Origin of the sequence: Guptibacillus hwajinpoensis, assembly GCF_020171785.1 — a bacterium.
GTDB classification, from domain to species: Bacteria; Bacillota; Bacilli; order Bacillales; family Guptibacillaceae; genus Guptibacillus; species Guptibacillus sedimenti.
Genome location: NZ_JAIVAE010000011.1, coordinates 57,672 through 115,342, shown reverse-complemented (window position 1 = coordinate 115,342; position 57,671 = coordinate 57,672). Strand labels below are relative to the sequence as shown.

Annotated in this window: 61 protein-coding genes (2 of these 61 cut by a window edge); 9 read left to right on the top strand and 52 right to left on the bottom strand. The window is 39.4% G+C overall.

Annotation, left to right across the window (positions count from 1 at the left end):
- Positions 1-70: the 3' portion of a DUF2624 family protein gene (locus tag LCL91_RS16620; protein WP_098444270.1), read on the top strand. Its footprint begins 191 nt before the window's first position; 70 of the gene's 261 nt are visible here — the last part of the coding sequence; the start codon falls outside the window, past its left edge; the stop codon is at positions 68-70.
- A gap of 26 nt (positions 71-96) precedes the next feature.
- Here the strand turns inward: LCL91_RS16620 and LCL91_RS16615 are convergent, their stop codons facing one another.
- Together LCL91_RS16615 and LCL91_RS16610 are read right to left on the bottom strand one after the other, a co-directional pair.
- Positions 97-990, bottom strand: coding sequence for a deoxyribonuclease IV (locus LCL91_RS16615; protein ID WP_224883944.1), 894 nt, complete (start codon positions 988-990; stop codon positions 97-99).
- Positions 991-1,124: 134 nt separating this feature from the next.
- A complete protein-coding gene (locus tag LCL91_RS16610; protein ID WP_098444271.1) occupies positions 1,125-2,402 on the bottom strand; it encodes a DEAD/DEAH box helicase in 1,278 nt (425 codons plus the stop codon).
- Positions 2,403-2,706: 304 nt separating this feature from the next.
- On the opposite strand from LCL91_RS16610, the gene LCL91_RS16605 reads away from it, so the two are divergent.
- On the top strand, positions 2,707-3,300 hold the full coding sequence (locus LCL91_RS16605) for a YqfQ family protein (RefSeq protein ID WP_224883943.1): 594 nt from the start codon (positions 2,707-2,709) through the stop codon (positions 3,298-3,300).
- Between the two features lie 93 nt (positions 3,301-3,393).
- Positions 3,394-4,338 carry a 4-hydroxy-3-methylbut-2-enyl diphosphate reductase gene (locus LCL91_RS16600; RefSeq protein WP_224883941.1) on the top strand — a complete coding sequence of 315 codons (945 nt, stop codon included), beginning with the start codon at positions 3,394-3,396 and terminating at the stop codon, positions 4,336-4,338.
- A 31-nt stretch (positions 4,339-4,369) separates the two neighbouring features.
- Here the strand turns inward: LCL91_RS16600 and LCL91_RS16595 are convergent, their stop codons facing one another.
- The 25 genes from LCL91_RS16595 to rpsU form a co-directional block, all read right to left on the bottom strand.
- Positions 4,370-5,491, bottom strand: coding sequence for a Nif3-like dinuclear metal center hexameric protein (locus tag LCL91_RS16595; protein WP_224883939.1), 1,122 nt, complete (start codon positions 5,489-5,491; stop codon positions 4,370-4,372).
- Positions 5,488-6,198, bottom strand: coding sequence for a tRNA (adenine(22)-N(1))-methyltransferase (locus LCL91_RS16590; protein WP_224883937.1), 711 nt, complete (start codon positions 6,196-6,198; stop codon positions 5,488-5,490). Before LCL91_RS16590 ends, LCL91_RS16595 begins: the two co-directional genes overlap by 4 nt.
- A 137-nt stretch (positions 6,199-6,335) precedes the next feature.
- Positions 6,336-6,698: a cytochrome c550 gene (cccA, locus tag LCL91_RS16585; protein WP_098444276.1), complete on the bottom strand. Its 363-nt coding sequence runs from the start codon at positions 6,696-6,698 to the stop codon at positions 6,336-6,338.
- 217 nt (positions 6,699-6,915) lie between these two features.
- Positions 6,916-8,571 (bottom strand): AMP-binding protein, encoded by a 1,656-nt coding sequence (locus LCL91_RS16580; RefSeq protein WP_224883935.1) that lies wholly within the window; start codon positions 8,569-8,571, stop codon positions 6,916-6,918.
- A gap of 97 nt (positions 8,572-8,668) precedes the next feature.
- The gene (locus tag LCL91_RS16575) at positions 8,669-9,808 is read right to left on the bottom strand and encodes an acyl-CoA dehydrogenase family protein (protein WP_224883933.1); all 1,140 of its coding nucleotides are present in this window, start codon (positions 9,806-9,808) and stop codon (positions 8,669-8,671) included.
- 339 nt (positions 9,809-10,147) lie between these two features.
- Positions 10,148-11,263, bottom strand: coding sequence for an RNA polymerase sigma factor RpoD (rpoD, locus tag LCL91_RS16570; protein ID WP_098444279.1), 1,116 nt, complete (start codon positions 11,261-11,263; stop codon positions 10,148-10,150).
- Positions 11,264-11,311: 48 nt separating this feature from the next.
- Positions 11,312-13,132 carry a DNA primase gene (gene dnaG / locus LCL91_RS16565; protein WP_224883931.1) on the bottom strand — a complete coding sequence of 607 codons (1,821 nt, stop codon included), beginning with the start codon at positions 13,130-13,132 and terminating at the stop codon, positions 11,312-11,314.
- A gap of 19 nt (positions 13,133-13,151) precedes the next feature.
- Positions 13,152-13,643 (bottom strand): YaiI/YqxD family protein, encoded by a 492-nt coding sequence (locus LCL91_RS16560; protein ID WP_098444281.1) that lies wholly within the window; start codon positions 13,641-13,643, stop codon positions 13,152-13,154.
- Positions 13,644-13,898: 255 nt separating this feature from the next.
- Positions 13,899-14,723, bottom strand: a complete 825-nt coding sequence (locus LCL91_RS16555; RefSeq protein ID WP_160918737.1) for a pyruvate, water dikinase regulatory protein — start codon at positions 14,721-14,723, stop codon at positions 13,899-13,901.
- A 14-nt stretch (positions 14,724-14,737) separates the two neighbouring features.
- Positions 14,738-15,379, bottom strand: coding sequence for a helix-turn-helix transcriptional regulator (locus tag LCL91_RS16550; protein ID WP_369522966.1), 642 nt, complete (start codon positions 15,377-15,379; stop codon positions 14,738-14,740).
- Positions 15,380-15,526: 147 nt separating this feature from the next.
- Positions 15,527-16,276 (bottom strand): DNA repair protein RecO, encoded by a 750-nt coding sequence (gene recO / locus LCL91_RS16545; protein WP_098444284.1) that lies wholly within the window; start codon positions 16,274-16,276, stop codon positions 15,527-15,529.
- Between the two features lie 39 nt (positions 16,277-16,315).
- The gene (locus LCL91_RS16540; RefSeq protein ID WP_159783265.1) at positions 16,316-16,453 is read right to left on the bottom strand and encodes a YqzL family protein; all 138 of its coding nucleotides are present in this window, start codon (positions 16,451-16,453) and stop codon (positions 16,316-16,318) included.
- A 100-nt stretch (positions 16,454-16,553) separates the two neighbouring features.
- Positions 16,554-17,462 carry a GTPase Era gene (era, locus tag LCL91_RS16535; protein WP_224883929.1) on the bottom strand — a complete coding sequence of 303 codons (909 nt, stop codon included), beginning with the start codon at positions 17,460-17,462 and terminating at the stop codon, positions 16,554-16,556.
- Positions 17,455-17,853, bottom strand: coding sequence for a cytidine deaminase (locus LCL91_RS16530; RefSeq protein WP_159783267.1), 399 nt, complete (start codon positions 17,851-17,853; stop codon positions 17,455-17,457). Before LCL91_RS16530 ends, era begins: the two co-directional genes overlap by 8 nt.
- A 12-nt stretch (positions 17,854-17,865) precedes the next feature.
- Positions 17,866-18,255, bottom strand: a complete 390-nt coding sequence (locus tag LCL91_RS16525) for a diacylglycerol kinase family protein (protein WP_224883927.1) — start codon at positions 18,253-18,255, stop codon at positions 17,866-17,868.
- Positions 18,239-18,712: an rRNA maturation RNase YbeY gene (gene ybeY, locus LCL91_RS16520; protein WP_224883925.1), complete on the bottom strand. Its 474-nt coding sequence runs from the start codon at positions 18,710-18,712 to the stop codon at positions 18,239-18,241. The genes LCL91_RS16525 and ybeY overlap by 17 nt, the downstream gene beginning before the upstream one ends.
- On the bottom strand, positions 18,709-20,835 hold the full coding sequence (locus LCL91_RS16515; RefSeq protein ID WP_224883924.1) for an HD family phosphohydrolase: 2,127 nt from the start codon (positions 20,833-20,835) through the stop codon (positions 18,709-18,711). Before LCL91_RS16515 ends, ybeY begins: the two co-directional genes overlap by 4 nt.
- A gap of 222 nt (positions 20,836-21,057) precedes the next feature.
- Positions 21,058-22,020, bottom strand: a complete 963-nt coding sequence (locus LCL91_RS16510) for a PhoH family protein (protein WP_224883923.1) — start codon at positions 22,018-22,020, stop codon at positions 21,058-21,060.
- A gap of 6 nt (positions 22,021-22,026) precedes the next feature.
- Complete coding sequence (gene yqfD / locus LCL91_RS16505) at positions 22,027-23,214, bottom strand: sporulation protein YqfD (RefSeq protein WP_224883922.1); 1,188 nt, start codon at positions 23,212-23,214, stop codon at positions 22,027-22,029.
- A gap of 45 nt (positions 23,215-23,259) precedes the next feature.
- The gene (gene yqfC, locus LCL91_RS16500) at positions 23,260-23,550 is read right to left on the bottom strand and encodes a sporulation protein YqfC (protein WP_098444293.1); all 291 of its coding nucleotides are present in this window, start codon (positions 23,548-23,550) and stop codon (positions 23,260-23,262) included.
- A 148-nt stretch (positions 23,551-23,698) separates the two neighbouring features.
- Positions 23,699-24,148: a hypothetical protein gene (locus LCL91_RS16495; protein WP_224883921.1), complete on the bottom strand. Its 450-nt coding sequence runs from the start codon at positions 24,146-24,148 to the stop codon at positions 23,699-23,701.
- Positions 24,149-24,183: 35 nt separating this feature from the next.
- The gene (gene floA / locus LCL91_RS16490) at positions 24,184-25,173 is read right to left on the bottom strand and encodes a flotillin-like protein FloA (protein WP_098444295.1); all 990 of its coding nucleotides are present in this window, start codon (positions 25,171-25,173) and stop codon (positions 24,184-24,186) included.
- A gap of 21 nt (positions 25,174-25,194) precedes the next feature.
- The gene (locus LCL91_RS16485; RefSeq protein WP_224883920.1) at positions 25,195-26,508 is read right to left on the bottom strand and encodes an NfeD family protein; all 1,314 of its coding nucleotides are present in this window, start codon (positions 26,506-26,508) and stop codon (positions 25,195-25,197) included.
- A gap of 381 nt (positions 26,509-26,889) precedes the next feature.
- Positions 26,890-27,333: a GatB/YqeY domain-containing protein gene (locus LCL91_RS16480; RefSeq protein WP_159783285.1), complete on the bottom strand. Its 444-nt coding sequence runs from the start codon at positions 27,331-27,333 to the stop codon at positions 26,890-26,892.
- Between the two features lie 17 nt (positions 27,334-27,350).
- Positions 27,351-27,527, bottom strand: coding sequence for a 30S ribosomal protein S21 (gene rpsU / locus LCL91_RS16475; protein WP_048312787.1), 177 nt, complete (start codon positions 27,525-27,527; stop codon positions 27,351-27,353).
- A gap of 423 nt (positions 27,528-27,950) precedes the next feature.
- Between rpsU and LCL91_RS16470 the strand changes: the two genes are divergently transcribed.
- Positions 27,951-28,883 (top strand): Na/Pi symporter, encoded by a 933-nt coding sequence (locus LCL91_RS16470; protein ID WP_224883918.1) that lies wholly within the window; start codon positions 27,951-27,953, stop codon positions 28,881-28,883.
- Between the two features lie 43 nt (positions 28,884-28,926).
- On the opposite strand, the gene deoC is transcribed toward LCL91_RS16470, so the two are convergent.
- The 12 genes from deoC to gpr all read right to left on the bottom strand — a co-directional run bounded on the left by deoC (position 28,927) and on the right by gpr (position 42,812).
- Positions 28,927-29,598, bottom strand: a complete 672-nt coding sequence (gene deoC, locus LCL91_RS16465) for a deoxyribose-phosphate aldolase (RefSeq protein WP_224883916.1) — start codon at positions 29,596-29,598, stop codon at positions 28,927-28,929.
- A 46-nt stretch (positions 29,599-29,644) separates the two neighbouring features.
- Entirely contained in the window at positions 29,645-31,000 is a 1,356-nt protein-coding gene (gene mtaB / locus LCL91_RS16460; RefSeq protein WP_224883914.1) for a tRNA (N(6)-L-threonylcarbamoyladenosine(37)-C(2))-methylthiotransferase MtaB, read from the bottom strand.
- Between the two features lie 4 nt (positions 31,001-31,004).
- Positions 31,005-31,757 (bottom strand): 16S rRNA (uracil(1498)-N(3))-methyltransferase, encoded by a 753-nt coding sequence (locus tag LCL91_RS16455; RefSeq protein ID WP_224883911.1) that lies wholly within the window; start codon positions 31,755-31,757, stop codon positions 31,005-31,007.
- Between the two features lie 12 nt (positions 31,758-31,769).
- Positions 31,770-32,714, bottom strand: coding sequence for a 50S ribosomal protein L11 methyltransferase (gene prmA / locus LCL91_RS16450; RefSeq protein WP_224883909.1), 945 nt, complete (start codon positions 32,712-32,714; stop codon positions 31,770-31,772).
- 91 nt (positions 32,715-32,805) lie between these two features.
- A complete protein-coding gene (dnaJ, locus tag LCL91_RS16445) occupies positions 32,806-33,915 on the bottom strand; it encodes a molecular chaperone DnaJ (protein WP_224883907.1) in 1,110 nt (369 codons plus the stop codon).
- A 343-nt stretch (positions 33,916-34,258) separates the two neighbouring features.
- Positions 34,259-36,091 carry a molecular chaperone DnaK gene (gene dnaK / locus LCL91_RS16440; protein WP_165996790.1) on the bottom strand — a complete coding sequence of 611 codons (1,833 nt, stop codon included), beginning with the start codon at positions 36,089-36,091 and terminating at the stop codon, positions 34,259-34,261.
- A gap of 31 nt (positions 36,092-36,122) precedes the next feature.
- Positions 36,123-36,695: a nucleotide exchange factor GrpE gene (grpE, locus tag LCL91_RS16435; RefSeq protein WP_224883905.1), complete on the bottom strand. Its 573-nt coding sequence runs from the start codon at positions 36,693-36,695 to the stop codon at positions 36,123-36,125.
- Positions 36,696-36,787: 92 nt separating this feature from the next.
- Positions 36,788-37,828, bottom strand: a complete 1,041-nt coding sequence (hrcA, locus tag LCL91_RS16430) for a heat-inducible transcriptional repressor HrcA (RefSeq protein WP_224883903.1) — start codon at positions 37,826-37,828, stop codon at positions 36,788-36,790.
- Positions 37,829-38,029: 201 nt separating this feature from the next.
- Entirely contained in the window at positions 38,030-39,172 is a 1,143-nt protein-coding gene (gene hemW, locus LCL91_RS16425; RefSeq protein WP_224883901.1) for a radical SAM family heme chaperone HemW, read from the bottom strand.
- A 103-nt stretch (positions 39,173-39,275) separates the two neighbouring features.
- Positions 39,276-41,108, bottom strand: coding sequence for a translation elongation factor 4 (gene lepA, locus LCL91_RS16420; RefSeq protein ID WP_224883900.1), 1,833 nt, complete (start codon positions 41,106-41,108; stop codon positions 39,276-39,278).
- 166 nt (positions 41,109-41,274) lie between these two features.
- Positions 41,275-41,622, bottom strand: a complete 348-nt coding sequence (locus LCL91_RS16415) for a DUF3679 domain-containing protein (protein ID WP_224883898.1) — start codon at positions 41,620-41,622, stop codon at positions 41,275-41,277.
- Positions 41,623-41,690: 68 nt separating this feature from the next.
- Positions 41,691-42,812, bottom strand: coding sequence for a GPR endopeptidase (gpr, locus tag LCL91_RS16410; protein WP_224884020.1), 1,122 nt, complete (start codon positions 42,810-42,812; stop codon positions 41,691-41,693).
- 153 nt (positions 42,813-42,965) lie between these two features.
- Between gpr and rpsT the strand changes: the two genes are divergently transcribed.
- The gene (gene rpsT / locus LCL91_RS16405; RefSeq protein ID WP_098444311.1) at positions 42,966-43,232 is read left to right on the top strand and encodes a 30S ribosomal protein S20; all 267 of its coding nucleotides are present in this window, start codon (positions 42,966-42,968) and stop codon (positions 43,230-43,232) included.
- A 45-nt stretch (positions 43,233-43,277) separates the two neighbouring features.
- Here rpsT and holA read toward each other — a convergent pair whose 3' ends face one another.
- Positions 43,278-44,300, bottom strand: coding sequence for a DNA polymerase III subunit delta (gene holA, locus LCL91_RS16400; RefSeq protein WP_224883896.1), 1,023 nt, complete (start codon positions 44,298-44,300; stop codon positions 43,278-43,280).
- Positions 44,301-44,702: 402 nt separating this feature from the next.
- On the opposite strand from holA, the gene LCL91_RS16395 reads away from it, so the two are divergent.
- Positions 44,703-44,834, top strand: a complete 132-nt coding sequence (locus tag LCL91_RS16395) for a YqzM family protein (protein WP_098444313.1) — start codon at positions 44,703-44,705, stop codon at positions 44,832-44,834.
- Positions 44,835-44,853: 19 nt separating this feature from the next.
- Here the strand turns inward: LCL91_RS16395 and LCL91_RS16390 are convergent, their stop codons facing one another.
- From LCL91_RS16390 to LCL91_RS16380, 3 genes are all read right to left on the bottom strand, one after another.
- Positions 44,854-47,139 carry a DNA internalization-related competence protein ComEC/Rec2 gene (locus LCL91_RS16390; RefSeq protein WP_224883894.1) on the bottom strand — a complete coding sequence of 762 codons (2,286 nt, stop codon included), beginning with the start codon at positions 47,137-47,139 and terminating at the stop codon, positions 44,854-44,856.
- The gene (locus LCL91_RS16385; protein ID WP_224883892.1) at positions 47,139-47,702 is read right to left on the bottom strand and encodes a ComE operon protein 2; all 564 of its coding nucleotides are present in this window, start codon (positions 47,700-47,702) and stop codon (positions 47,139-47,141) included. Before LCL91_RS16385 ends, LCL91_RS16390 begins: the two co-directional genes overlap by 1 nt.
- Before the next feature lie 63 nt (positions 47,703-47,765).
- Positions 47,766-48,377 (bottom strand): helix-hairpin-helix domain-containing protein, encoded by a 612-nt coding sequence (locus LCL91_RS16380; protein ID WP_224883890.1) that lies wholly within the window; start codon positions 48,375-48,377, stop codon positions 47,766-47,768.
- Positions 48,378-48,478: 101 nt separating this feature from the next.
- Here LCL91_RS16380 and comER point away from each other — a divergent pair, with 101 nt between their 5' ends.
- On the top strand, positions 48,479-49,315 hold the full coding sequence (comER, locus tag LCL91_RS16375) for a late competence protein ComER (protein ID WP_224883887.1): 837 nt from the start codon (positions 48,479-48,481) through the stop codon (positions 49,313-49,315).
- Between the two features lie 88 nt (positions 49,316-49,403).
- Here the strand turns inward: comER and LCL91_RS16370 are convergent, their stop codons facing one another.
- Genes LCL91_RS16370 through LCL91_RS16335 form a run of 8 tightly spaced genes read right to left on the bottom strand, consistent with a single transcriptional unit; the run spans position 49,404 to position 54,418 of the window.
- Positions 49,404-50,132: a class I SAM-dependent DNA methyltransferase gene (locus LCL91_RS16370; protein ID WP_224883885.1), complete on the bottom strand. Its 729-nt coding sequence runs from the start codon at positions 50,130-50,132 to the stop codon at positions 49,404-49,406.
- Between the two features lies 1 nt (position 50,133).
- Positions 50,134-50,487 (bottom strand): ribosome silencing factor, encoded by a 354-nt coding sequence (rsfS, locus tag LCL91_RS16365; protein ID WP_098444318.1) that lies wholly within the window; start codon positions 50,485-50,487, stop codon positions 50,134-50,136.
- Positions 50,488-50,507: 20 nt separating this feature from the next.
- Positions 50,508-51,074: a bis(5'-nucleosyl)-tetraphosphatase (symmetrical) YqeK gene (yqeK, locus tag LCL91_RS16360; RefSeq protein WP_224883883.1), complete on the bottom strand. Its 567-nt coding sequence runs from the start codon at positions 51,072-51,074 to the stop codon at positions 50,508-50,510.
- Positions 51,061-51,651 (bottom strand): nicotinate-nucleotide adenylyltransferase, encoded by a 591-nt coding sequence (locus LCL91_RS16355; RefSeq protein ID WP_224883881.1) that lies wholly within the window; start codon positions 51,649-51,651, stop codon positions 51,061-51,063. Before LCL91_RS16355 ends, yqeK begins: the two co-directional genes overlap by 14 nt.
- Positions 51,651-51,941: a ribosome assembly RNA-binding protein YhbY gene (yhbY, locus tag LCL91_RS16350; RefSeq protein WP_098444321.1), complete on the bottom strand. Its 291-nt coding sequence runs from the start codon at positions 51,939-51,941 to the stop codon at positions 51,651-51,653. Before yhbY ends, LCL91_RS16355 begins: the two co-directional genes overlap by 1 nt.
- A complete protein-coding gene (gene aroE, locus LCL91_RS16345) occupies positions 51,935-52,780 on the bottom strand; it encodes a shikimate dehydrogenase (protein ID WP_224883879.1) in 846 nt (281 codons plus the stop codon). Before aroE ends, yhbY begins: the two co-directional genes overlap by 7 nt.
- A 10-nt stretch (positions 52,781-52,790) precedes the next feature.
- Positions 52,791-53,900, bottom strand: coding sequence for a ribosome biogenesis GTPase YqeH (gene yqeH / locus LCL91_RS16340; RefSeq protein WP_224883877.1), 1,110 nt, complete (start codon positions 53,898-53,900; stop codon positions 52,791-52,793).
- Between the two features lie 2 nt (positions 53,901-53,902).
- A complete protein-coding gene (locus LCL91_RS16335; RefSeq protein WP_224883875.1) occupies positions 53,903-54,418 on the bottom strand; it encodes a YqeG family HAD IIIA-type phosphatase in 516 nt (171 codons plus the stop codon).
- A gap of 354 nt (positions 54,419-54,772) precedes the next feature.
- On the opposite strand from LCL91_RS16335, the gene LCL91_RS16330 reads away from it, so the two are divergent.
- On the top strand, positions 54,773-54,916 hold the full coding sequence (locus LCL91_RS16330) for a sporulation histidine kinase inhibitor Sda (protein ID WP_098444325.1): 144 nt from the start codon (positions 54,773-54,775) through the stop codon (positions 54,914-54,916).
- A 41-nt stretch (positions 54,917-54,957) separates the two neighbouring features.
- Here LCL91_RS16330 and LCL91_RS16325 read toward each other — a convergent pair whose 3' ends face one another.
- Positions 54,958-55,416, bottom strand: a complete 459-nt coding sequence (locus tag LCL91_RS16325) for a hypothetical protein (RefSeq protein ID WP_224883873.1) — start codon at positions 55,414-55,416, stop codon at positions 54,958-54,960.
- Positions 55,417-55,594: 178 nt separating this feature from the next.
- Here LCL91_RS16325 and LCL91_RS16320 point away from each other — a divergent pair, with 178 nt between their 5' ends.
- Positions 55,595-57,671: the 5' portion of a Na+/H+ antiporter subunit A gene (locus LCL91_RS16320; RefSeq protein WP_224883871.1), read on the top strand. The gene runs 266 nt beyond the window's last position; 2,077 of the gene's 2,343 nt are visible here — the first part of the coding sequence; it begins with the start codon at positions 55,595-55,597; the stop codon falls past the right edge of the window.

Here is a 57,671-nt window from a genome sequence, read left to right as displayed (position 1 = left end):
AAGCCGTGAAGTTAGTCCTTCCGTTGCGTCACGTGTAAATAAGTTAATGTTATCTTTTTTAAATCAATAACAAAAAACCGCTGAAGCGGTTTTTTGTTAGACAGTCATTAACTTGTTTTTTAAATCATCATCAAACTTCTTATTACGAAGCATTTCAATCTCAAGTTTATACGGCGCTTTCTTATTTTTCTTATCTTCTCCTACATACGGTGTTTCTAGGATTTTGGGAATTTCTTTTAATTGCGGATGATGAATCACTTTATTTAGAGCGTCAAAACCAATATAACCAAAACCAATATTTTCATGGCGGTCTTTCGCTGCCCCACATTCATTTTTACTATCATTTACGTGAAGAACCTTCAATCGCTCGATCCCAACAATACGATCGAATTCATTTAATACACCGTCAAAGTCATTAACAATATCATAGCCCGCGTCGTGAGTATGACACGTGTCAAAACAGACAGATAGCTTCTCATTATGCGTCACACCGTCAATAATTTGAGCTAGCTCTTCAAAGTTTCTTCCACATTCAGATCCTTTCCCTGCCATTGTCTCTAAAGCAATTTGTACTTCTTGCTCCGGTGTAAGAACTTCATTTAATCCTTCAATAATCTTCTGAATCCCTTTGTCTGCCCCCGCTCCTACATGAGCACCAGGGTGTAAGACAATTTGACGGGCTCCTAGAGCATGGGTCCGTTCGATTTCGGAACGAAGAAAATCAACTCCAAGCTGAAATGTTTCTGGCTTCGTTGTATTCCCAATATTAATAATATACGGAGCATGTACCACAATATCCTGAATGCCATGTTCCTTCATGTGAGCTGCGCCCTGTTCAATGTTGAGTTTTTCAATCGCCTTACGTCTTGTGTTCTGAGGGGCACCCGTATAGATCATAAAAGTTGTTGCACCATATTTCACAGCTTCTTCACTTGCTCCAAGTAGCATTTTATCTCCACTCATTGAAACGTGAGATCCTATTTTTAACATAATCTTCAGCCCTTCCCTTTTTAACTTTGTTTCCATTCTACTGATTTGATGACACACTAGCGACATCACATCCAACGATAGCATTTATCATAATAAAGCAGACAAAAACCCTCTGTATTAAGAGGGTTTTTGAGTTATTTTCTACGTTGCTTTTGCTGAATTCTGTCACGCTCTTGTTGCATTTTCTTTTTGTACCCTGGTTTAACTTTCTTTGGCTTTGGTACAAAAACGTCCGGCTTTGATGAAGTAGGTTTTTTACGAGGAGTTACAGGTTTCGCTTCTACCCATTCCCCGTTCTTTACCTCTTTATATGCAATACTGATTCCCTTTGCTGACAGCTTTTGAATCGCTTGTTGATCGGAAGGCTCTGCAAGTGTATAAGCAATTCCATCCTGACCTGCACGTGCTGTTCGACCAACGCGGTGAATATAGAAATCAAGATCTTTCGGTAATTCAAAATTTATAACGTGCGACACGCCTTTTATGTCAATCCCTCGTGAAGCAAGGTCTGTCGCTACGACATACTGACATTCAGCTTCTTGAATTTTCTTCATAATTTGCTTCCGTTGACGAGCTTGAACACCGCCATGAAGTCGCTCTACATTATGCCCGTTCTCAATTAAAAAGTCAGCTACTTCATCAGCCGTTTGTTTCGTATTCGTAAAGACAAGAGCTAAATAAGGGTTGATGGCTTTTGTTACATTAAGCAGCAACTCTTTCTTCTCACGATATCGGGCTGGTATAAAAATATTTTCTACTTTATCAGCCGTTACCTGCTCAGCATTGACTTCAACAAATTTAGGGTTGTCCATATATTTCTTCAAAAATGGTTGCAGACTCTTTGGAATTGTTGCAGAGAATACGAGCATTTGTAATTCTTTTGCCATTCTTGAAGCAATATAATCCACATCTTCAATGAAACCCATATCTAGCATCTGATCAGCTTCATCTACTACGAGCATAGTTGCCGGAAAAACGCTTAAGGCTTGCTCTTCAACAAGGTCTTTAATTCTTCCTGGTGTTCCAATCACGATATGTGGCGTATTTTTCATCCGACTAATCATGCGTTTCCGATCCGTTCCACCTACGGCTTTTTTGATGGAAATCGCTTCTTCTTCTGAAAGCGGCTCGATTAATTTTAATGCCTCATTATATATTTGATCAGCTAGTTCGCGAGTTGGTGCTGTAATCACGGCCTGACATTCATTCTTCTCACGGTCAATACGATGAATAAGCGGTAAAAGAAAGGCAAGTGTTTTACCTGATCCCGTTTGTGATTGTCCAATTGCACTCTCACCATTACGTATAGCTGGCACAAGTCTCTCTTGTATTTCAGTTGGTCTTGTGAATTTCTGAGCTTCTAGCGCTTCAATTAAGAATGGCTTAAGCTCTAATCTATCAAATTGTTTCATTATCGTTGTTCCTCCATCCATTAATCCACTTTGTATTATAAAGCAAATTCACGTAAAGCGCCATACGTTCAGAAAAGACCTTCCACTCTGATTTTGCATGCACTGTCATATAATAGAAATCTGACGTTTCCTACGCATTTATTTAAGAAGCGATTCCATGCTTAAAGAAGGCAGATTTGATTCAAAAACTTTTCTATTATTTGTATTGCCCAATATTGAACCTTCTCACACCTTCTATTTTTTCAGCATACCTTAATAGTACCAACAGTTTATTTTGGTCAAGTTATAAGAAGGAGGGTATGACATGAATCAATTTCCTCCCTCCCCTCAAAGTGGTCCGGGTCCTGGTATGGGCTTTCCATTTTCCGGCGGAGGGTTTCAAGGTCCCGGCCCAGGCTTTTCACAGCCTCCACAAACAGGAACTGGAGGACTATTATCAAGGTTTTTAGGCGGTGGCGGAACGCAAGCAGGTGGACTCCCTATGCCTCCAGGTTCATTTCCAGCAATGCGCGGGGCGATACCTGGTTTTCCTCAGCAGGCTGGAATGTTATCTCGATTTCTTCCAGGTGCCGGCCAGGGTGGTATGGATATGATGGGCATGATCCAAAATGTTCAAAAAGTGATGCAAGCTGCCGACACAATTAAACCTATGGTACAGCAATACGGACCAATGGTAAAACAACTGCCCGAAATGATCGCTTTATTTAAAGAATATCAAAAATCTTCAGGGGAAACAGAAGATGATGAAGAAAGCGAAGCAGACGAAACACCTAAGAAAGCAAAGAAATCTTCTAAAAAAACAAAAGGTAAAACCCCTCCAATAACAAACGTAAAGAAAAAATCCAAACCGGTTTCAAATGAACAAAGTATTAAATCAAAACCTAAACTCTATGTTTAACTAACGTGTTTCGTTGAGTTATCTCGATATCTCCTTTATAATTAGGAGAGATCAGTTATACAACAATCCATCCATGGATTGAGGAGGTACTCGATGAAAGTAACTAAAATTTCACCTAGAGGTTATTGCTATGGTGTTGTGGATGCAATGGTCATTGCACGCAATGCAGCGCTTGATAAAACTTTACCGCGCCCGATTTTCATTCTCGGGATGATCGTTCATAATAAACATGTAACAGATGCTTTTGAAGATGATGGCATTATTACCCTTGATGGACCGAACCGTATGGAAATTCTTAAGAAGGTAGAATCCGGAACGGTTATTTTCACTGCTCATGGCGTTTCGCCTCAAGTTCGTGAGCTAGCTGAAGAAAAGGGGTTAACTGTCCTTGATGCTACTTGCCCCGATGTGACGGTAACACATGATTTAATTCGTGAGAAACAACAAGAAGGCTATCACGTTATTTATATTGGTAAAAAAGGACACCCCGAACCTGAAGGAGCCATGGGAATCGCTCCTGAAATCGTGCATCTTGTTGAAAAACCAGAAGAAGTCGATGCTCTTCAAATTAACAGTGAAAAGATTATTATTACAAACCAAACGACAATGAGTCAGTGGGATGTACAAGAAATTATGGAAAGAGCGACTGAACGATATCCGCATGCCGTTATCCATAATGAAATTTGTAATGCTACTCAAGTACGTCAAGAAGCCGTTGCCGAACAGGCTGGTGATACAGATTTAGTTCTTGTCGTCGGAGACCCAAAAAGTAATAATTCGAACCGCCTTGCGCAAGTATCAATTGAAGTTGCAGGAACACCTGCATACAGAATTACCGACATTTCAGAATTACAACTTGAGTGGCTCAAAGGAGTTGAAACAGTCGGTGTGACTGCTGGAGCTTCTACTCCAACTCCAATTACGAAAGAAGTGATCCGTTTTCTTGATCAATATGATCCAGAAAATGAAGATACTTGGGTACGGGAAAGAAAGGTACCTTCATCCAAAATCCTTCCTAAAGTAAAAGTGAAAAAGTAACAAAAAATCCCGCCAGTAATGGCGGGATTTTTTATCTAAATTGAAATGGATCAGTTTTTTCTTGAGAGGAAATAATCTCTGTTTCATATCGCTTCTCTTCTAGAAAAGCTAACAATTTCTTACGCACGCCCTCGATCATGATTTTTTCAATATTATGTCCTGCATCTATGATTTGGAGCCCTTCGATCATAGCATCATGTGCGACGTGGTAATAAATATCACCTGAGACAAAAACATCTGCTCCACTAAAACGAGCGGCGTTTATAAATTTATTACCGTCTCCACCTAATACAGCTACCTTTTTAATCGTAGATTGGAGATCTCCGACAACCCGAACGCCACCTGCACCAAGCTTTTCTTTCACAAAACCGGCAAAGCTTTCTAAGCTCATCTCAGTTTCAAGTTGACCAATTCTTCCTAGACCTAACTTTTCTGGTTCATTATCAAGTGGATAAATATCATAAGCTACTTCTTCGTATGGATGCGCCTTCTTTATAGCATTTATGATTGCTGCTTGGTGATCCGCATAGAAGATACTTTCAATTTTCACTTCATCTACGGATTCTAAAGCGCCTGCCTTACCAATGAACGGCTGTGCATGGTCAGTTGGCTTAAACCTTCCTGTCCCTTGAGAAGTAAAGGTACAGTCACTATATTCTCCTATAGAGCCAGCTCCCGCGTTAGCAAGAGCATTTCTTACCTCTTCCTGGTGAGATGCCGGTACAAAAACGACAACCTTTTTTAGCTCTCTCTGAAATGTTTCCACGAGAACGCTTGTATCTTTTAATCCTAACGCTTCTGCCAGCATATCGTTCACACCACCTGGGGCCACATCCAAGTTCGTGTGAGCAGCATACACTGCAATATCATGCTTAATCAGCGTTTCAATCATTTTCCCTTGAGCTGTATCTAAATTGATTTTTTTTAGCGGTCGATAAAGAATAGGATGATGCGCTATGATTAAATCGACACCTTCATTCACCGCTTCTTCAACAACATTGGGAAGCACATCAAGTGCAGTCATGACTTTCTTTATTTTCTTGTTAAGACTGCCAACCTGTAGCCCGATCGGGTCTCCCTCTTCTGCATATTTCTTTTTAGACCAGGATTCAAATTCTTGAATAATTGCCTGTCCTGAAACTAGCTTACTCATGAAAGAACCTCCTTAATAATGTCCCGTTCATTTTTTACCTGTGCTTCTTTATCTGAAACACCGTGTGTTTTTGTTAACGACGTTAAGATCCGTTCCCTCTTCGATAATTCATTTTGCCACTTTGTCCGGAAGGCTTCGTTTTGATTTTTTAAAAGTATCGGACCAACTAACATACTTTTTCGTAGCTCTTTATCAGACATTCCTTCATAAGGACGCTTTCCGTTTCCTGCATCGAACACAAGAACTTCGTACACCTTATGATCTTCTTCAAGAATGCATTCATCAACTAGCTCCCAATCTAAATCGGAAAGTCGTTCACGGAGAAGATGTGCAGCCACATTGGGTTGTAGAACAAGTCGCTTTACGTTCGCTAACTTCTCTCTTCCCTCTAGTAAAATATCGCGAATCAATTGACCGCCCATTCCAGCAATTGTAATAACATCTACTTCTCCAGGAGAAAGTACTTCAAGACCATTACCTTTACGCACTGTGATTTCTCTCGTGAAGCCGCTACGTTTAACTTGGTTAACGGCTGATTGATATGGACCTTCATTTACCTCACCTGCTACTGCAAACGTGATGTGCTGTTTATTCATTAAGTAGCAAGGTAAATACGCATGATCAGATCCGATATCCGCTACGCTACTTCCTACTGGAACAAAGTTTGCTACCGTTTTTAAACGCTCTGACAATAATTTATCGTTCATTTCTTCACCTTACCCAATTTTCTTCTTTATAGTTTACCCTTTACCATTTATTGATAACAGAAATTCGCATCAAAAGGAATTAGGTTTTGTTCCAAATAGAAAAGCTTCCTGTTCTCACAGAAAGCTTTTTTCGCTTCTTATTTTTTCTCGGAAAGCCACTGAGCAACTGCTTCAGCCTGTTCTCCTTGAATGAGTCCCGCAGGCATTCCGGAGCCTTTACCATTATTAATAATGTCGAGAATTTCATCCTTGGAGTACTTTCCTCCAACCGCATTTAGAGCTGGTCCTACCTGGCCACCAAGATCACCACCGTGACAAGATGCACAATTTTGAGCGTAAATATCTTCAGGTGCAGCTGCTTCAGCCTGTTCTTGCTTTTCACCTTCGCCCTCAGCGCTCTCTTTGCCGTCCTGTTGCAATGCCCAGAAAGAAACACCAATAATGAGAATTAATCCGATAACGGCTGTCCAAGCAAATGGAATAAGCGGATTCTTTTTCATTTCTTTTCCTCCTTGTACCGATTCGCTGATGTCGTTTTCCCCAAATATGTAAGAGTAAACAAATCATAACTTATTTTACTTGAAAACGCTATGAAAGAAAAGGGGAAGCGAGGCAAATCACATATTTGTCATAGTTATTCACTCTATCTCTATGATAGCAAATTTTCTCAATAAAACAAACGGCATCAGCACAATTACTGATGCCAGTTCATATCATTTATTTTTCTAACTTAGAATTAAGATTAGTCCACTTTACCGCGGTTTCACGGAGTTTATACTTTTGGATCTTTCCAGAAGCAGTCATTGGATAGTTATCGACAAAAAAGATATGAGACGGGATTTTATATCGTGCAATTTTCCCTTCACAAAAATGAAGAATATCGGCAGGGGTGATCGTTTCATTCTCTTTCAATTGAACACAAGCTACAACGATTTCGCCATATTTCTCATCTGGAACACCAATAACTTGAACGTCCTGAACAGCAGGATGTGTATACAAAAATTCTTCAATTTCACGAGGGTACACATTCTCCCCACCACGAATAATCATATCTTTTAAACGCCCTGTAATCTGAACATACCCGCTCTCATTCATTTTCGCTAAATCTCCGGTATGTAGCCAACCGTCCTGATCAATTACCTGCTTCGTCGCATCAGGCATGTGATAGTATCCTTTCATCACATGGTAACCTCTTGTACATAATTCTCCTATTTGATTTTCCTGAACTTCTTTACTCGTTAGAGGATCTACAATTTTAACCTCAACACCAGGTAAAGCCTGACCAACAGAATTTACTCTGTATTCAACCGGGTCATACGTTCTAGTTTGGGTAATAACAGGAGAAGATTCCGTTTGACCATAAGCAATCGTAATTTCTTCCATATTCATTTTGTTCATCACATTTTTCATCACTTCAATTGGACAAGGGCTTCCAGCCATTATTCCGGTCCGCAAAGATCGCAAATCAAAGGTATCAAATTCAGGAAGATTGAGCTCCGCAATAAACATTGTCGGTACACCGTGTAGGGCTGTGCACTTCTCCTGTTCCACCGTCCTCAATACAAGATTCGCCTCAAATTCGACAATCGGAACGATGGTAGCTCCTGCTGAAAAAGCAGCTAAAGTACCTAATACACAGCCAAAACAATGAAAGAATGGCACAGGAATACAAAGACGATCTTCTTCTGTTAATTTCATACACTGGCCAATCTGATAGCCGTTATTAAGGATATTGTAATGAGTAAGCATAACACCTTTTGGAAAACCAGTAGTCCCTGACGTATATTGCATATTGATCACATCATCAGGATCAAGCTCTTTCTTTCTTATATCCAACTCCTCTTCTGACGTTGATTTACCACATTGAATGAATTCATTCCATGACATAAAAGAAGATTGTGGATTTGATCCGATATAAATCGCATGTTTTAAATAAGGGAGATCATGCAAGGCACATTTCCCATTAATAACCTTGTCACCACTTTTGGTCAGATCAAGAAAGGCCTTTGGATAAGAAGTACCTTTGAAACCATCAATTATAAATAGATGAGTGGCATCAGATTGCTTGAGAACGTACTCTAATTCAGTTGACTGATAGTTCGTATTCACAGTAACAAGCACCGCACCTATTTTAGCAGTGGCAAATTGCAATAGTAGCCATTCTGGTACATTTGTTGCCCATACGGCAATATGCTCTCCTTTGACCACACCTAAATCAAGCAGCGATTTGGCAACTGAATTAACTTCCCTATTAAATTCACTGAACGTGTACCGAATATTTTCTTTTGCATATACGACAGCTTCTTTCGAGCCAAATTGATGAACCTGTCTCTCAAGCATCGCCCCAATTGTCTCATGAAGCAATTTTGTCATAGTCGCACCCCTTTTTAATTACCATGTTATAATTCGCATGTACACTGAATCAAATGTAATTCCTAACACATCTCTTCTAACCGAGCGCTCGTTCAGTTTAACAACCAATTTCACGAGCAATGACCATTCGTTGAATCTCTGATGTTCCTTCGCCAATTTCAAGTAGTTTCGCGTCTCTAAAATAACGTTCAACATGATAATCACGCATATAGCCATTTCCACCGTGAATTTGAACTGCCTGGTCGCAAACTTCCATACAGATTTCTGAAGCATATAATTTGCAGATAGAGGCTTCTTTTGTGAACTTTTTACCCTGGTCTTTTAACCAGGCAGCTTTGTATACCATTGTACGAGCTAATTCTATTTTCATAGCCATGTCTGCTAATTTAAATTGTATGGCTTGAAAACGTGAAATTGATCGACCAAACTGCTTCCGTTCATTTGCATACTGTAACGCCTTCTCATAAGCTGCCTGAGCAATTCCTACACCCATAGCACCAATCCCTATCCTTCCACCATCAAGCGTCATAAGGAATTGTCTGAAGCCATCTCCACGCTTCCCAAGTAGGTTCTCCTCCGGTACGACGACGTCTTCCATAACAAGTTCCGTTGTATTCGACGAATGCAATCCTAATTTCTCATAATTATCAATCACTCTAAAGCCAGGTGCGGAAGTAGGCGCAATTATCGCGCTAATTTCTTTTTCGCCGTCTTTACGATTAGTAATCGCCGTTAATGCAAGATGATCGGCGTAAGATGCATTTGTAATATAGCACTTATTCCCATTAATAATCCACTGGCCATCATTGAGAAAGGCTTCTGTTTCTGTCCCTCCCGCATCTGATCCGGCATTAGGCTCTGTTAATCCGAATGCACCCAATGACTCTCCTGAACAAATTGGTGCAAGGTATTTTTGTTTCTGTTCTTCTGTGCCAAAGAGGTGGAGCGGTGCTCCTCCAAGCGATACGTGAGCGGAATAAGTAATTCCAGTTGACCCGCACGCACGACTTAATTCTTCTACGACAATGGCAAAGCTTATTGTATCTGCTCCCCCACCACCATACTCTTCCGGAAATGGAAGACCCATAATACCCAGTTCACCGAGTTGTTGAAAAATCTCTTTAGGAAACCTCTTTTCCTTATCTCTTTGTTCTGCACCAGGCGCAACCTTCTCATCTGCAAACTCTCTAATCATCTTTTGAATCATTTTTTGCTCTTTCGTTAAGTCAAAATTCATTACCATATAACCTCCTATAAATGCCACCAAATTGAATGCGCTTACATTTTATTATCTCTTTTAGAGGCGATTTTTTCAACATTTTAGAAAATAAAAATAATTTTATATATTATTTTTTTGTTACTAAGACTCTAAAGCCTATTAGGACAAGAGGCAGTACTTTTATTTTCAAAAGGGTCATTTGCAAAACGAAAGAAAAATCAGTAAAATAAATGACAAGAAATGTATCCTTTAATTCTTCATTAGTTATATTAACAAGTTAAATACGAATGAGACATAAACGCTAATAAATAATAAAAAAACTCTCTAACCGCTTAAGCAGTCAGAGAGTAAGTAAGTCTATTCTAGAAAATCTTTTAATCGTTTGCTACGGCTTGGATGGCGAAGTTTACGAAGAGCTTTTGCTTCAATCTGTCGGATTCGCTCACGCGTAACGCCAAAGACGCGTCCTACTTCTTCTAGCGTTCTTGTTCGCCCATCGTCTAGCCCGAAACGAAGCCTCAATACGTTTTCTTCTCGGTCAGTTAACGTATCTAGAACATCTTCAAGCTGCTCTTTCAACAGCTCATAAGCTGCAGCATCCGATGGCGCAAGGGCATCTTGATCTTCAATAAAATCTCCAAGGTGGGAGTCATCTTCTTCACCAATAGGCGTTTCAAGAGAGACAGGTTCTTGAGCAATCTTAAGAATTTCACGGACTTTCTCTGGAGAAAGATCCATTTCTTTACCAATTTCTTCAGGTGATGGTTCACGTCCAAGATCTTGAAGAAGTTGACGCTGAACTCGAATTAATTTATTAATCGTTTCGACCATATGAACGGGAATACGTATCGTTCTAGCTTGGTCTGCAATTGCTCGAGTAATGGCTTGACGAATCCACCACGTTGCATACGTACTAAATTTGTACCCTTTACGATAATCGAATTTTTCAACTGCTTTAATGAGTCCCATGTTCCCTTCTTGAATTAAATCTAAGAAGAGCATGCCTCGTCCAACGTATCTTTTCGCAATACTAACAACAAGTCGAAGGTTTGCTTCAGCGAGACGACGCTTAGCTTCTTCGTCACCTTCTTCGATACGTTGTGCTAGACTAATCTCTTCCTTCGCAGAAAGAAGGTCTACACGGCCAATCTCTTTTAGGTACATACGAACCGGATCATTTATTTTGACACCCGGAGGAACACTTAAGTCGTTCAAATCAAATTCTTCTTCTTTATTAACTTCTTGAGGCGAAGGATTATCAGAAGTATCTTCGATGACTTCAACACCTTGTTCCTCTAGATATTCAAAGAATTCATCCATTTGATCGGAATCCTGTTCAAATGGGGACAACCGTTCTACGATCGTAGAGTAAGTAATTAAGCTTGTTTTCTTTCCAAGCTCTACTAACTGCTCTTTCACTTGATCGATGGTTAATTCACCTTCCGCCGGTTGGCGAGTTGGTTTTTCAGCCATTCGATCCCCTCCTTCCATACATCTCAACAATAAAAATCAGTCATTATCTTAAAATGAATTTTTTAAGTTCTTTTTCATTTCAAGAATTTCCATAGCGATCTTGGCTGCCTGGACAAAATCTTGCTTCATTTCCGCTTCTTTCTTTTCTTTTTCTCTCTCTTCTATCTTTATCCATTCTGGATAATTTAACACCTGTCGGATATAATCATGTAATTCTTTGTCCGACACGTCATTATTTAAATCCATCATGGCCAGTTCAGAAGCAATTTTGACAAGGTTAGGATCAGTCAGCTGCTCCATGAATTGACTCACGTCAGCTTCATGGCCGTTAGCATAAAAGCTATACAGGTATGCAGCAATCGCACTATGCTCGTCAATATTAAACGAACCGCCAACCTCTTCCTGTACTTTTTCTGCCACTTCCAGATCACGCATCATATAAGCAAGTAAGATACGTTCTGCATTCTGGAATGCTGGTAAGAGCTTTTTCTTAACATAGAAATTTTTCCTAGCATTATTATCCCTTTTCGGAGGAGCATTATCCTTACTTTTCTTCCCCTCTTTAAAAAACTGGGAAACCTGCTGCTTTAAAGCATCGAGTGAAAGTGAGAATTCTTCCGCTAGCTGTCTTAAATAATGATCGCGTTCAACCGCATTAGGAAGACGGCTAATTTCTTTAAGTACTTCTTCGATATAGCGGATTCGTTCTCCTTCATCCGATAGGTTTTTTCCTGATCGAAAAACCTCCATTTTGAAAGCCATTACCGTTGGCGCTGCCCCTATTACATCCTTTTCAAACCGTTCTGCACCGTATGTCCGGATATAGTCATCGGGATCTAGTCCACCTGGCATTTTTGCTATTCTAACGTAGCACCCGGCTTCCATTAATTCGTCTGCCGCTCTTGTGGCAGCATTGGTTCCAGCCTTATCTGAGTCATAACAAATGACCACAGACTCTGTCTGTCTTCGCAGCAGCTTTGCTTGATCCTTCGTTAAAGCCGTACCTAAACTTGCTACAACGTTTTGTACCCCATTTCCGTATGCTGTAATCACATCAACATAACCTTCTAATAGGATTGCCTGATCTTTTAAGCGAATGGCTGAACGAGTTAAATGAAAACCATAGAGAAACTTTCCTTTTTGAAAAAGCTTTGTCTCTGGGCTATTTAGATATTTCGGTTCGCCCTCACCTATGATTCTTCCTCCAAATGCAACAGGTCTACCTTTTGGATCCCAGATTGGAAACATAATTCGATTTCGAAAGCGATCGAAATACTTTCCATCAAATTCTCTTTTGGCGAGTAAACCTGCGTCAGCCACTTTTGCGAGAGGGTAGTTTCTTTTTTCCAAATACGATGTTGCATAGTCCCAAGAATCAGGTGCAAAGCCTAACTGAAACTTTTCAATCATTTCTTTCGAAAAACCTCGTTCATTAAGATAAGCACGGGCTTGTTCGCCTTCCGGTGTCTTAACCATACAATGATTGTATAGTTTAGCGAGAAAGTCATGGGCCTTATATATGGTGTCATTCTCAGAATTTGTTTTTGCGCTACCGCTTTGATTCTCTTGCACTTCAGGTAAGTCGATACCAGATTTTTGTCCAAGACTTTGAACAGCTTCGACAAAGTTATATCCTTCAATTTCCATTAAAAACGAAAAAGCGTTACCGCCAGCACCACATCCGAAGCAATGATAAATTTGCTTGTCCGGCGCTACTGAAAATGAAGGAGTGCTTTCACCGTGAAAAGGACAAAGGCCAAAGAAATTTCTTCCTTGCTTTTTCAGTTGGACATAATCGCTAATCACATCAACAATATCTGTGGATCGGCGAATCGCTTCAATTTTTTCTTCTGGGATTCTGCCACTCATTATTTATCACCAACAGATTCTATAGTTTCGACAAATAAAAATAATCTCCTTCATAGTTCGACAATATTTTTATTAGTTCTTCCCGAAATTGAACTCGATCATCACTGGTAAACTTTCTTGGACCTTTTGTATGCTTACCAGCTCTTCTACTTTTAGATGCCAGGTACCGCGTATGTAAAAGAGTTGATATGTTCTCTTCTGTATACTGTTTCCCTCTTGGAGAAAGAACAAAAACACCTTTTGGAAGGAGCAAACTTGCAAGACCATAGTCTTGGGTCACAGCAATATCGCCTTTTTTGGCATGGCGATGAATATAGAGATCCGCTTCTTCCTTTTCAGAGTCTACCATAACCCACTTCGCCTCACGGAATGTCGTGCTCATATGAGCATAAGAAGCGACAAAAATCGTTTCTACTTCTGATAGAGCTTTCTGAAAAGACATAATTTCTTCTTTAATTAGAACAGGACATGCATCTGCATCGACAAAAAGCGTCAGTTTCTTTTTCGTCATAATTCTCTATTCTACATCTCCCTGAGTTATCCTTCTTTTGATATTTATGTTTTAACTTTCAGAATTTTAGATCGAACTATTTTAGATAACTACTATATTCTTCTGAAAGCCTTCTTTTATGATTATAGACAAATTTTATTGACAATATTTGATTATATACTAAAAATATTAAATTGAACAGATAAAAACGATAAAAAAACGCCATCATCGAGAACATTTTTGTCTCGAAAATGGTGTTTTCTTGTTATGCTTTTATTAAGATGTATGTTTCCCTTTATAAAGGCTTAAAATTAAATTAGCTGTTTCCTCTACCGCTCGATTTGAAACATCAATAACTTGGCAGTTCATTTTATTAATAATCGTATCGAAATATTCCAGTTCATCTTTGATTCTTGTCATATTAGCATAGCTTGCTTCAGCATTTAATCCAAGCGCAATTAGTCGCTCTTTACGAATGTTATTTAACTTCTCAGGACTTATTTTTAGAGCATAGCATTTTCCTTCTGCCACATTAAATAATTCATCAGGCGGATCGACCTCAGGGACTATAGGAACATTGGCTACCTTCAACCTCTTGTGTGCTAAATATTGTGATAAAGGGGTTTTAGAAGTTCTAGAAACACCAACAAGCACAATATCCGCAAGAGCAATCCCACGTGGATCTCTCCCATCATCATACTTCACCGCAAACTCTATTGCCTCTACTCGACGAAAATAGTCTTCATCAAGTTTATGTACAAGTCCAGGCTCATTTCGTGGTTCTTTCCCTATTACTGTTTGCATATGGTCAATCATTGGACCAATAATATCAATAGCCTGAATATTTTCTTTTGATGCGACTTCAAGTAGGAAATTTCTTAACTCCGGTACTACGAGAGTAAAAGCGACAATCGCTTTAGTTTCTTTGGCAAGAGTCATCACTTCGTGAATTGTCGCTGTATCTTCTACATAAGGGACTCTTCGGACATCAAAATCGGTAGGGTCAAATTGACTTGCCGCTGCTTTTACAACAAGTTCCGCTGTTTCGCCTACCGAATCAGAAATCACATACACAATTGCACGATTCGTTGAATTCGTCATATAAACCTCCTAAGCTAAATAATTTCGTCTTTAGCAAGATCCACTAGTGCTCGCGTTACATTTGTCTTTGTTATCCTTCCAATAACCTCAATACCATTCTCTACTTCTTTTACAATCGGCAATGCATCAATCTGCTTTTCAATTAACTGATTCGCTACTTCGATTAAGAGATCATCTCTCTGACATACAGTAATATTCGGCATTCTCGTCATAATAATTGTGACGGGTATACTTTCAAGATCTTGTTTACCAAGCGCAGCTCTTAATAGATCTTTTCTAGATAATACACCTACGAGATGCGCCAATTCATTCACTACAAATAATGTGCCGACATCTTCTAGGAACATGGAACATATCGCATCATAGACACTTGCGTTTTCTTGTACGACGACGGGGATTGATTTGTAGTCATCAACTTTAATTTTTCTTATTTTCTCAGTAAGAAGCTGCGAACCAGTTTTACCTGTATAAAAATACCCGACTCTCGGCCTCGCGTCAAGATATCCTGCCATTGTTAAAATGGCTAGATCTGGTCTAAGCGTAGCTCTAGTTAAACTGAGCTTCTCTGCAATGTGTTCCCCTGTAATCGGTCCTTCATTTTTCACGATCTGAAGGATGGTTTCCTGCCTATTGTTTAATTGGATAAAAATCACCACCTTTAATAAGGTTATACTTTATTTTCATTATTATATACGATTATACCATTTCAACGAAAGTACTCCGCATTGTTTTGTGAAAACGATCTGTAAAATACCTTATTTAAAATAAAAAACCTCCGGATTACATTCCGCAGGTTAATCTAATTACTCAAGTTTAAACCGATCCAACTGATCCAAAAAACGTTTTGATTTTAAATAAAGGCCCGAATAGGCATCAAAATAAAGGTTGAGAATTTGTCTAATCTCTTTTTTCGTTTCTTTTTTTAATGAAATATTTCCCAATCTCCCCAAATCAATATGGGCAAATAAATGTAGAAGTTCTGCCGTCCGCTTCATGATTGGAATGTTATAAGGATCTACTGAAAGACACCGATGACATAGTAATCCACCTTCGTTAATAGAGAAATGAAACTTACCTTCAGAAAGACCACAGTTCGCACACCGATCTAGTTGTGGTGTAATTCCCGCAACGCGAAGCATTTTAAGCTCAAAAATAAATAAAATAACTTCAGGATCTTTCTCTTCATTCAACGCATGAAGAACCTGATATAGCATTTCAAATAAATAGGGATTGGGTTTTCTCTCTTCTGTTAATTTATCAACTAACTCTGCAGCATATGCCGCATAGGAAGTGAGAAACAAATCATTTCTTATAGAGCGAAATGAATCAATTATTTCTCCCTGATTCAATCCCCCAAGACCCGATGTATGCTGATAAAGGTACTGTCCATAGACAAAAAGTTGTGAAACAGCAGAAAGACGGCTTTTAGGTTTTTTTGCGCCTCTTGCCATGACGCCAACCTTACCCGTCTCTCTCGAATAAATCGTCAGTATTTTATTTGTTTCACCATAGTCCACGGTTCGAATCACAATTCCTTCAACCTTTTTTAACAAGAACTTTCACCAACCGTTTCCTGTTGCAATTCCAAAAGGTCAAGAGAGACGAGGTACTTCTTCCATCTCGGCGAGAGAATCATTGTCTTCATCATTCGGTATTTCCATTTCCTTCAAAAGAAGATAAGTATCGATGTTTCCTGTTTCACAAAATATTTTCCAGGTAAACTCTAACACTTTAGATCCCACCTTTCATTTTGTAAAAAGTTTATCTCTTACCTCTAGCTTGACCTTACATAAGTCGGTTTATGTGATGGAATATTTAACAAAATTTCACTTAATAGTCATCTTCTCGATAACCATAATCACGTAATGACGAAGGTTTATTACGCCAATCCTTCACAACTTTCACCCAGATTTCCATAAATACACGGGAACCTAGAAGTGCTTCAATATCTTTACGAGCTCGTTTCCCAACTTCTTTTAGCATCTTTCCTTGCTTTCCAATAATGATGCCCTTTTGAGAAGAACGTTCAACAACCACCGTTACGTGAATATCAATGACATCAGATCCTTCACGTTTTACCATTTGCTCGGTTACTACCGTAACAGAGTGAGGAATTTCTTCTCTCGTTAAATGAAGAACTTTCTCTCTCACAAGCTCAGCTACAATAAAGCGTTCAGGGTGATCGGTAACATGATCACTAGGGTAATACTGTGGCCCTTCTTCAAGGTAGTCAACAACTTGCTCAAGGAGAGTATTAACGTTATTTCCCTGCAATGCAGAGATTGGAACAATTTCTGCAAAAGAATACTTATCTTTATAGAAATTGATCATTGGGAATAGCTGTTCCGGATGAACCTGGTCAATTTTGTTGATCACAAGAAAGACTGGGCTTTCTACATTTTGCAAACGATCTATAATGTACTGATCACCAGCACCAAAACCTTCTTCTGCATTAATCACAAATAAAATTAAATCAACTTCATTTAATGAACTCTGAGCCATTTTGATCATAAAATCGCCAAGTTTATGTTTAGGCTTATGAATACCTGGGGTATCAATGAAAACCACCTGAGCATCTTCTCTTGAATAGACACCCTGTACCTTATTCCGCGTAGTTTGTGCTTTATCACTCATAATCGCAATTTTCTGTCCAATAACTTCGTTTAACAATGTCGATTTCCCAACATTGGGTCTACCGACGATTGATACAAATCCTGACTTAAACACTTCTTTACTCATTCAAATCCTCCGGTGAAAATGCGCCAGGAAGTAATTCGCTGACGGTTAATTCCTGTATTTTTCCATCTAAGTTAGTTAAAATCACTTGCATTTCTGGGTCACACAGTTCTGAGATCACTTGTCTACATGCACCACAAGGTGGGACAGGACGCTTTGTATCAGCTACAACTGCAATGGCTTTATATGATTTATGGCCTTCTGAGTAGGCTTTAAATAAAGCCGTACGCTCTGCACAATTACACATACTATAAGCAGCATTTTCAATATTACATCCGCCAAATACCGTACCATCCTCAGATAGCAATGCCGCACCTACTTTAAACTTTGAGTAAGGCACATAGGCCATCTCTCTTGCTTTTTTTGCTTCCTCAATCAACATTTGCTTTTCCATTGTAATTCCTCCTTATGACTGAAACAACTGAGCAATCGGTTCAAAAAAGAGAAGGACACCGATTATAACTGAAATAACTGCAAAAAGAAAGACTGCTGCAGCTGACACATCCTTTGCTACCTTTGCTATAGGATGTTTTTCTTCCGTAATTAAATCAATTGTTCTTTCAATGCCTGTATTTAGTGCTTCCAAACTTAGCATGATACCGATTACAGTTAGCAACAAACACATTTTAACTACTGATAACCCCAACACTAACCCAGCTATTACGACCACAAAACCTGCTAGGAGATGGAAGAGAAAGTTTTGTTCATTTTTGATTAAGTAACGAAAACCTTGCGATGCATATAGAAAACTTCGCAAAAACCGCACAAGCCTTGAACGCTTATCTTGTGAGGCCATATTGCTCTAAAAGTACTTTTTGTTTACCGAACATTTCTTTTTCATCTTCGTCTGTCATATGGTCATAACCGAGTAAATGAAGGAAACCATGAACACATAAAAAACCTAGTTCACGTTCAAAGCTATGTCCGTAATCAGTTGCCTGCTCTTTTATTTTCGGGACCGAAACAACAATTTCTCCAAGCAAGTGCGGTATTTGTTCCTCAAATACGATCGGATCATCACCCTCTTCTTCATCATCAAGAGCAAAGGAAATGACATCAGTAGGCTGATCTTTGCCGCGATAATCTCGGTTAATCTCCGTGATACGCTCATTATTTACAAACATAATGGACACTTCGCTCCCAGCTTCAACCCCTTCTTCCTTTGCTGCATGGCTCAATAATTTTTCAAGCATTTCAAGTTGATCTTGGTTTAATGTTTCAGTTTCATCAATAAAATCAATTGTTAGATTCATGAAGTCACCTTCTTTTTTATTTCTGTTGGATACTCAATTCGACTGTGAAAAATACCGTTCAACGTTTCTAGTATCGTTCTTGCAACAATGTCAAGCTCTTTTAGTGATAAATCACATTCGTCAAATTGACCATCTTCTAGTCTTTCAGTAATGATTTTTCTTACAAGCGATTCAATCGTTGTTGGATTTGGTTTCGTCATCGATCTTACCGCCGCTTCAATGCAATCCGCAATTCCAACAACTGCCGCTTCCTTCGTCTGTGCTTTTGGCCCAGGGTATCGAAATTCCATTTCTGAAACCGTCTGATCCGTCTGTTCACTTGCTTTGTAATAAAAATATTTCAATAATGTTGTACCATGATGTTGTTCAGCAATATCCACAATTTCTTTTGGCAATCGATGCTTTCTTAACATCTCTGCTCCATCAGAGGCATGCGATACAATAATCGTTTTACTTAGGTGAGGCGAAATCTTATCATGCGGATTTTCCATATTCATTTGATTTTCAATAAAGAAGTGAGGACGTTTTGTTTTTCCGATATCATGATAATAAGCGCCTACTCGAGCAAGAAGGCCATTTGCCTCAATTGACTCACAAGCTGCTTCTGACAAATTTGCAACCATCACACTATGATGGTAAGTTCCGGGCGTTTCCACGAGTATTTTTCTTAACAAGGGGTGATTTGGATTTGAAAGTTCAATTAACCTTGTAGTCGAAATAATGCGGAATCCAGCTTCAAAAAACGGCATTAATCCCAGAGTTAACATAGAAGATAAGAAACCAGACAAAAAGGCAAAGACAAAATGATAGCTAAGTTCAATACCACCATATTGGCCATTCTTTAACATTAATAATATAGCCACAGCTACTATGTTTATTAGTGACACAAGCAATCCCGCTGTTAAAATGTTTGAACGATGATTTCTCTTTCCGAGAAAAAACACTCCTGATAGCGAACTCATTAACACGTAGAATCCAATCGAAGCATTCATTGGCCCAGTAATTTCTCCATTAAAGAAAACACCAGCACAAACGCCAAAAAGTAAGCTTGAAGCAATTGCTAATTGTTCGTTAAAAAGCATCTTTATTAACATGGACCCTACTGCTGCTGGAACGATATAAGCAATCCCAGGAACTTCTATCCCCTGTAATAAGCTTGATAGCTTAAGGACTAGGAGGGTGCTAAGATAAATAAGCACTAGAATAAGGAGGTTTGTATTGGAAGAACGAACTCTTGATTTGACGTCTTGAAAGAAATAATATAAATATCCTGTCAGTAACATCACAAGAAGAGCCAGTCCTACATACGGAACAGCATCAAAGCCTTCATCAAGTAAACCAGCTAGTCTAAGCTGCTCCATGACTTCTCGGTTAATCATGGCGCCTTCTTCCACAATGATTTGTCCTTCGCGTATCATTACTGGCTGGACAGCTTCAATTGCTTCTTGACGACTTTGTTCCGTTTGTTCTGGATCAAGAAAGTAATTTGGTACAATACTTTGCTGTGCGACTGTAATCATCGCTTTCTTCTGGTCAGTTGGGAGCGAAGTAAGAGATAATCGGTCTTCAACATCTGATTTAGATTGCTCTAAATTATCAATTGATACACGATCAGTCATCACTTCCATTACCTCAGATAACGTTAGTTCTTTTATTAAACTAATTTGAGAAGGTTCCGCTTCAATTAACGGCTTTAATGTATCATCAGTAAGTTCATCAGACATCGAGACTGAAATAATTGATTGAAGTTCTGATATTTTTTCTTGAGACGTTTTGTTCTCGGGTTCATTCTTATTGACTTTATCTATCCCAGAAAACAAATCATTTAACTTATCAAACTGGGACTGTGAAACCTCATCACGGTAAACATATTTCGCATCAATTTGAGCGGCTTTTGATCGCTCATCTTCTGTAGCGGTTTTATTTTCTATCGTAATTGGTGAAGCAATATCATGATCAGCTCTTGAATATAGGGTAATATCCAGGGACTCTGGCATAACATTTGATAACATCGTTAAGTACATAATGAGCGCCACTAGTCCATAAAGCGACCATTTTATCATTTTAATTTGTTCGATATTACGGAGATTATTTTGCAACAAATGCTTAATCTTCGCAATCATAGCTTCCTTCACCTCATAAGTTCTGGCCTCTACTACTCTTCTTCATATTTTATCAGAATTCCCTCATTAATGGACCATAATCTTATAATATGTTCACGTCTTGATGCGCTTCTCTCTTCCTATCCTTTTTCCACTAGTCCGACTCTCCAACTAGTTTGATTAACCTGGAAAGTTGAGGGATAAGGCTCAAAAAAGGCCCGTTTTCAAACGGACCTTTTAAGCTTATTTTGTTTCATGTTCATAGGCATCAATAATACGCTGAACTAATGGGTGGCGGACAACATCTGTCTGCTGAAGATAAATAAACGATACATCTTTTACTCGTTTAAGAATTTTTTCTGCAGCAGCTAAGCCTGATTCTTTTCCCTTAGGAAGATCGATCTGTGTGATATCACCAGTGATCACCATTTTTGAACCAAATCCTAACCGAGTTAAGAACATCTTCATTTGTTGAGAGGTTGTATTTTGTGCTTCATCCAAAATTACATAACTATCGTCAAGGGTTCGCCCTCGCATATAGGCAAGCGGGGCGATCTCAATCGTACCTCTTTCAATCAGCCGAGTCGTTTGTTCAACCCCTAGAACATCATGAAGAGCATCATAGAGGGGACGTAAATAAGGATCTACTTTTTCCTTCAAATCTCCTGGAAGGAACCCTAAGCTTTCTCCAGCTTCAACTGCTGGACGAGTCAGTACAATCTTCTTCACTTGATTGTATTTAAGAGCCGTTACCGCCATAACAACGGCAAGATACGTTTTTCCAGTTCCAGCTGGCCCTATACCGAACACCAGGTCAGTCTTTTTCATCGCCGATACGTAATGGCGTTGACCAAGTGTTTTCACTTTAATCGGCTTTCCCTTAGCATTCGTGGTAATTTCCTCTTGATACAGTTCCAGAAGCTGATCAAGCATTCCTTGCTGCACTAATTGACACGCATAAACAACGTCTCTTCCAGAGATACTTGCACCTCGTTTGATGAGGGTGTGAAGAGTATGCACAACGTCTTTTACCATCGTGATGCTCTCTTCATCCCCTCTCACAGATATACCTTCTCCTCGAGTAACAAGTGACACTTTAAGGGCTTCCTCAATTATCTTTAAATGCTCATCACCAGGGCCGAATAAGCTTTGAGCTTCATTAGAATTTTCTAGCTGTAATGTAAGATCAACATAAGATTCTGCCAATAGACCTCAATCTCCTTGAATAATCGGTATGTCTTTCCCAATCTCTTCTATTATTTCATAGTGTATCTTTACGTTTACTTTACCATTCTCTACCTCATGGTGTAAAATCTTTTCCTCTTTAATTTCTGCTTTTTCTGATGTTTTACTTATTATGTCTTCTCTACTTACTTGACTAGCTGCCTGAAGCGCTTCCTTTTCTGTATACTCTCTCGTTACTTCTTTGGTTTCTAGAAGCGCTTTTGTTTGAAACGATAGAGGGATTTCCCATTTTAAAAAGCGTAAATTTGTTTCACTTATTATCGTCTCATAACGAGGAAACTCCGGCTTTGAAAATCCCCAAATTGGAAGATGAAAACCAAAAAAACCTACCGCATATTTCGTTTCTCTTTCACCAGTATTCGTTTCAAAAGTAGATTTTAAAGGGATAGATACATTTGTTATATACCATGTTTTCCCATAAACTTCCCCTCTCGCAGGAACGAGTTCACTTTTTTCTTCTTTTCCAATAAATCCCGAAATGAGAAGCTGACCTGGTTTAACATAATCGTTTTCTTTTACCTGAACCTGTCCTTCTTCAACATATATTTTTGTAATGATGGCTTTTTTATCAGCTACGATGTGCCTTGCATTTAAAGCTGGCTGTTTTTCAGGCAACTGTTTTTGAACGACTTCAAAGTGATAGGTGGAACCACTTCTTTTAACACCGACCCAGGTAATTTCTTTAAGACTTTCTGTCATTTCTTGCTGTAGCTCCTGATTGGATGGTAACTGAAATATGAATGCGCCTTTTTTCACTCCGAGTTCTTCGGCTACTTGCTTTAACTTATGCTCGACTTCAGGTGTTGCACCATTCACAGTGATTGACCATACCATATTCGATAAAATGAGAATGAGTAGAATGCAACTTATCACGCCACTCAGAAACCCTCTAGAGTAAACTATTTTTTTAAAGATAAAAGGAAATCCTTTCCTTTCATTAATGCGTATTTTACATCTTGTCCTCTTTAAATGCGGCCTAATACGTTTAATATCGGTAGTATAGAGCGATAACAAAATCGTTTCATTATCCACTCGAGAGATGTCCCAAATTGGAATATTGTACTCTATACAACGATTAATAAAAAGTTCCGTATAGGACCCAATCACTTTAATTCGCACATATCCAGAAAAAAGTTCTTTAATGTATTCCTTCATAATACCCTCCCGTATCGTCAGCCCGAGAATCGTTCGAGGCTTTTATCAGTTTTGGGGTTTATCAAGATAGGAAACATGTTCAATTTTGCCTTCCAGTAAAATTTCCTCAGGAAGGATTGTTTTCAACATAAAATCCTCTCCTTTTATTACCAATTGACCATTTTTAAGCAGTAGTCGGACTTCCTCATTAGAGAATTTGAGAACGCCTTGATGATTCTCTATGTAAATATGCAGCTGCCCAACCATCGTGATCCGCGGCAAATCCATGACCGCATCTGCTGGAAGCTCTAATCTTCTCGTTAACCAACTTTTTAGATTGTGCTTCCACTTTGCCATGGATACTCCCCCTCTCCACTCATCTTTATGAAAGAAAACACAAAACTATCCCACTTACATGCGATTACAGCTCCTGTTACCATCTTATGCAGTTGCCATTTAAATCATTGCAACCCATAAAAAAAAGACGCCATATGGCATCTTTTTTTTACCTATTTTTTTGTTTTACGGCTACCATTGAAGGATGGGGTTTTCTTGATCGCGGAGGGCCAAGAATTTCTGCCCATATAATGCCGTTTCGAACATTTGACTTGCTAATAGAAAGACTCTTATCTTTGATATATGGCGCTGATTTCACATTTTTTTGTACTTTCAGCTCATTCTGTGAACCGTAATTCTCACGTTTTGCCATACGTCCTAAAGCTTCCTTGTAAGCACTAACTGTATCAGGTTGAGCAGCATCTTCCTCTATTTCACTTGCTTCCATAGAACCACCTGATCGTGGGTTACTTTGTTCTCTTTGTGGCCGCTTTTGAGTCGGATTGGCTTTTTGTTTTTCTTCCTCGCCGCTCATACGCTTGAAGAAGCTAATAATACCACCAATTGCAATAATAACAAAAACGATATTGTTTAATAGCAGTTCAATAAGATTATCCACGACGATCACCTCCAACAAAGGATTGAGGGAATAGCTTAGCGATCATCCTCATCTTCTTCCTGATTTGGTTTACCGATCATGTCTCTCATGTCAGTATCTGCTTCAATGTTCTTTAGATTCATATAATCCATGACACCAATGTTACCAGAACGTAGCGCTTCAGCCATAGCCATTGGTACTTCAGCCTCTGCTTCAACTACTTTCGCACGCATTTCTTCTACGCGAGCCCGCATCTCTTGTTCTTGCGCAACTGCCATTGCACGACGTTCTTCAGCTTTTGCCTGAGCAATATTTTTATCAGCCTCAGCCTGATCTGTTTGAAGCACCGCACCAATATTTTTACCAATATCAATATCCGCAATATCAATGGAAAGAATTTCGAAAGCTGTTCCAGCATCCAGTCCTTTTGATAACACAGTATGAGAAATCATATCCGGATTTTCAAGAACCTTTTTGTGGTTTTCAGATGAACCAATTGTACTGACAATGCCCTCACCTACACGAGCAATGACGGTGTCTTCACCAGCTCCACCTACGAGACGATCGATGTTTGCACGAACAGTAATTCTTGCTTTTGCTTTTACTTCAATGCCATCCATCGCAACACCTGCAATAAATGGAGTCTCGATTACTTTAGGATTAACACTCATCTGAACAGCATCTAAAACATCTCGACCGGCAAGGTCAATGGCTGCACAGCGTTCAAAACTAAGCTCAATATTAGCTCGGTGTGCGGCAATAAGCGCATTAACGACTCGGTCTACATTACCACCAGCAAGGTAATGACTTTCCAGTTGATTTGTGTTTAATTCAAGACCCGCTTTGACCGCTTTAATTAGCGGGTTAATAACACGGGATGGGATTACGCGACGAAGCCTCATTCCTACAAGATTGAATATACTCACGCGAACTCCTGCTGCTAGTGCTGAGATCCACAGCATCACAGGTACAAACGTAAAGAGTATTGCTAAACCGATAATGACTAACCCTACAATAACTAATAATCCTAACGTGCTAGTGTCCATCATTTTCCTCCCTATTATTCCTTATTTACTTGCTCTTACAACGACTCTTGAACCATTCGTTTTTACAATTTTAACTACTGTGCCAGCAGGTAAAAAGCCCCCCTCTGTCACAACATCCATGCGCTCATCTCCAAAGTCAGCAATACCCGATGGCCTTAGCGGTGTAACGGCTTTTCCCTCCATACCTATCAACTCATTTCGAGTGGCATTAGACACATAACCTAACTCAGTTTTTGTTGAATCAGAGAGAATGATTTTCTTAAAGAATCCTCGATATCCAAAGATTCGAATGAAGAGGTAGGAACCACCAATTGTAACCGCGATCGCAATCAGGACCGCTAACAGAACGTATTGCATGGATTGTCCTGAAGCCAAAATAATACTCGCAACAATCCCAACAGCACCTAGAACCCCAAATATTCCAAAACCAGGAATAAACACCTCCACCAAAATGAGAACAACTCCTACAATCAACAGTAGTAGTGATTCCCAACCAGCAAATCCTGCAATCATATGACCAAAGAAAAACAGAAGTAACGCACCGGCACCCATAAAGCCGGGTACGCCAAATCCAGGAGAATACAATTCCAATACAAGGCCCAGACTTCCAATTGATAATAAAATCGGAATAATAATTGGGTTTGTAACAAAGCGAGCAATTCTTTCTGCAATACTCACTTCAGCATCACTAATTTTAGCTTCTTCAAGATTTAGGATATTAAGTAACTCAGTTCGATCCTCAGCCGTTCCTTCAGCGTACCCAACCTCTACCGCTTCCTGATCACTTAGTGTAAGGAGCTCCCCTTTTGGAGCGTTATAATCCGGGAGGTCAACATCTGGATCCGCCATAGCTAAAGCGTATTTTGGATCCCGCTCATTTAGCTCTGCTGCAGACTTCATTGCGGCGTGCCAAAAAGATTCTGCTTTTTTGCCGGCTGCATTTCCTGACTGGTCAATGATAGCGGCTGATCCCATTAGAGCCCCAGGCTCCATAATAATTTGATCGGCATTCAAAGCGATGTAAGCGCCCGCTGAAAGAGCACGGTTGGAAACATAGGCAGTGATCGGAACGTCAGATGCTTTGATGATTTTTGCAATATTATCTGCTGCATTTACTGCTCCACCAGGCGTATTAATTTCTAATACAATATGATCAGCGCCTTGATCCTCCGCATCCTGAATCGATCGCTTTAGAAAAGCTTCCAATCCACGTTCCACTTCTTGTTCAACAGGAATAAACGTAACGAGATCGCCCTCGCCTTTACTTAACACGAAATTTCCTGCAAACGGAAGAATAACCATCATCATAAAACAAACAGATACAAAGACACGCATTGTATTTTTTCTGATTGTGATCCCTCCCTCCAGCTACATAAGTATACGAATAAGGTCATCAAGAAGTTTCATTTTTATGTAGATCATACTAATTTTAGTATGACAAATAAAGAAACTATTTACTAGCTTAAAATGATGAACTGAAAACCCTCTTAACTTGTTTATATATTATCATTGCAAAAAAATTGTATGTATAGAAAAACACGCCCTGTTTTGTACAGAGCGTGTTTGCGCTTCATCATATTTATCCAACGCTTAAGGCAAAGTTTAACTGTTTCTTTTTCATATGAAGAAAGAAAAAATCAACTTCACCTTAAGGTCTGATTGTTTCAACTAGTCACCTTGAGGAAATGAGTGATCTCCTAAGTTGAAAGTATCACTTTATGATAAGTTCTTTTGTACAAGACGATTAACAAGTCCGCCGTCCGCTTTGCCCTTTACACGAGGCATAAGTGCACCCATTACCTTGCCCATTTCTTTCTTTGAAGAAGCACCCGTTTCAGAAATAACTTCCTGAACAATTTGTTCTACTTCTTCTTCAGAGAGTTGTTTCGGCAGGTAGACAGATAAGATCGACAGCTCTTCATCGAGATTCTGTACAAGATCACTTCGGCCAGCTTTTTCAAATTCAAGGAGGGAGTCTTTGCGTTGCTTGACTTCGCGAGTGAGAACGGTAAGTTCTTCCTCTTCAGTTAAGTCATGACCCAACTTAATGGATTCATTCTGAATTGAAGATTTAACCATCCGAATAACAGATAGTTTGTTTTTTTCTTTGTTCTTCATCGCTACTTTCATATCTGCTGTTAAACGGTCATTTAGACTCACTGACCTAACACCCTCTCTTAGAACTTACGCTTTTTCCTTGCTGCCTCAGATTTCTTTTTACGCTTAACACTTGGCTTTTCATAGTGCTTGCGCTTCTTTACTTCAGCCATAGTGCCTTCTTTAGAAACCGTTCTCTTGAAGCGACGAAGAGCATCATCGATCGACTCGTTCTTACGCACGCGAGTTTCCGCCATCTCTATCCCTCCCTCCAAAACATAGACAATCATAACACATGACTTTCTAACAAAGACATGTCACCTGCAATTATAATACATCCCCTTCGGTTTATCAACATTTCTTTCTGTAATTTTCTTTTTAAACTTCTTTCTAAAAATAAATATGCAAGTAGTTCGCTTAATTACAATAAAACTGAGAATTGAAAGAGCTTTGGGTGAATACATGCCTAGAACGAATCCCGCACTTATAAGGCTCTTTTCTAATAGTTTGTTGCTTCTTAATCAATTATTGGATAAAAAATATATTTCGCTAATTGGAGCGGAAATTAAACACTTATCTAAATGCAACAATATTTAGCAAAAGAGTCTTCTAAAAAAATAACCAGCATGTCGATGAGATCCTGTCCATAAACTTTCAATGGAAAGGAGAATTTATATAAAATGAGTCCATATATAGCCTCTTTTATCGTCTTCATTAGTATTTTTCTTTTTGGTATGAGCATTCTTCGTGTAGGGTTAAACACAATTTCCAATACAAAATTACAGAAGTGGCTTTATCATGCCTCTTCAACACCCATTCGTGGACTTCTAACAGGAGCTCTTGTCACAGCGCTCTTGCAAAGTAGCTCCGCCGTCATGGTTCTAACCATCAGTTTAATTGCAGCTAAACTTCTGACATTTAGGCAGTCCATCGGCATTATTCTTGGTACAAATATCGGCACAACGATAACTGCAGAATTAATGACCCTTAACCCTGAACACCTTGTATTACCATTATTACTTACAGGGTTTATTATGCTTCAAATTCGACATCAGTTCATTTTTAGTTCAGGAACCGTTCTATTTGGTCTTGGATGTATCTTTGTAGCGATGCACGGACTAGAAGCACTAGCCATCCCGTTATCAACACTATCGTTTTTTGAACATGTGATTCACGAAACAAATTCTAGTCTTCTGTATGGAATCGGGATCGGAACCTTAGTCACCGCTGTCATTCAATCTAGTTCAGCCACTACGGGAATTACAATGGGGTTTATTAATCAGGAATTACTTACATTACCTGCAGCTATTGCCATACTATACGGATCTAATGTTGGCACGTGCATCACAGCACTAATGGCAAGTATCGGTAGCAGCAAGGAAGCAAAACTCGCAGCTTATGCTCACGTTTGGATCAACATCATAGGTGTGATATTGTTCTTCCCATTGATTGGCTTATTCGGCACATTTGCCACTAGTATGACATCTCTTCCAGATGTTCAACTTGCCCATGTTTCAATTCTTTTCAATGTTCTTTCTGCGTTCTTATTCTTACCTTTTGCTGAGCTACTTGCCAAATCGATCGAAAAGTTACACAATTATCATTTACAATAATAAATCCATCACTTCTAGTACTAGAAGTGATGGATTTATCGTCTTAATAATCTGTATCAGCTGTTTCTCCTTGCACAATCTTCACTCCGGCACTAGCTCCAATTCGTGTAGCACCAGCATCAATCATCGCTTGAGACCCTTCTAAATCACGAACGCCTCCGGATGCCTTTACACCGATGTTTGGTCCAACTGTTTTTCTCATCAACTTAATATCTTCAACTGTTGCTCCACCAGTTGAAAAACCTGTTGAAGTTTTAACATAATCAGCACCCGCTTTAACAGAAAGCTCACACGCACGTGTTTTTTCTTCATCTGTTAAAAGACACGTTTCGATAATAACTTTTACAAGAGCTTTGCCTTTTGCTGCTTCAACGACTGCTTTAATATCTTGCTCTACAAGTTCGTTGTTACCGTCTTTAAGAGCTCCGATATTAATAACCATATCGACTTCTGTCGCACCTTTTTGAATGGCATCTTTTGTTTCGAAAGCTTTCGTTTCAGTAGTAACGGCGCCTAGAGGGAAACCGATTACTGTACAAACTTTTGCTTCCGAGCCTTCTAACTTCTCTGCAGCAAGAGAAACCCATGTGGGGTTTACGCACACAGAAGCAAAGTTGAAGTCCCTCGCTTCGTCACAAAGTTTCTCAATCTGCTCTCGGCTTGTATCTGGCTTGAGAGCTGTGTGGTCAATCATTTTCGCTAGTTCTTTATTCATGGTTGTCATCCTTCCAATTCTGTATAAGTAGGCTAAGCCTCTTTATTTAAAACGAAGCAACTGCAGCTGTTGGTTCTTCCTCATTCATAACACGAACGAATTGTCCTTCGTTATAAGGGTATCCTGCTTTTGTAATTTTCACTTTAACAATTTTCCCAATCATGGCTTCAGATGCTTCGAAAATCACTTTCATATAGTTCGCTGAATAGCCAACGTATAAGTCTGAATTTGGATCATCCTTATATTTTTCTTCAGGAATTACCTCAAGAACTTCTCCTTCATAGTGAGACGCATACTCTTTTGCAAGCTGATTGGATAGCTCAATTAAATGATGAACTCGCTTATTCTTAATTTCATCATCAACCTGGTCTTCCATTCGAGCAGCCGGTGTACCGGTACGCTTAGAAAATGGAAAAACATGAAGTTCTGAAAATTTATGCTTTGCAATAAAATCATACGTTTCTTTAAATTCTTCCTCTGTTTCACCAGGGAAACCTACAATGACGTCCGAAGTAATTGCAAGTCCCGGAAGAGCTTGTTTCAAACGCTCCAAGCGCTCGCCAAACATCTCCATTGTATACTTTCTCCTCATACGCTGAAGTACTGTGTTTGAACCTGATTGAAGTGGAATATGCAAGTGCGGAACCACTTTTTCTGACTGATTTAATACTTCAATCACTTCATCCGTTACCTGGCTTGCTTCAATAGAAGATATACGAATTCGTTTCAAACCTTTTACTTTTTCATCAAGATCACGAAGAAGCTGAGCAAAATTATAATCCTTTAAATCTTCTCCATATCCTGCTGTGTGAATACCAGTAAGAACGATTTCTTTGTAACCCGCATCTACGAGTTGCTGTGCTTGTGTAATGACAGCTTCAGGTTCACGCGACCTTAGAAGACCTCTTGCCCATGGAATAATGCAGAAAGTACAAAAATTGTTACACCCCTCTTGGATCTTAAGGGATGCGCGCGTACGATCCGTAAATGCTGGAACTTCTAATTCTTCATATACACGCGCTTTCATAATATTGCCTACACCGTTCACAGGCTCTCTCTCACGTTTATATTGCTCAATGTAATCAAGCATCTTCACGCGATCCTGTGTTCCTACCACTACATCCACACCAGGAATTGCCATAATTTCAGCAGGTGAGGTTTGAGCGTAACAACCCGTAACGCAAATGACAGCATCTGGATTTTTTCGAATCGCTCGACGAATGACCTGTCGACTTTTTTTATCCCCCGTATTTGTTACGGTACAAGTATTAATAACATAAACATCCGATGCATGATCAAACTCCACTCGCTCATAATCATGATCTTTAAACAACTGCCAAATCGCTTCCGTTTCATAGTGATTCACTTTACAACCTAATGTATGGAATGCAACTGAAGGCATATCATCACCCCATTAATTCAAAATGATAAGAAATTGCTGCCAGTACATACATAGCAGCCGTTTCTGTTCGTAATATTCTAGGACCAAGTCCACATGAAGAGAACCCAGCTTCTTTCAAAGTGGCGACTTCATATTCTGAGAGTCCGCCCTCCGGACCAAACACAACCATAACCCGGTCGTTCAGTTTTGCCTCGTGAAGCGTTTGAACGAGCTTTGCAGCTTCTCCTGCTTTTGCTTCTTCTTCGTAAGCAATTAATTTATGGTCATATGATTCACTCGTCTTAATCAGTGAGGAAAGGGATCGAGGCATATCAATCCTTGGAATCGTCGTTCGATGAGACTGCTCAGCCGCTTCTTTGGCAATTTTGTTTAGCCTCTGCAACTTTTTCGCGATTTTTTGCTCATCCCATTTTACAACAGAACGCTCAGCTTTAAAAGGAATAAACTGATCAGCACCAAGTTCTGTTCCTTTTTGAATGACTGTCTCAAGTTTATCTCCTTTAGGTAACCCCTGTACAATTGTCACATTGACAGGTAACGTTTTTTGCTCGTCAAGCCACTCTTTTGGAATAGCTTTAATGGAGTCAGCTGATAGCTCGTTTAATTCACAAATCGCTGATTGACCATCTTCTGTACAACAAATAATGCGATCACCTACTGCCATCCTCATCACTCTTGAGATATGCTTGACATCTTCCCCTTCAATCAAAATATGATCTTGGTGAAGCTGAGATTTAGAGATAAAATATCGTTGCATGACTTTCTCTCCTTACGCGTGGGGCTTTCTCGCAATAAAGGCAACCCAATCTTCCATTTGTAGCGTTTCTTCAATTTCAAGGCCCTGTTCTAGAATCGATTGTTTCACTTCCTGTTTCTTGGCCGTAATGATACCAGAAGTAATAAAGGCACCACCAGGTTTAAGAACCCTAGCAACGTCATCTGTAAAACGAACGATAATTTCCGAAAGTAAGTTCGCCACAACCACATCATAGGACTCTTCTACACCCTCTAGAAGATTATTTTGACTAACGTTAATTTTGTGATGAACTTTATTAAGCTTTGTATTAAGAGCTGCGCTTTTTACAGCTATCTCATCAAGGTCAAGTGCATCCACTGAATCTGCACCTAAACTAGCTGCCGCAATACTTAATACCCCAGATCCGGTACCGACGTCAATCACACGGTGGCCTGGTTTAATAATTTTCTCCAGCGCTTGTACACATAAAACCGTTGTCGGATGTGTACCGGTTCCAAATGCCATTCCAGGATCAAGCTCAATAATAATTTCATCTGTTGTAACAGGCTGATAGTCTTCCCATGTAGGTGTAATGGTGATACGTTCAGAAATTTTGACAGGTTTATAATATTTTTTCCAAGCTGTAGCCCATTCTTCCTCATTCACTTCACTTATTTGAACAGTGTTATGCCCTAGATCAATATCATAGACAAGCAATCCATTAATCGCTTCTTTGATTTGTTCAACCGTTTCACCAAGAAAACTATTGACTGGTAAGTACGCTTTTAAAATAACGCCTTCCTCAGGATAATCATCAGGATTTAGCTGATAAACCTCTCCGAAAGTAGTATCCCATACTTTCACAAGATCCATCGGGTCTTCAATCACTACTCCACTGGCTCCTGCTTCATGTAGAATGTTTGACACCGCTTCAATCGCTTCGTTTGTTGTATGAATGCTTATTTCAGACCATTTCATTCATTGCCCACTCCTCTTTTGGATCCTTTTTTCGGAAAGGAAACAGGCAGGCCGTATTGTACGGCCTGCTTGCTACCAGCTTTCACCTTGCTTATTCTCCCTTAAAAGCTTTTTTAACTTTAGAGAAAAAATTCTCATGTTGCTCATCAGGTACCTGTCCTGAAATCTCACTAAATTCACGTAAAAGATCTTTTTGTCGGTCTGTTAAGTGTTTAGGAGTAATCACTTGAATTTTCACATGTTGATCTCCCTGACCGTATCCTCTCACATTTTGAATTCCCTTGCCTTTAAGGCGGAAGTTCGTACCACTTTGTGTTCCAGCTGGAACCTTAAGTTTCACTTTACCGTGGAGCGTCGGAACTTCAATTTCATCACCAAGACCGGCTTGAGAGAACGTGATTGGCATCTGGCATAATACATCATCGCCACTTCGTTCGTAAAAATCATGTGATTTCACATAAACCACTACAAATAGATCTCCTGGAGGACCACCATTAACGCCAGCTTCGCCTTTACCAGTAATGCGAATTTGTTGACCTTCATCAATACCAGCAGGGATTTTAACATGGATCTTTTTCTTCACTTCTACTTTCCCTTTACCTCGGCAAGTTTTACATTTATCTTTAATCAGCTTACCCGTACCTTCACAATGGTGACAAACGCGACGATTAACAACGCGGCCAAAAGGTGTGTTTTGTTCAACGTTTAATTGACCTGCACCACCACAGTGGTGACACGTTTCAGGAGACGTTCCAGGCTTTGCACCAGAACCATCACATGTCGAACATTCCTCTTCTTTTGGTATATAAATATCCGTTTCTTTACCAAAAGCTGCTTCCTCAAATGTTAATTCCATGGAGTATTGAAGGTCAGCACCCTGTCTTGGAGCATTCGGATTACGTCGTCCACCTCCACCAAAGAACATATCAAAAATATCACCAAAGCCACCAAAGTCAGCTCCGCCACCGCCAAAACCTTGGTTAGGATCGGCATGTCCAAACTGATCGTACTGAGCTCTCTTTTGTGAGTCACTTAGTACCTCATACGCTTCTGTCACTTCTTTAAATTTCTCATCTGCACCAGGTTCCTGATTAATATCAGGATGGTATTGCTTGGCAAGCTTGCGATAAGCTTTTTTCATTTCAGCTTCCGAAGCATCTTTGCTAACGCCAAGCACTTCATAATAATCTCGTTTACTCATCGTATCCACTCCCGATTCTCTTCACATAACGTTTATCATATCATTGAGTTTATACGCTCTGCAATACTATATCGTTAGCACCAGTGAACGTTAACAGTTATCGTAGGCTAAATTGATCCTAGCTAAATAAAAATTGTAGCAGAAAACCATCGTTTTGCTCGCTAACCTCAAAAGTTCAACCCTTTCATGTATGGAAAAAAACGTGACTTGTGATTTTTTCTAGACTCTAAAGTTATTTCAATGAACCTTTTAACGCCACTTTATCAGTAAGTGGTTAATGGTTAAAACGAAAAAAGTCAAAGTCAAGATACGCCTGACTTTGACTTTTTTTCGTATCATTTTCTTACTTTTTGTCGTCGTCTACTTCTTCATATTCAGCGTCAACAACGTTATCATCCGCTTGCTCTGCTCCGCCTTCTTCGCCAGCTTGAGCTTGTTGAGCTTGGGCAGCTTGCTCATAGACTTTCATTGAAAGTGCTTGAACGATTTCTTGAAGCTCATCTTTCGCAGTGCGAATTGCTTCAATGTCGTCATTTTCAAGTGCTGCTTTTACTTTATCTTTCGCTTCGTTAGCTTTTGTTACTTCTTCTTCCTCTACTTGACCTTCAAGGTCTTTAAGAGTCTTTTCAGTAGTAAACACTAGCTGATCAGCTTCGTTACGTGTTTCAACTTCTTCACGACGCTTCTTATCTTCTTCAGCATTTGCTTCAGCGTCTTTCACCATGTTTTCAATTTCATCATCTGATAGACCGCTTGAAGATTTGATTGTAATTGACTGTTCTTTATTCGTACCAAGATCCTTCGCACGAACGTTCACGATACCGTTTTTGTCGATATCAAATGATACTTCGATTTGCGGAGTTCCTCGTGGAGCTGGAGGAATATCAGTCAGCTGGAAGCGACCAAGAGTCTTGTTATACTGAGCCATTTCGCGCTCACCTTGAAGAACATGAATGTCAACTGAAGGCTGGTTATCAGCTGCAGTTGAGAAAGTTTGTGACTTACTAGTTGGGATCGTTGTATTACGCTCGATAAGTTTCGTAAATACGCCGCCCATTGTTTCGATACCAAGAGAAAGAGGTGTTACGTCAAGAAGAACAACGTCTTTCACATCTCCAGCAATAACACCAGCTTGAATTGCTGCACCAAGTGCAACGACTTCATCAGGGTTAACGCCTTTGTGTGGATCTTGACCTGTTTCTTTCTTAATCGCATCTTGTACTGCAGGAATACGAGTCGATCCACCAACAAGAATTACTTTATCAAGTTCAGAAGGTGACATTCCAGCATCTTTAAGTGCCTGGCGAGTAGGTGCCATTGTACGCTCAACAAGATTTGCAGAAAGCTCTTCGAATTTAGCACGAGTTAGGTTAAGCTCAAGGTGTTTAGGTCCTGAAGCATCCGCTGTGATAAATGGAAGAGAAATTTGAGTTTGTGCTACACCTGAAAGATCTTTTTTCGCTTTTTCAGCAGCATCTTTCAAACGTTGTAGTGCCATCTTATCTTGACCAAGATCAACACCGGTATCTTTCTTGAATTCAGCAACTAAGTGATCAATGATCACTTGGTCAAAGTCATCCCCACCAAGACGATTGTCACCAGCAGTAGACTTAACTTCAAAGACGCCTCCACCAAGTTCAAGGATTGATACGTCAAACGTACCACCACCAAGGTCAAATACTAGAATTGTTTGGTCTTCGTCTTCTTTATCAAGACCGTAAGCAAGCGCTGCAGCAGTTGGTTCGTTAACAATACGCTCGACTTCAAGACCAGCGATTTTACCAGCATCTTTTGTTGCTTGACGCTCAGCATCGTTAAAGTATGCAGGAACAGTAATAACCGCTTTTTCAACGCCTTCACCAAGATAATCTTCAGCGTATGATTTTAGTTTTTGTAGGATGATTGCAGAGATTTCTTGAGGAGAAAATGATTTATCCTCAACATCTACTTTATAATCCGTACCCATATGACGTTTGATTGATTGAATTGTGTTAGGGTTTGTAATTGCTTGACGCTTCGCAACTTCACCTACTAGACGTTCTTCATCTTTAAATGCAACGACAGATGGTGTTGTACGGCTACCTTCTGGGTTAGGGATAACGGTAGCTTCTCCGCCTTCCATTACTGCGATACAAGAGTTTGTTGTACCTAAGTCAATACCAATAATTTTACTCATTATATTCTACCTCCTATTTCTTGTTATGTAGTTAAGAGCTTACCTTTACCATTGCTGGTCGAAGGACGCGATCGTTTAATTGATAGCCTTTTTGTAAGACCTCTACAACCACATCTGAATCATGTTCATCTGATTCAACCTGCATAACTGCTTGATGGAGATGCGGGTTGAAGGCTTCACCTACAGTACCAACTTCTTCTACACCTTCATTGGCAAGTGCTTCTTTTAACTGGCGATATACCATTTCCATTCCAGTAAGCAATGACGTTACTTGCTCATTATCACTTTGAACAGCTAGTGCACGTTCAAAGTTATCCATTGCCGGAAGTAGCTCTTCAGCCAATTTCTGAGAACGGTATTTAGCATCTGCACTTCGTTCTTCACGTGTTCTACGTCGGAAGTTATCGTACTCTGCCTGTGTGCGCATATATTTATTCTCAAGCTCTTCTACTTGCTGTTGCAAGTTTTCAAGCTCTTCATTTTCATTGGTTTCAGATACTTCAATCACTTCAGGTTCATCATTCTCTTCAGCATTTTGCTCAAGATTCTCTTCCTCTTCCGTTAGAAGCTCTTCTTCCTCTTGATGACTGTTTTGCTTTTCCACGAATTTCACCTCCCTATCGAAATATACCAAATCATTCTCTCATAGAAAAGGATGGAAGAAATGTTTCTCCCACCTTCTTCACTATTACCAAATTACCAGTGTTTGAAACTTTGATATCGATCCGTAAGCGTCTTTGTAAGATCATTAGCAAGGAAACCTAGAATGCTCATTGACCGTTGATACTCCATTCTAGTCGGTCCTAGTAAAGCAATGGAGCCCATTCGTTTTCCTTCAATAAAATAATCTGCTGTCACAATACTACAGTGCTGCATCGCTTCAAGATCATTTTCTTGACCAATTTTAACTTCGATTCCGTTTTTCTCCGGACGAAGAACATTATACATGACTTCATCCTGTTCCAACGTATTAAGTAATAACCTGACTTTGTCTATGTCTTTAAACTCAGGCTGAGTAAGAATATTTGTCTTACCTCCGTAATAAACTTTCTCTGCATTCGTATAGAGGAAAAGACTTTCAAGCATTGTGTTCACTTGATTGTAATTCTCAATATGCTTCTTCAAAACAGTTGCCATTTCTTTCATCATGGTAGACTTTAAGGAAATAAGTGGAACATCCTTCAAGCGCTCATTCATAATGTTAACAACTTTTTCAATATCAGACATGCTAACCGATGGAGGAATTTTCATCGTTCGATTCTCAACATGCCCACTGTCAGCTACTAAAATAACGACAGCTGTATCCTTGGATAAAGGAATAATTTGTATCTGGCGAAGTCTTGTTTCAAAAACTTCAGGTCCAAGAATAATTGACGTATATTGAGTGAGTTCAGAAAGGATCCCCGCAGATTGCTGAATCACTTTTTCTACTTCCACCATTCTCTCAGCAAAAAGAGAATGAATGTTATTCACGTCTTTTTTTGAAAGGACAGGTGGAGATAGAAGATGATCCACATAAAAGCGATAGCCTTTTTCGGATGGTACTCTGCCTGAAGAGCTGTGCGTCTTCTCGATATAACCCATCTCTTCAAGATCTGCAAGTTCGTTGCGAATCGTTGCAGAGCTAAACGTAACGTCTTCACGTTTTGAAATCGTTCGTGATCCAACCGGTTCTGCCGTTTGAATATAGTCGTTAATTAACAACTGCAAAATGAATAGTTGACGTTCTGTTAACATCTCCTCATCACCTCTGTTAGCACTCTAAAGGACTGAGTGCTAAATCTAATAATAAGGTAACAGAAACTTATTTTAGTTGTCAATCATTACGTTAATCATTATTGTACCCAAACAATATTTTTTATGAAAAGGAGAGAAAGAACATAATCTCCCCCTTAAATAAACCGTTCTATTCAATCATTCTGTCTTATCTCAAAGAAACTAAATCGCAAGAAATTCCTGAAACACTTCATTACCTAAAAAGAAACCTTGTTCTGTTAAAGCAATGTGTGTTCCTGTGTCTTGTATAAGTTGATTTTGAACGAGCTTATTGATTTGCTCGCTAAATACATCCTCGATTGAGTGATTGAACTTCTTTTGAAACGTTTTTTTTGAAACGCCTTCTTTCATGCGGAGACCCATAAACATTTCTTCTTCCATTCGCTCATTTTCCGTTAGAACATTATCATCCATATATGGAAAACCACTTTCATCGATCTTCGTCATATACTGCTTGAGAGGCCCGGCATTCGCCCTTCTAACCCCATCAATATAGCTGTGAGCACCAGCGCCTATTCCGTAGTACTCATTATTCTTCCAATACGTAATATTGTGCTTGCTTTCATAACCTGGTTTCGCGAAATTGCTAATCTCATATTGCAATAGACCAGCTTTTTCTAGACGCGTTATAAGCATTTCATACATATCAGCTTCTGCTTCTTCGGTAGGAAGTGGTAATTCACCTTTACGCCATTTATTGTAGAAAACCGTTTTTTTCTCTACTTGTAAGGAATAAGAAGAAATGTGGGTGATTCCCAAATCGATTGCTTTCGCAATTGACTCTGAGAACTGAGGAATGGTTTGATCTGGTAAACCGAACATAAGATCTAAGGAAAGATTCACAAAACCTTCCTTCTTTGCCATCCGAACGATTTCCCCGATTTCTGCAACTGAATGCCCCCTCCCCAGTTTATTTAAAAGAGAATCCTGGAATGCCTGAGCACCTATACTTAAGCGATTCACCCCATACGCTTTCATAATACGTAGCTTTTCAGGTGTAACACTCCCTGGATTTGCTTCCATCGAAAACTCAACAGAATCACATAGATAAGGCCCAAAACGATTTTGAACATCCTTCAGAAAACGTTCTAGCTGCTCTTCATTGAGCGCGGTAGGAGTGCCTCCCCCTACGAAGATCGTTTCAATACGATCCGTTGGAAACTTTTCAAGGGTGTGTTTCATTTCCAAATCCATATGTGTCAAATAATCATTTACAGGCTGTCCCTGCATAAACACTTTATTAAAATCACAATAGTGACAAATATAATCACAAAAAGGGATGTGTAAATAAACAGCGTTAACCATTTCAATCACTGCTTTCTAACATAATGTAAAGACCGCAGAAACGCTCTGCGGTCTTCTAACCTACATGGTATAAAAATCAACTCAACACTTCAACTAAAGCACCTTAATTATTCTTTGTATTATCCTGGCGAAGAACAGCCATAAATGCTTCCTGTGGCACTTCAACTTTCCCCACCGTTTTCATTCGTTTTTTACCTTCTTTTTGTTTCTCAAGAAGCTTACGTTTACGTGAAATATCTCCACCGTAACATTTGGCAAGTACGTTTTTACGCATTGCTTTAATGGTTGATCGCGCAACAATCTTCTGGCCGATAGAAGCTTGGATCGGCACTTCAAATTGCTGTCTTGGAATAAGATCTTTCAAAGTTTCTGTAATGTCTTTTCCGCGATCATAAGCAAAGTCTCTGTGAACAATAATAGAAAGCGCATCAATCTTCTCAGCGTTTAAAAGAATATCCATTTTCACTAAGTTCGATTCTCGGTATCCAATCAACTCGTAGTCAAAGGATGCATACCCCTTCGTGCTGGACTTCAATTGGTCAAAGAAATCATAGACAATCTCAGAAAGCGGAATATGATAAACAATATTCACACGACTTTCATCCATGTACTGCATGTCAATGAAATCACCACGTTTGCCCTGACATAACTCCATAATCGCTCCAACATAGTCGTTTGGTGCCATAATTGTTGCTTTTACATATGGCTCTTGCACTTCTGCAATCGATTGAGCATCAGGCATCATTGCAGGGTTATCGATAATAACTTCTTCTCCATCAGTAAGTTTTACCTGGTAGATAACACTTGGTGCTGTTGTAATGAGATCGATGTTAAACTCTCTTTCAATACGCTCTTGAACAATCTCCATATGAAGAAGCCCAAGGAAACCACAGCGGAAACCAAACCCTAGAGCCTGAGAAGTTTCTGCTTCATATTGAAGAGAGGAATCATTAAGTTCAAGGCGTTCAAGGGCTTCACGAAGATCATTGTATTGAGCAGAATCAACTGGATACAGTCCACAATACACCATCGGATTCATTCGACGATAACCCGGTAGTGGAGTGGCAGCTGGATTTTTCACAGATGTGATGGTATCACCTACGCGGGAGTCGCCCACGTTTTTAATCGCAGCAGTTAGAAAACCAACATCACCAACAGAAAGCTCCTTCTTAGCAATTGGCTTAGGGTTAAACACCCCGAGCTCATTCACTTCAAATTCTTTTCCTGTTGCCATCATGCGAATTTTATCTCCGACTTTTACAGACCCCTCTGTAATTCGAATATATGCAACAACACCTCTATATGGATCATAAAGCGAGTCGAAAATAAGCGCTTGAAGCGGGCCTTCGGGATCGCCTTGAGGCGCAGGCACTTTCTCAACAATTTGTTCAAGAATTTCTTCGATACCAATTCCAGACTTAGCAGAAGCTAATACGGCTTCAGAAGCGTCCAACCCAATAACATCTTCCACTTCTTGACGCACTCGCTCTGGTTCTGCACTTGGTAGATCAATTTTATTAATAACTGGAAGAATTTCCAAATCATTATCAAGAGCAAGGTATACGTTTGCTAACGTCTGCGCTTCAATCCCCTGAGCTGCATCGACAATTAATAGCGCTCCTTCACAAGCGGCAAGACTTCTAGATACTTCATAAGAGAAGTCGACGTGTCCCGGTGTATCGATTAAATGAAAAATGTATTCTTCCCCATCTTTCGCTGTATAAGTAAGCTGAACAGAATTCAGTTTAATCGTAATTCCTCGTTCACGTTCAAGATCCATCGCATCAAGCGTCTGATCTTTCATTTCACGGTCAGTTAACGCACCTGTCCGTTCTAAAATACGGTCAGCAAGAGTCGATTTTCCATGATCAATATGGGCAATGATGGAAAAATTTCGAATCCTAGACTGTCTTTTTAACTTTTCTTCAAGGTTCATCTACAATCACTCCTAAGGCGAAACTACGCTAGTATAGATTATAGCAATACCGCTGTCCAGATTCAATCCGCAATCCGCCCATATATTAAGATATGGGCACCACACCTCTAATTTCATACCAAATTAAAAACAGAAACCCATTAAAAAAAGGCGCAACAGCGCCCTTTCACCTCTGAAAGAAAGATAATAAAGTTGTAATAATCGTAAACACGAACGATAAAACCGCTTGAATGAGCGATGATAACCATTGGCTTACAGTACTCCCTAATTGTCCAAGAACATTAAATTCGTTTGCTCCTTCAAGTGTTTTTTGTTTGTCTTTTAGATCTTCTTGAGTAATGGATGTGCCAAGGATTTCAGCTTCGACTCCGTTAGTAGCATTAATCTGAAACGCACCTGTATTTTCGCTAGCTTGCATGTCGTTCATATTTTTAGAAGCCTGTTCCATTCCTAATAGCACTCCAAACAAAAGCAACGAAACAAGGAGAAAAGTTTTCATAAAAAACAACGCCATCTCTCCAGCTCCTTCCTAATAAGCCTGTCCTACACTTCTATACGTATGCCAAAAGGAAATCGATATGCCTAATGTGTATACATGCCACTATTCTGCTGATCTACTTCTCCATGCAAGCAACTATTTAGACCACCCGAAATAACATTTGCCATATCCTCTATAAATACATCAACTTCTTTTGGGGTAACCATTAAGTTATGTCCCATCGGTGCAAGCACTTCACGAATTAAGTTTCGCTTTTCGTCATCTTCGAGTGTACCAACCATCCCAAGAAACGTTTGTCTCTTTCCTTCGTCAGGAAGATCTTCTTCTGTATAAGTCTTCTTCTCACCAAAGGTCATGCCGGCTGGTGCGAGTGATTTTGATGGCTTATCTTTTTCTTTTAATTCTCTTCCAAAATGCTTTAAGATAAAATCGATTGTATCACTCGTGATCGAAACCGCATCAACAACAGTTGGAATACCAATAGCGATAACTGGGATGCCAAGTGTATCAAAGCTTAATTCTTTCCGCTTATTCCCAACACCTGATCCAGGGTGAATCCCCGTATTCGATATTTGTATCGTTGTATTAACACGCTCAATCGATCGCGACGCTAGCGCATCGATCGCAATTACGAAGTCTGGCTTTGCTTTTTCGATAACCCCATGAATAATATCGCTCGTCTCAATTCCAGTGATCCCCATCACACCAGGCGTAATCGCACTTACAGGGCGGAACCCCTCTGAAACGGTCTCGGGTTGAAGTTCAAATAAATGATTTGTAATGAGCAAATTCGAAACAACGAGAGGACCTAGTGAATCAGGCGTCACGTTCCAATTCCCAAGACCGACAATCAGACAACTTGCTTCTTTGGCGATATTCTGTTGCTTTAGAAATGCAGCGAACTCATGAGCAAAAACATCTTGAACGGTCTGTTGGAGAGCTGAGTCTTTTCTTCTAATACCCTGTACCTCAAAAGTTAAATAGTGTCCCGCTTTTTTGCCAATTTCTTTCTCGCCTTGTTTTGTTACCTCGACTGTTGTAATGCTCACACCTTGTTCGGTTCTTTCTTTGACGATAACGCCCTTTAACCCATCAGGTTGCTCTTCTTTCATACTCTTTGCTTTTTTTTCTTTCACCATTTCCTGCGCTTCTACAGCTAAATCTGTCCTTACTTGATAGTTATCTAGTTCAACGCTTCCCATCAGATCACCCCTTGTTCTATCTGTTACCTGTTAGCGTAACCCTGAAATAAGGTTTTCATTCTCTATTGCAATTCATTGTTCTATTTGATAGAATGTTTCTTGTTCTATGCACGGATATGACATGGAATTGTTAAGCCTTGCAAGGAGGTGAAAGGTATGCCAAATATTAAATCTGCGGTTAAACGCGTTAGAACTCAATCTGATCGTCGCGCTAATAACATTGCTTTCAAATCTGAAATGCGTTCTGCAATCAAGACTTTTGAAGCTAAAGTTGAAGCTAAAGACGTTGAAGCTGCGAAAACAGCTCTTAACCAAGCTTCTAAGCGCATCGACAAAGCTGCTGACAAAGGAATCATTCACAGAAACACAGTAGCACGTAAAAAATCTCGTCTAACTAAAATGTACAACGAGATTTCAGCGTAATTCCTTAAAAACGTTAAAAGCTGTTGGGATATCCCAACAGCTTTTTTATGCATTTTTAATTTTAGTAACTAACAATTCAAGAATCAGTTTTTTATCCATCTTACCTGTTTTCATCTCATAATCCGATTCAGCAATTTGATCCAAAATGAAGCGAAGTTTTTCTTCTTCAAAACTTCGACTTTGTTGCTGTGCAATTTTCACTGCATAAGGATGCAATTTAAGGGTGGAGGCCATTTGCTTCTGACCATACCCTCTCTTCGAAAGCTCACTAACCTGATAAATAATCCGAAACTGTCTGCCAATTAACGAAAGAATTTTAATGGGTTCTTCATTGATTTTAAGTAAATCATATAAAATGCGAAACGCTTTGTTTAAATCTTTCCTTACGATACGATCAATTAACGCAAAAATATCATTTTCTAATGTTCTGGCAACGAGAAGATCAACAACTTCCGCATTGACAATGCCACCTTCTCCAACATATAGTGCCATTTTATCTATTTCCTGTTGCAGCAACATCAAGTGACTACCTGTTAACTGAACAAGCCTCTCTTCGCCTTCCTGATCAAGAGAAACACCATGTTGCTTTGCGCGTTGTTGAAGCCAGTCACCCAAATGATTTTCTTGTAGCGCCTCGGCTTTAACAAATGTTCCTGCTTTTTTAATGGTTTTCACCAATTTTTTCCGCTCATCCAGCTTTTCATAAGGAGCTTCAATAATAAGAATCGTAAAAGGAGATGGGTTTTCAGCATACCGCTGAAGTGAATCCAAATCATGCTCTATTTTGCTCTTATCCTTAGCAGCTGTTAAAAACAATGGATTCTTTAATATAATGACACGCTTCTCCCCTAAAAACGGCAGCGTTTCAGCATCTTCTACTGCAGCTTGAACAGGTGTTTCGTTTAAATCATAATAAGCAAGTCCAAATTCTTTCTCTTCTTCTGGGAGCGCCTGATTAATGATCATTTTTTGTAATTCATCAACCAGGAACGTTTCTGTACCAGATAAGAGATAGAGTGGATCTAACTTGTTTTGTTTAATTTTCTTTTTTAAGTCTGAAATGGACATCTATGTACACCTCGTTTTTATTCGTCCATTCCTATCCTAATCCGTCAATACGATGTTGGCAAGTAGAAAAGGGAAGCCGGCTGCTAGAACCAGCCTCCCATTTATAGTAAACGCTCCTTCATAAGGCCTAGGACTCTCATGAAGCAACGATGTTCGGTGTGTAGTAGATAGGATATCCTATGCAAACTTAAAGTATGGGTGACAACTCTTTACAGGAAAGGGAGTGATTCTTTCGAATAAATTCCTTTCATTAAAACAGTGTCAGTTACTGAAGATTAAAGACATAATGTGGAATACATGATACAATATTGATTGAAATGTACCTTTTTAGGAAATCCCCTACATAAAGACTACATTAGTAGTGAACAGTGAATACTATGGGGAAAGCAGGAGGGAAGGCAAATGAACGAGTTCGAAAAAGATGTTCAAGCTAAGGATAATGACGCTGTTCAATCAGCTGTTGGCTTCGTTGTACCATTTTTATTCTTTTCCATCATTTTCTTTACGGCTGTAATTATTAAAGCAATTGGCTAAATAGACTGCCCTAGGCAGTCTATTTTCCATTTAACATCACGGACCAACTTCCTTTTTTATTCGATCGATATGTGTATCGGATTGTGCCATTTAGGTCGGTTCGAAGAATAGAGACACCGTTCTCTTGATAACGTTCTAATACATCTGCATCAGGATGACCATACCGGTTATCTTCCCCAACTGATATGATCGCAATATCGGGAGTAGCACGGTCAATGAACTCTGATGAGCTAGAAGTAGCGCTACCATGATGGCCTACTTTTACCACGTCAATTTTTGGAAGAGAGCGACCAGCAAGAAGTTGACGTTCTCCCTCCGCTTCCACATCACCCATTAAAAGCCAGCTATATCCGCCAACGTTTGCATGCAAAACGATACTCCCATCGTTCTCTTCCTTCGTCTGTAACGCCTGAACAACAGTAAAATTCGCCTTCCCTACGCTCCACGATTGTCCTACTTTTGCGTTTGATACAGGAACACTTTTTGTGCGTGCGATTTGTATTACATTCGCTTCGACTTCCGTTTGTTCAATACCTTGATCAAGTAACAATCTTTTTATAGAGATGCCTTCTAAAATCTCTTTCGCTCCACCCACATGATCAAAATCACCATGAGTAAGCAGCAATAAATCAAGCTCACGAATACCTTTCGACTTCAAAAATGGGAGAATAACATCACCCCCTATGTCAAATGTTGACTCTCTTTGTCGCCACATCTCTTCTTTACCAAAACTCGGTTTTCCGCCTGTATCAATCAAAATAACCTGTTGTTGAAAAGGAAGCATGATTAAAATACTATCCCCCTGCCCAACATCGATGAATGTCACCTCTCCATTTGGGTTCAAATAAGGAGCTATGTACAATCCACCGCAATAAAGCGACCAGATTACACTAGCTTTCATAAGTAACCCTCGCTCCCATAACAGAACGACGAAAAAACAAATTCCAAAAGAAATGATCAGCATACCTTCTGAGATCGCTCCGAAAACGATATTCATGTTTAACTCCGATAGAAACAAAAACAAACGATGAATGGACGCAATGAGCGTAGCAAGTGGTTCAGACAACACCGTAAAAAGAATGGACACAGAAAGCGCTCGCAACAAGAAGAGAAGCAATAAAGCTGGTAAAACGATGATTGAAATAAACGGAACATAAATGAGGTTCAATCCTAAACTGATAAATGAAATTTGATGAAAGTGATAAATAACAAGAGGAAAAGAAATGACTTGAGCGAGAATAGATAAAGCCAGAAGTTTGGTGAAGGGATGCTGATAACGCTGCAAGATTGTATGAGAGGATACGATTAAAGCAAAAGCAATTAGAAAAGAAAGTTGAAACCCAATATGATAAGCATAATAAGGATTTACAAATAGTGTGATTAAACAAGCTGCCGCAATTCCATCAAGAGGATTAAGCTTTAACTGAAACCGCATACTAAAAACCACTGTCATCGCCATTAAAGACGCTCTAACGACCGAGGGTGCACCACCTGTGAAAACAAGGTAAAAAGGAAAAAAAATGAAAAGCGTACTATACGCTTTTTCTCTTGTCACACCAATTCGTATCATTAGCCAGAAGAACAAGCCACCAATAACGCCAACGTGCAAACCCGATACAGCTAGCACATGGCTTAAACCTAATTCTTGATAAGCATCAGTGACATCAGGGGGTAATAGGCTGCGATCGCCAACAAGTAACGATGCTGCTAGCCCTTGAAGTTGAATAGGAAAAACAACTGTAATATCCGATACCACTTTCTGCCGGTATTGTTGAATCTTTACGATTAGTGATTTGGAATGTGGTAAGCAAGTCGGTTTTTCATTCAGTTCATAAATCCAGTGAATTTTTTTATGATAAAGGTAACGTTCGTAGTTAAAAAGAGAGGGGATTCTTAGAGGTGATGGGGATTTGAGCGTCCCTGATAAACGACACCAGTGACCTACTTTTAAATTTCTCAAATCATTCTTTTCCACTTCTGATGATAAATAATACTGTACCTTTACATTCTCGTTCATTGTGGAAGCTTCAAAAGAAAGAGAATCACCGTCAACTTGAGGCAGCGAAGAAATCTTCCCATTTAAGGCTACTTCACCTTCTTTTAAAGAGGTAATATTGGTGCTATTTGTAAAAACTGTGTAACTAAAAGATAATAGGAAGGTAAGAGTAGCTAACAATAATAGCCCTCTCTTACCTTTCCATAACCATATCAACAAAATACTACTCACAGAGACGGCATAGTAGGAATCGACACTGAAAACACCAAGTAGCGAAGAGAGCGCTAGCACCCATAGGTTTCCTTTCATTACATACCGTATAGTTTGGAAGCTTTCTCATATAGTGGCCTTACTTCATTTGCATCAAGACCTGACGCTGATAGTTTGTCCAATAAATCCGCAGTTAAATTAAGCTTTTCTTGACTATTCGTATCAAGAATCATCTCTTCTAGTTCAACTTGTCTAACTATTACGCCAGCATCTTCAAAGAGCTCAACCGCATAAGGGTGATTTTTATAATTTTCTGCATAAATCACTGTTTTAATTCCCGCCTGTATAATCGCTTTACAGCAGTTAATACAAGGAAAATGAGTGACATAAATTTCTGCTCCAGTTGTTTGCACACCAAATTTAGCGCATTGAATAATGGCATTCATCTCAGCATGAATCGTTCGAACACAATGATTGTCGATTACATAACACCCTTCGTCGATACAATGAACACCACCTGATACAGATCCATTGTATCCACCTGCAATCATCCTTTTATCTCTTACAATTGTGGCGCCAACCGTTAATCGAGTACATGTGCTTCTAAGAGCAAGTAAATGGCTTTGGGCCATAAAATACTGATCCCACGAAATACGTTCCATGGATTTCCCCCCAATGTTTTATCTTCTATTAGTTTGATCGAAATAATCCTGCTAGTCAATGACTCATTGAACGGTTATTAGGTCCTTTAACTTCTCATACGTTTTTTCTCCTATTCCACTAATATTTTGTAAGTCCTCACTAGCACTGAAAGGACCATTTTCTTCTCGATATTGAATAATCGCTTCTGCTTTTGCTGGCCCAATCCCAGGAAGTTCTTGAAGCTCAATAAGATCGGCCGTATTGATGGAAACAAGTCCTGACTCGGCAGTCACACTTCCAGCAGTCACTGTGGTTTCTCCTTTTAAAGGAACGTAAATCATCATCTCATCAATCACTTTGGTAGCGAGGTTCAGCTGAGCTTGATCTGCTTCTTCAAGAAACCCACCAGCTTTCTCAATAACATCTTTCACACGCCCATTCGCACTAACTTCATATACACCCGGTGCGACCACGGCCCCCTTTACATCTACGAGCACAATCGTTACCTCATTTTCTTGAGTAGGCAGAGGAACTTCTTTGTCTTCTCCCCCCTCCTCTACTTCTTCTTCAAACACAAACTGCGCTTCCTCACCTTTAGGTAAATCGAAATAAAAGAATACAGCCATTCCAACTGCTAGCAAAATGATACTAAGAAGAACTTTCTCCCTTGTATTAAACGCTTTCAGATACTTCATTGGGCATTCATACCTTTCGAATGTTTCTTGTTCTTAAACATATAATGAGACTTTCTTACATATGTTGTAGGAGAAATGAGTATGGAAGGAGGGGGAGTTTATTGAAAATCGGTGTCATAGGTACCGGCAATATGGGGACGATTCTTGTATCTTCCTTTATTGATTCTTGCGCCGTAATACCTTCCCATCTCACAATTGTAAATCGTTCAAGTGAAAAGGCTTCGAAACTTAAACAGCAATATCCTTCACTCAATGTTGTCAAAAGTGCAGATGAAGTGGTTAAAAAGTCTGATATGATCTTTATTTGTGTCAAACCTCATGAGTATTTTCCGCTATTCAAAAAGATACGGTCTAATTTAAAACCACAGCAGTTAATCGTTTCCATCACAAGCCCAATTAAAGTAAGTGAGATTGAATCATTCGTTACTTGTGACGTAGCTAGAGCCATTCCAAGTATTACGAACAGAGCTCTTAGTGGCGCATCACTTGTTACGTTCGGAAGTCGTTGTTCTGAAGCAAACAAAGTAAAGCTGCTTTATCTGATGTCACAAATTTCTACCCCTATTGAAACAGACGAGGATATCACAAGGGTTTCTTCTGATATTGTAAGTTGTGGCCCAGCTTTTCTAAGTTATTTGATTCAACAATTTATTGAAGGAGCAGTGACAGAAACAAACATATCAAATGAGCAAGCTACGATCCTTGCCACAGAAATGCTCATTGGTATGGGGAAGCTACTTGAAAAAGATTATTTTTCTTTAGAAACTTTACAGCGAAAGGTAACCGTCAAAGGTGGCGTTACAGGAGAGGGATTAAAGGTTCTTGAAGCAGAAACCGGAGAGATGTTTCATCATTTGATTCAGAGCACTCATAGAAAGTTTAAGGAAGATCGCGAAGGAATTAAAGTGCAATTTAAGGAAGAGTCGAAGCAGAAATAGCGAGGTGTATAAGTGAATTCGCTACGAAAAGAAAAATCCCTTCAATAAAAGATAAAAAGAGTGATTTCAATCGAAATCACTCTTTTTACTATTTAACAGCTCTAAAAAATAAACGCTCGGATGACGGGGTTGGTTCTAAATTTGTAAAATCAGATGTCACTGAAATATTTTCAAAGCCTACTTCTCTTAGCCAGGCTAGATATTCATCGATTGCAAACGTTCTTTGGTAATGAATTTCATCAAACCGTTCATAAAGTCCTTCTTCATTTTCAACAAAGAAGCTAAGCTCATGCTCAACAGCGCCTTCTTCTGCTCCAGCAAAACTATTCCATATATAAGATATATCATCTTCACTACTTGCAAAGGTGTTATCAACAAAAAGGCTTTGTACTTTATAAAGAGAGTGAACATCAAATAATAATACACCACCCTGTTTCAGGTGCTGATATACGTTTGATAAGGTTGCTTTCACACCTTCTCTGTCTGTCACATAGTTCAACGAATCACAAAAAATTGTAACAACATCATACAATTCACCCGTCTCAAGCTCTCGCATATCCTGCAGTAGAAACTTGATTGGAAGCTTTTCACGAATAGCTTTATCCTGAGCTACAGAGAGCATATGCTCAGAAAGGTCCACAGCTGTAACATCAAAACCAACTTGAGCAAGATTAATGGAACATTCTCCTGTTCCTGAGCCCAGATCGAGAACTTTTCCAGTTGCTACTTCCTTTTTAACAAGATCCACCCATTCACCATATGGAGCTTCTTCCATTAAACGATCGTAAACATAAGAAAAGCGTTCATATGAGTGCATATTACGCTAGAATTTCCTCAAGTGGTAAATGTGGCGCATCTCCCCAAAGCTTCTCAAGATTATAATAATGGCGTTCATCTTTATGAAAAATATGAACAATAACGCTGCCTAAGTCAACAAGAACCCAGCGTGCCTGATCATAACCTTCCAGTCTTTTTATATCCATCCCTTGTTCTAATGCCTGATCTTTAATTTCTTTAGCGATTGCTTGAACTTGTTTTTCTGAATTACCGTGACATATTAAAAAGTAGTCCGCAATTAATGAAACTCCATTCATATTAAGTGCAACGATATCTTCTGCTCTTTTATCGTCAGCTGCTTTGGCAGCAAGGCTAATCATTTGCTTCTCATTCATTTAGTTTCCTCCATTTCTTCTCAGGTGTTGAACGACTTTACAATGCTGTTATATGTTAAGAATGTCGCCGGATAAATAGGCTGATTCTTTTTCATTAAAAACTGCACAGTATTCCTGAGAGACAACGCAATAGCTTGATCAAGATCTTTTTGGACAACTTCTCTAACCTCATCTACACCAGGAAATGATCTGCCCGGTTCAATGTAATCAGCAATAAACACACACTTCTCCATTAACGTCATATTAGGACGTCCAGAAGTATGGTATTTGATTGCGTTTAGAATCTCTTCGTCATTGATGCCAATCTCATAGCGCACTAAATAAGCTCCGACTGGAGCGTGCCAGAGTTCGGATGAGTACTCGAGCAAATCTTCATTAAACGATTGATCAATAATAATTTGACGCATTTCTTCTTTAGGTCGAAACTTGGCATAGTCATGAAAAATAGCTGCTATTTCGGTCCTTTGTGGATCTGCCCCATATTTTTCAGCAAGATCAACCGCAGTATCCGTTACCCCAATCGTATGAACATAGCGATGTTCTGTTAAATGAGGCTTAACAAGCTTTAACGCTTCAGTTCGATTCATATAATCCCTCCTCTGCAATAAAAGTTCGGACGGATTCGGGAAGTAAATATCTTCCACTCTTTTTGTCATGTAAATTTCTTCTTAATTCACTTGATGAGACATCAATTTGTGGAACATCTATGAGCGAAACATGGTACTGTTCTTTATCCGGATGATAACCCGGCCGATTAACCCCAATGAACTTAATCATACGAGACAATTCATCTATTCGATGCCAGTTCGGTAAATCCTCAATCATGTCTCCACCAATAATAAAATAAAAATCGATATCCGGATAATTTTCTTTCAATATTTCAATGGTATCAATCGTATATGAGCGATCATTACGTTCAAACTCAATTAAAGACAGCTTAAAATGAGGATTTCCATCAATCGCTAACTGAGTCATCTTCATCCTTTGATGATTATCAGTAATAGCACTTCCGTTTTTATGTGGGGGACGATGGCTCGGCATAAACCAGATTTCATCAAGTTTACATGTCTCGAGTACTCCCTGTGCAATCGTTAAATGTCCAAGATGAGGGGGGTCAAATGTCCCTCCAAGTAAGCCGACTCTCAACTTTTTTGCTTCAGTCATTATGGAAGAATAATTTCTTTATTCTCTTCTGATTCTTTATACAGCACAATCATATTTCCAATAATTTGAACAAGTTCCGCTCCAGTTTCAGTGGACAATTGCTCTCCTACACTATTACGATCTTCTTCACAATTTTGAAGGATGCTTACTTTAATAAGCTCTCTAGCCTCTAAAGCTTCCTCAATTTGCTTCGTCATATTTTCATTAACGCCACCTTTTCCTACTTGAAAAATAGGATTGAGACGATTTGCTTTTGCGCGTAAAAAACGTTTTTGTTTACCTGTTAACATGAATATCCTCCTAACTCTTTTAAAACCGCATTTCTCATTCTTTCTCGATCGGGCGTTTCCCCTGTCCATTTTTCAAAAGCTAGAGCCCCCTGCTCAACAAACATAGAAATTCCATTATCTGTGATAGCGCCTTTTTGTTTTGAAAGTCGCATCCATTTCGTTTCAAGTGGATTATATATAAGATCACTTACCACTGTTCCCTTATTCAAATCCTCTACTGATAAAGGCATCCGATCAAGATGTGGGCTCATCCCTATTGATGTTGTGTTAATAATAATATCAAAGTGAGATAGCATCATTTCTGCTTCTTGCAGTGTTGTGGCATTTGCTGTTGTATAGGCGTGACATACACTTGTTAGATTTTCCGCCTTCTCAAGGGTACGGTTTGCGATCGTTAAGGAAAGCACACCAGCCCTAGAAATACTAACAGCTACGGCTCGTGCGGCCCCACCTGCTCCAATCACGAGGACTCTTTTGTTCTTAAGATCCTTTACTTTCATTAAAGTAAGTAAAGAGAGTAAGTAACCTTTTCCATCTGTGTTTGTGCCAATATATTTACCATCACGCTTGTAAACTGTATTAACAGCACCGATATCAAGGGCTTCTTGCTCCACCTCATCTAGTAATGGGATAATGGCGACTTTATGAGGAATGGTCACGTTGAATCCCTGAATATCAAGCATCTTCATAGCCTCTACGCCATCCTCTAACTGTTCAGGGGAAAGATCAAATGCTTGGTAGTGATGTGACAAACCAAGCGCTTTAAATTCACCATTATGCATAAGTGGTGACATCGAGTGTCCAACAGGATGACCAATAAGTCCATATAGTTTCCCCATTACCTGCCTCCTAAATTAGTGATTTTCTGATTGAGACGCCGACGCCTTCAGGAGCATAGGCTTTAACAGTTGTACCTTTTCCAGACACGGTAACCCATCCAAGTCCTGAAAAAACAATATCCATTTTTTCTTCTTTTATTCGAAGCTCATGTCCAATTAAAGAAGGAAGCTCTTTTTTCGTTTGATCACCAGGTGGATACAGAAGTTCTCCAAGGTGGTCTCGGTAGAGCTCATCAGCTTTCTCAATCTTCGTACGGTGAATATAGAGATCGTTCGACACATGACAAATAAAGGACTGCCTTCCACCTTCCACAAAGTCAAGACGTGAAAGTCCTCCAAAGAAAAGGGTCTGCCCTTCATTTAATTGGAATACCTTTGGTTTTATCTCTTTTTTAGGGCTAATTAACTTTAATTCTTCAGCATTTACGAAATGAGCCATCTGATGATGATTAATAATTCCTGGAGTGTCATATAAGGTATTGCCATCATCAAGTGGGATATCAATCAAATCAAGCGTAGTCCCTGGGAACTGACTTGTTGTGATCATTTGTTCTTCATCGCCACCAAACTCGTGGATTAGTCGGTTTACAAATGTTGATTTTCCTACGTTCGTACAGCCAATAATATAAACGTCTCTTCCATCCCTTAAACGATCAATTTCAGCAGCAACGTCCATTACACCATCGCCTTTATCTGCACTCATTAACATCACATCTGCTGGCTTTAGTCCATTTTCTTTTGAACTTGTTTGCATCCATTTCACTAACTTTGCTCTGTTCACAGATTTAGGCAGAAGGTCCACCTTGTTTCCAACTAGTAATACGGGATTTCCACCCGCGAATCTTTGAATACCTGGTAACCAGCTCCCGTTAAAATCAAAAATATCAACAATTTTGACAATAAGAGCATCCGTCTGACTAATTTCATTTAGAATCTTTAAGAAATCATCATCGGTCAACGAAACGTCTTGAATTTCATTATAATGCTTCAAACGAAAACAGCGCTGACAGATAATCACATCACGTTTAAGCGCAGAAGGCGGCGCATAGCCTAATGCGTTTTTATCCTCTGTTTGAATGTTTATGCCACATCCAGCACAAATGATTTGTTCATTTTCCAAACCTATTCCTCCCAATTTATCTTCCCTTTACGCTTCATATAAGCAAGGAACACACTTTCCATTCTTCTATTAAATTTCGTAAAGAACCCATCCGTTTTAGCTACAGGAACGACTAGAATGGTATGAAGTCCCATTCGATTTCCTCCAACTACATCTGTAAAGATCTGATCTCCGATGACAACAGTATCTTCGGCTTTCAGCTTCATATCATTTAAAGCTTTACGGAATGCCTTTGTCATTGGCTTCCTAGCTTCATATATAAAGGGCACCTCCGCAGGGGAAGCGAATTTCTCCACTCTTGTCTTATTGTTATTTGAAACGATGGTAACGAGAATACCTTCGTCACTCATTTGTTGAAACCATTTTAATAATTCAGGCGTAGCATCTGCTCGATCCCACTCAACAAGAGTGTTATCAAGATCAGTGATAATACCTTTTACACCACGTTCTTTTAGTAGCTCCGGGCTTATTTGAAAGATGTCTTGCACATGTTCATTTGGCAAAAATTTATTTAGCAAATTGCAACACTCCTAGTATTAGTGACACCCCTATTGTATCAATATTTTCATTACGCACAACTATTAACTTATAAACGAATCTAACGAAAAAAAACAAATGATATCAAAATTTTTCGACAAATAGCGTCATTTCCAAAAAATGTGGATAACATTATTAACATATATAAACCATTAAGCCATTGAAAATAAGTAAGATATAAACACTATACCCACAAATTATCCACTTTTAACTGTGGATAACGGAACGGTTGTTCTATGAATCTTTCCATGGTAAGCTAACTGCAAATAAAAGATCCACATACAAACTATGCGGAATAATCGGAGGATAGAACCTTATTTTGGAGGTGCGTAATCATGGAAAAGTTATCGGATGACTTGTTGATTGAATCCTTTTATAAGGCAAAGGAACTTAAACTTAGTAGTGAATTTATTCACCTTATTCAACGTGAAATACAAAGACGCAGGCTCGATAAACAAGTTTCTATGCTTGGGGTATAACATTCGCCAACCTTGATCTCATACCAGGGTTGGCCTTTTGTTTATTTTCCTTCAAAATAACTTCCCCACGTGGCTTCCCACTCTTCATTGCTAACTTCGTTTTCTTGTTTCATCCTCTTAGCGCTTCTATAATGATTAGGTTCTGTTAAAAAGACAGCTGCTACCCCTTCTGACTTTAATAAATCATGATACTTAGATAATAAAGAATCAACATCTCTTCGCTTATATGCAAACGGTTTTAATGCTACAACCGTTTGATTGTCACGAGAAAGAATAATAACATCATTTATGGCTGACTCGTCTTTCAACATGCTTTGAATCGTTTCGATCGAACTGTTCGGACTATGATCTTTCATTAACGCTGCTCCAAGTGGTTCAACTTCAATTGCTCTAAAATACTCTCGTGGTGCGTACGGTGATTGATCCTCACTTTTATATACACTTTGACAGGCAGTTAATAAAATCACGATGGGAAAAAGAATAGAAATGGATTTTATCATGTGTATCCTCCTTTCGCAAATAGAATCGGCGTTGTTTGGAAAACTTATACGGGAAAGTTGCATTTTCAAACATGAAAAGTTGATAAATGTGTCGGTTTTTGATTACAATTGAGTTATTGCAATATGAGTTCATTTGAACTTTTATCATATTGAGCATTAGTGGGGAGGTTTTTGTAGAATGCTTCATGCAGCTGTCTTGCTACCTTTTCTGGCAGCGTTTTTCATCCCGTTGCTTTATCGGGGCGTGAAACAAGTCCATTTAGGATGGTTTGTTCTTTTAGTTCCGATTCTTCTATTCGGGTATTTTCTTACGTTTATACAGGGAGTTATGCAGGGTGTACATACACTAAAAACGTTTGAGTGGATTCCATCACTTGGAGTGAACGTTACATTCTATATCGATGGTCTTGGCCTGTTTTTCGCGCTTTTGATCACTGGAATTGGATCTCTTGTCGTTCTATATTCCATCTATTATTTAAGTAAAGCCGAAAAACTTGGCCATTTTTATGTTTATCTCCTATTGTTTATGGGAGCTATGCTTGGGGTTGTGTTATCGGATAATTTATTTGTTCTTTACACATTCTGGGAACTAACAAGCATTTCGTCATTTTTACTTATCGGCTACTGGTATCAAAGAGAAAAATCGACTTCTGGTGCCCTCAAGTCCATGATGATTACTGTATTCGGTGGTCTTGCGATGCTTGGTGGTTTTATATTAATGGCCGACATTACAGGAACTGCAAGCATTCGAGGGATTATTGAGAATGGGGAAATGATTGTTAACTCAACTCTCTTTCCATTTATCCTTATTCTTGTACTTCTTGGAGCCTTTACAAAATCGGCTCAATTCCCATTTCATACGTGGTTGCCTGATGCTATGGAAGCACCAACGCCAGTTAGTGCCTTTCTTCATTCAGCTACGATGGTTAAAGCAGGTATCTATCTAGTCGCTAGATTAAGTCTTATCTTCGCTGGAACAGACCTTTTCTTTTTAATTGTCAGTGGTTTTGGTTTACTCACACTATGCTGGGGATCCTATATGGCAGTTACACAAACCGACTTGAAAGCGATACTTGCCTATTCTACGATCAGTCAACTTGGAATGATCATGGCGATGTTAGGCTTTGGTACAGAACTAGCTATTCTTGCTGCTGTATTCCACATTTTAAACCATGCGACATTTAAAGGGAGTCTCTTTATGGTTGCGGGTATTATTGATCATGAAACAGGAACGCGGGATATTAGAAAGCTCGGCGGACTATTTACATTCATGCCGATTACGGCCACATTAGCCTTCTTTGGTACGTTCTCTATGGCCGGATTTCCGCTACCATTTTTAAACGGCTTCCTAAGTAAAGAAATGTTTTTCGATTCATCACTTCATTTTGAAAATGCTTCTACAATTGTTGAGGCTGTTTCACCTTTCTTCCCATATTTTGCTGTTGGTGGAAGTATCTTTACATTCGTCTATTCCATCATGCTATTCTTCCGTACGTTTACCGGGAAACAGAGGGAAACATTACCGAAACAGCCGCACGAAGCACCAATTGGCATGCTTATTTCACCTATAGTACTTGTTTTACTTGTCATTATTATTGCGTTTATCCCGGATGCCTTTGGCCATGCACTTCTATCGCCAATGGTCGATGCCATTAATGGCTCAGTCGGGGAGACACATATTAAATTTTGGCATGGGTTCGGACCGGCCCTTTATATGAGCCTAGCCGTTCTCATTCTAGGTTCTGCTTTGTACCTTACGCGAGAAAAATGGCAGCATGTTTACAAGGCGTTACCAGGTAAATTATCTGCTGCAAAAGCTTACGATAGTCTCATAAACGGACTGATCAACGGCTCAAGAAAATTAACAAATGTTTATATGACTGGTTCTCTTCGTCATTACATGATTTATATTTTCGTCTTTTTCATTGCCTTAGTAGGGATTACAATGAGCGTAACTGGCGGTTTTCAAATTAATTTTGATGACCTGGCACCAATCGCTATACCTGAAGTAATGATTGCGATTGTAATGGCGGGTGCTGCCATCGCTACGATTTTCATGAAAAATCGCATTGCAGCCATTTTAGTTCTTGGAATTGTTGGATATGGACTATCTCTTCTCTTCGTCTTTTTCCGGGCACCGGATCTCGCACTAACACAGCTTATTGTTGAGACGGTTACTGTTGCTCTGTTTTTACTTTGTTTTTATCACCTACCTAACTTTGATAAAAAGAAAGAATCCAAAAGCACAAATGCCG

Coding starts and splice junctions, on each gene's coding strand:
- LCL91_RS16615 (WP_224883944.1), bottom strand. CDS start 990: ATGTTAAAAATAGGATCTCACGTTTCAATGAGTGGAGATAAAATGCTA.
- LCL91_RS16610 (WP_098444271.1), bottom strand. CDS start 2,402: ATGAAACAATTTGATAGATTAGAGCTTAAGCCATTCTTAATTGAAGCG.
- LCL91_RS16605 (WP_224883943.1), top strand. CDS start 2,707: ATGAATCAATTTCCTCCCTCCCCTCAAAGTGGTCCGGGTCCTGGTATG.
- LCL91_RS16600 (WP_224883941.1), top strand. CDS start 3,394: ATGAAAGTAACTAAAATTTCACCTAGAGGTTATTGCTATGGTGTTGTG.
- LCL91_RS16595 (WP_224883939.1), bottom strand. CDS start 5,491: ATGAGTAAGCTAGTTTCAGGACAGGCAATTATTCAAGAATTTGAATCC.
- LCL91_RS16590 (WP_224883937.1), bottom strand. CDS start 6,198: ATGAACGATAAATTATTGTCAGAGCGTTTAAAAACGGTAGCAAACTTT.
- cccA (WP_098444276.1), bottom strand. CDS start 6,698: ATGAAAAAGAATCCGCTTATTCCATTTGCTTGGACAGCCGTTATCGGA.
- LCL91_RS16580 (WP_224883935.1), bottom strand. CDS start 8,571: ATGACAAAATTGCTTCATGAGACAATTGGGGCGATGCTTGAGAGACAG.
- LCL91_RS16575 (WP_224883933.1), bottom strand. CDS start 9,808: ATGAATTTTGACTTAACGAAAGAGCAAAAAATGATTCAAAAGATGATT.
- rpoD (WP_098444279.1), bottom strand. CDS start 11,263: ATGGCTGAAAAACCAACTCGCCAACCGGCGGAAGGTGAATTAACCATC.
- dnaG (WP_224883931.1), bottom strand. CDS start 13,132: ATGAGTGGCAGAATCCCAGAAGAAAAAATTGAAGCGATTCGCCGATCC.
- LCL91_RS16560 (WP_098444281.1), bottom strand. CDS start 13,643: ATGACGAAAAAGAAACTGACGCTTTTTGTCGATGCAGATGCATGTCCT.
- LCL91_RS16555 (WP_160918737.1), bottom strand. CDS start 14,723: ATGACGAATTCAACGAATCGTGCAATTGTGTATGTGATTTCTGATTCG.
- era (WP_224883929.1), bottom strand. CDS start 17,462: ATGAGTAAAGAAGTGTTTAAGTCAGGATTTGTATCAATCGTCGGTAGA.
- LCL91_RS16530 (WP_159783267.1), bottom strand. CDS start 17,853: ATGGAAAAGCAAATGTTGATTGAGGAAGCAAAAAAAGCAAGAGAGATG.
- LCL91_RS16525 (WP_224883927.1), bottom strand. CDS start 18,255: ATGGCCTCACAAGATAAGCGTTCAAGGCTTGTGCGGTTTTTGCGAAGT.
- ybeY (WP_224883925.1), bottom strand. CDS start 18,712: ATGAATCTAACAATTGATTTTATTGATGAAACTGAAACATTAAACCAA.
- LCL91_RS16515 (WP_224883924.1), bottom strand. CDS start 20,835: ATGATTGCGAAGATTAAGCATTTGTTGCAAAATAATCTCCGTAATATC.
- yqfD (WP_224883922.1), bottom strand. CDS start 23,214: ATGAAGGAATACATTAAAGAACTTTTTTCTGGATATGTGCGAATTAAA.
- yqfC (WP_098444293.1), bottom strand. CDS start 23,550: ATGGCAAAGTGGAAGCACAATCTAAAAAGTTGGTTAACGAGAAGATTA.
- floA (WP_098444295.1), bottom strand. CDS start 25,173: ATGGACACTAGCACGTTAGGATTATTAGTTATTGTAGGGTTAGTCATT.
- LCL91_RS16485 (WP_224883920.1), bottom strand. CDS start 26,508: ATGCGTGTCTTTGTATCTGTTTGTTTTATGATGATGGTTATTCTTCCG.
- rpsU (WP_048312787.1), bottom strand. CDS start 27,527: ATGGCGGAAACTCGCGTGCGTAAGAACGAGTCGATCGATGATGCTCTT.
- LCL91_RS16470 (WP_224883918.1), top strand. CDS start 27,951: ATGAGTCCATATATAGCCTCTTTTATCGTCTTCATTAGTATTTTTCTT.
- deoC (WP_224883916.1), bottom strand. CDS start 29,598: ATGAATAAAGAACTAGCGAAAATGATTGACCACACAGCTCTCAAGCCA.
- mtaB (WP_224883914.1), bottom strand. CDS start 31,000: ATGCCTTCAGTTGCATTCCATACATTAGGTTGTAAAGTGAATCACTAT.
- LCL91_RS16455 (WP_224883911.1), bottom strand. CDS start 31,757: ATGCAACGATATTTTATCTCTAAATCTCAGCTTCACCAAGATCATATT.
- prmA (WP_224883909.1), bottom strand. CDS start 32,714: ATGAAATGGTCTGAAATAAGCATTCATACAACAAACGAAGCGATTGAA.
- dnaJ (WP_224883907.1), bottom strand. CDS start 33,915: ATGAGTAAACGAGATTATTATGAAGTGCTTGGCGTTAGCAAAGATGCT.
- dnaK (WP_165996790.1), bottom strand. CDS start 36,091: ATGAGTAAAATTATTGGTATTGACTTAGGTACAACAAACTCTTGTATC.
- hrcA (WP_224883903.1), bottom strand. CDS start 37,828: ATGTTAACAGAACGTCAACTATTCATTTTGCAGTTGTTAATTAACGAC.
- hemW (WP_224883901.1), bottom strand. CDS start 39,172: ATGGTTAACGCTGTTTATTTACACATCCCTTTTTGTGATTATATTTGT.
- lepA (WP_224883900.1), bottom strand. CDS start 41,108: ATGAACCTTGAAGAAAAGTTAAAAAGACAGTCTAGGATTCGAAATTTT.
- LCL91_RS16415 (WP_224883898.1), bottom strand. CDS start 41,622: ATGGCGTTGTTTTTTATGAAAACTTTTCTCCTTGTTTCGTTGCTTTTG.
- rpsT (WP_098444311.1), top strand. CDS start 42,966: ATGCCAAATATTAAATCTGCGGTTAAACGCGTTAGAACTCAATCTGAT.
- holA (WP_224883896.1), bottom strand. CDS start 44,300: ATGTCCATTTCAGACTTAAAAAAGAAAATTAAACAAAACAAGTTAGAT.
- LCL91_RS16395 (WP_098444313.1), top strand. CDS start 44,703: ATGAACGAGTTCGAAAAAGATGTTCAAGCTAAGGATAATGACGCTGTT.
- LCL91_RS16390 (WP_224883894.1), bottom strand. CDS start 47,139: ATGAAAGGAAACCTATGGGTGCTAGCGCTCTCTTCGCTACTTGGTGTT.
- LCL91_RS16385 (WP_224883892.1), bottom strand. CDS start 47,702: ATGGAACGTATTTCGTGGGATCAGTATTTTATGGCCCAAAGCCATTTA.
- LCL91_RS16380 (WP_224883890.1), bottom strand. CDS start 48,377: ATGAAGTATCTGAAAGCGTTTAATACAAGGGAGAAAGTTCTTCTTAGT.
- LCL91_RS16370 (WP_224883885.1), bottom strand. CDS start 50,132: ATGCACTCATATGAACGCTTTTCTTATGTTTACGATCGTTTAATGGAA.
- rsfS (WP_098444318.1), bottom strand. CDS start 50,487: ATGAATGAGAAGCAAATGATTAGCCTTGCTGCCAAAGCAGCTGACGAT.
- yqeK (WP_224883883.1), bottom strand. CDS start 51,074: ATGAATCGAACTGAAGCGTTAAAGCTTGTTAAGCCTCATTTAACAGAA.
- LCL91_RS16355 (WP_224883881.1), bottom strand. CDS start 51,651: ATGACTGAAGCAAAAAAGTTGAGAGTCGGCTTACTTGGAGGGACATTT.
- yhbY (WP_098444321.1), bottom strand. CDS start 51,941: ATGTTAACAGGTAAACAAAAACGTTTTTTACGCGCAAAAGCAAATCGT.
- aroE (WP_224883879.1), bottom strand. CDS start 52,780: ATGGGGAAACTATATGGACTTATTGGTCATCCTGTTGGACACTCGATG.
- LCL91_RS16330 (WP_098444325.1), top strand. CDS start 54,773: ATGGAAAAGTTATCGGATGACTTGTTGATTGAATCCTTTTATAAGGCA.
- LCL91_RS16325 (WP_224883873.1), bottom strand. CDS start 55,416: ATGATAAAATCCATTTCTATTCTTTTTCCCATCGTGATTTTATTAACT.